We start from the raw sequence: 57,671 nt of genomic DNA, 5'->3' as shown, positions 1-57,671 counted from the left end.
CGCGAGCTTCGGCGCCTCGGCACCGAAATGCGGATGCCGGGAAAAAATGTCGGCAGCCCAGTTCACGAACACCCGCACCTTTGCCGACAGGTGCCGGTTCTGCGGATACATCGCGGAGATCGGTATTGGGTCGCTCTGCCAGCCGGACATGATTTCCACCAGCCGGCCACTGTCGACATAGGGCGCGGCTGTCGCCCGTGACATGCATGCAATGCCGTGGCCGTCCAACGCGCAGCCCAGATGGACATCGGTATCGTTCGTGGCAATTACGGAGGGCAGCAGCACTTCGCCGCGTTCGCCGCCACGAGCGAGCGACCACGGCGTCGCGCGTCCGGTGCGGTTAGACAGAAGACTCACCGCCTTGTGCTGCGCCAGCTCCGTAAGATCCTGGGGCGTGCCGAAGCGGCGCAAATAGATCGGCGACGCGTAGAGCGCCAGCCGTAGCCAGCCGATGCGGCGCGCCACCATGGCTTCTTCCAGCGCGCCCACGCGCAGCACCACGTCCACGCCTTCTTTTAGCAGGTCAATCGGCTTGCCGTTGCTGGTCAGTTCGAGCCTGATCTCCGGATACGCATTGCAGAAGTCATGCAGTTGCGGCATAAGGACCATTTTCGCGATCCCGCTCGTGGTGTCCACGTTCAGCGTGCCGCGCGGCGAGTTGTTATGGCTTGTCAGCAGGTACTCCGCTTCGTCGATGTCGGCCAGGATGCGTACGCAGCGTTCGTAGTAGGCGGCGCCCTCGGTGGTCACGCTGATGCGGCGCGTGGTCCGGTGCAGCAGCTTGACCGCAAGATGCGTCTCCAGCTTTTGGATCAGTCGGGTAAGCGTGGCCTTGGGAAGATTCAGAGATTCCGCGGCGCCTGCAAAGCTGCCGACATCCACCACTCGCGTGAATGCCTGCATCGAGACGAGACGATCCATGATGACAGCTCTCCAAAGGCGTAGGGCTTTGAGACCGTCTCACTTGGCGCTGGCTGAGTGACTGGGAGACCGTCTTGATGTCCGCATTCTGTACGCTCGACCGCGCGAATTGAAGAACCAAGATTTTCGCTTTCGTGTGTACCAAGAATGGGATGCACGGAAGTGCGTTGACCGAACCGGAGGACAGGCACGCTATAAGTCGGGACGATGTCCTTGCGCTGCCTCGACCTCGCGGATGCGTCGAACGACGCTGATGGGCGGTACTTGCTTGGCGCCTGCCAAGCCCTTGCTAAGGAGCGTCTATGGCAGCGAGCGGCTGTGAATTCGGCGGATTCAACCGGTCAACGCAACAGCTTGATGGAGTCGTTCAGCCGGTGTATCGAAGTTTAGTGTGTTGCGATGGCGGTCGGGTCGCGGCCGCGCGCCACCGTGGCTGGGCAAAAACCATGATCGCTTCTTGATCGGTTGATGATCAAGTTGGGGGTGGACAATTGTTATGCTGACCTGCGTGGTTACCTGCCCTCCATCGTATTGCCGGACCTTGTGCCCTCCCGCGCCGGCACGGCAGGAGGATGCCGGGGCGTAGGTGAGCCGTGCAGGGGCCAGGCGGCGCCCCCCTTTTTCGGCGTCTCGGTCTTACTGACCTGTGCAATATGGCGTGCGTACGGCGATGTTCGCCGGCACAAGCTGGCTCAAGCCGTCGCTCGTCACGATCTCGGATACCGTCACCGAGCCAAGCGCATTGCCCAGCAGCACTTCGTAGTCCTTGCCCGGCTCCAACGTGACGACCCATTGCGCATAGCGCGGAGGCGAGTTGATGCCTCCCTTTAACTCGATAAAGCGCAAGGCGACCGGCGTGCCAGCACGCACCCGTGCTTCGGTGTAGGAAATCGACGAGTATTGTTCGCCGCCTGGCATGCCGATACGGTCGAGCCGACTTTCGACGATCCACCGGATAGCCTGTGTGTTGTAGCTCAGAGCTGCAATTCGGCCATTCGTGGCGTCGGTCGAGTAGAAGCACTGGGTCGCGGATGCTTCCCGGATGAATACGTTTCCGGGCGCTTCCAGCCGGAAGCGAACGCGCGCGGCATCCGGGCCGGGATCGGCGTTTGTCGTCATTTCGATGATCGTGGCGCAGCCGGTCAGGAGCGTCGCCATCGTGACCAGGGCAGCCGTTGCCAAGATTCTGATCTGTCGCGGATGCAATATCGTCATTTGGCGTGGGCCTTTTTCAACGAAATATCCACGCTCCCGGTGTACGAATAGGGAATGCCGTACATGGTGCCGTTTTCCGAGCTGATGGTGCTGCGCTCAGCGTGCGGGCTTCCGGAATACACGACGACAAATCGCGCCTGCGCCGGCACCTCGTATGTCGCGATTTTCGACATGGACCGCGCGAGAATTCCCTTGCGGGTGCGCAATGGCGCTTCGCGCGGGCCGGGTAGCGGATTGCGCGCCGTATCGAGAAACAGCGCATTTGGCCTAAAAATCGACATTGACGGTATCGTCGGGCCACCCTTTACGAAGGCGCGCAGCTCAAGCACGGCGCCTTCCGATGCCGTCGGCAGCGTGTAGGCCGCAAAAACGCCATTGCCTTCGGGGAACGTAAACACCGGCGAACGCTCGGCATCGAACGACACCGATTTGGTGTCCTCGAACGTCAGGGTATCCACCGGCAATTGCTGCAGCGACTGGCAGCAGACCCTTGACGCAGCGGGGGCAACGGGAATCAATGGCGGGCGCGCGCAACCGGCAAGCAACAGCGTCGTGGCGAAAATCGGGACTCGTAAAGACAGCTGCATGGATCGTTGGGCGATTGGAATGGACGCCGGCTCGGCGTACGCTGCTTATAACGGCACGCCGGACGCCAATTGCACCCTACGGTCGCAGGGGGAGCCGCCCCGCTTTCCCGATCACTCCACGTCCATGCACAGCTGCCGACTGCGCGGTAAGCGTTCTTACAGTCAATCGGTCCCTTACCGGCCATAACCAGTCGTTGAATTCGTAAAATCGAACGACGGCAGTCGTACTCAAAGTTGACGTAGAGAGATGCAAGGCGCCATGTTCTAAGTGAACATCGGCGCCGTCTATCGAATGCTGAACACTTCGGCCGCGGCGTCCTATTTGTTCGGACGAGTAACCAGCCATGATGCACGCAGGTGAACGCCCGTCAGGCGCAATTGAGTCTATTGTGATGCAGCGTGCGCAATCGCACCCCTGATCGACTCGACCAAGAGTGCGACATCCCGTGGGCTACTTCCAGTTGGCAGCGAGCGTATTGTTCAATGCTTCTCGATAGTTGTCCGGCAACGTTGTTGTTCCCGCGGACGGAGGGCTGAAGGCAGCCATCGCGCTAACAAGGTTGTCGACCTGGCTGTCAAGCAGACGCAAGCCGCCATCGACCTCGATCGACTCCACGTGGTAGCCCTTGTCCGAATACCAATTTGAGATGCGTAGACTATCGCCGGTGCCAATCACACTGATATCGAGATCCGTGCCAGCGCGACGGAACCAGAGTTGGTCCGATTCGATGCCCGCTCCAAAGTGCAGGGTATCGAGATTCCCCGCGGCGTTATCGTAGTCATTGACAATGTCCGCCCCATCGCCACGCGAGAAACGATACACATCATTGCCCGCTCCGCCGTTCAGCGTATCGTTGCCGGTTCCCCCAATCAGCACGTCGTTGCCATTGCCACCGCTCAGCGAATCAATACCTGCGCCGCCGTCTAGAACGTCGTCGAGGCTGCCCCCGCTGATCGTGTCGTTGCCATCGAGCCCCCGGATGCCGTTGGCCAGCGTACTCCAGCCCGACAGCGAGTCGTTACCCGACGTCCCCACGAAGTGCTGTGCCACGGCAGCCTTGTCATAGGTCACCCCGTCAGCAAAGCGGAACTGCTCGATGGTGTAGCCCGAGTCGTAGAAGTAGTACGACACCGTCACCGAATCGGCTTGTCCATCACCGTAGCGCAGCACCAGGTCGTAACCGATCTTCTCGAACCCGACGATGTCGGTGGACTTGAGGTCTGTGAATTCGATCACGTCAACATTGCTGGCCGTGTTGTCATAATCGCTGACCGTGTCGGCACCGTCTCCGCGCGAGAACCGATAGGTGTCATTGCCCGCACCGTCGCTCAGTGTGTCGTTGCCGATGCCGCCCACCAGCACGTCGTTGCCTGCACCACCGTTGAGCGAATCGACGCCCTCTCCTCCCAGCAGCGTGTCGTTCCCTGTGCCGCCGCTCAGCGTGTCACTACCGGTGCCACCATCGAGCACATCGTCAAGCACACTACCGCTGATCGAGTCGTTGCCTGCCAGACCCTGAATGTGACTCGCATAGTTGCTCCAGGCGCTGAACGAATCCGCCCCGCTCGTACCAATCAGGCGTTGCGCGACATCCGCCCTGTCGAACGTCACCCCATCGGCAAAGCGGAACTGCTCGATGGTGTAGCCCGTGTCGTAGAAGTAGTACGACACCGTCACCGAATCGGCCTGTCCTTCGCCGTAGCGCAGCACCAGGTCGTGACCGTTCTTCTCGAACCCAAGGATGTCGGTGGACTTGAGGTCCGTGAATTCGATCACATCGGTATTGCCCGCCGTGTTGTCATAATCGCTGACCGTGTCGGCACCGTCTCCGCGCGAGAACCGATAGGTGTCATTGCCCGCACCGTCACTCAGTGTGTCGTTGCCAGTGCCGCCCACCAACACGTCGTTGCCTGCACCACCGCTGAGCGAATCGACGCCGTCTCCTCCCAGCAGCGTGTCGTTCCCGTTGCCGCCACTCAGCGTGTCGTTGCCAGTGCCACCGTCTAGCACATCGTTCAGCGCGCTTCCGCTGATCGAGTCGTTACCCGCCAGCCCCTGGATGTGGCTCGCATAGTTGCTCCAGGCGCTGAACGAATCCGCCCCGCTCGTACCAATCAGGCGTTGCGCGACATCCGCCCGGCCGAAGGTCACGCCATCGGCAAAGCGGAATTCCTCGATGATGTAGGCTGTGTCGTAGAAGAAGTACTGGATCGTGACGATGTCGCCAGCGCCCTCTCCGTAGCGGAGCACCAGGTCATTGCCACTCTTCTCGAACCCACGAATGTCAGTGGACTTCACGTCGGTGAACTCGATGGCATCGACATTGCCGAGCACGCTATCACCGTCCACGACCATGTCCGCCCCATCGCCACGCGAGAAACGATACACGTCATTGCCCGCTCCGCCGTTCAGCGCATCGTTGCCGATGCCGCCAATCAGCACGTCGTTACCACTCCCGCCGCTCAACGAGTCAATATCTGCGCCACCGTCGAGAACGTCGTCGAGGCTGCCCCCGCTGATCGTGTCGTTGCCATCAAGCCCCTGGATGCCGTTGGCCAGCGTACTCCAGCCCGACAGGGAGTCGTTACCCGACGTCCCCACGAAGTGCTGTGCCACGGCGGCCTTGTCGTAGGTCACCCCGTCAGCAAAGCGGAACTGCTCGATGGTGTAGCCCGAGTCGTAGAAGTAGTACGACACCGTCACCGAATCGGCTTGTCCATCACCGTAGCGCAGCACCAGGTCGTTACCGATCTTCTCGAACCCGACGATGTCGGTGGACTTGATATCCGTGAATTCGATCACGTCGACATTGCCAGCCGTGTTGTCATAATCGCTGATTGTGTCGGCACCGTCTCCGCGCGAGAACCGATAGGTGTCATTGCCCGCACCGTCACTCAGTGTGTCGTTGCCGATGCCGCCCACCAGCACGTCGTTGCCTGCACCACCGCTGAGCGAATCGATGCCTGAGCCACCCAGCAGCGTGTCGTTCCCGTTGCCGCCGCTCAGCGTGTCATTGCCAACGCCGCCGTCGAGCGTGTCGCCCAGCGTTCCGCCTGATATCGAGTCATTGCCCGCCAGGCCCTGGATGTAGCTTGCGTAATTGGCGCCGGCATACAGCGAATCGTTGCCCGACGTACCAAGCAGCCGCAACGACAACGCTACCCTGTCGAACGTCACGCCATCGGCAAAGCGGAACTGCTCGATGGTGTAACCCGAGTCGTAGAAGTAGTACGACACCGTCACCGAATCGGCTTGTCCATCACCGTAGCGCAGCACCATGTCGTTGCCCCGCTGCTCGAACCCAAGGATGTCGGTGGACTTGATGTCCGTGAATTCGATCACGTCGAAATTGCCGACCGTGTTGTCATAATCGATGACCGTGTCGGCACCGTCTCCGCGCGAGAACCGATAGGTATCGTTGCCCGCACCGTCGCTCAGCGTGTCGTTGCCAGTGCCGCTCACCAGCACGTCGTTGCCTGCGCCACCACTGAGCGAATCGACGCCGTCTCCTCCCAGCAGCGTGTCGTTCCCGTTGCCGCCACTCAGCGTGTCGTTGCCGGCGCCACCGTCGAGCACATCGTCAAGCGAACTGCCGCCGATCGAGTCGTTGCCCGCCAGACCCTGGATGTGGCTCGCATAGTTGCTCCAGGCACTAATCGAGTCGGCACCGCTCGTACCAATCAGGCGTTGCGCGACATCCGCCCGGCCGAAGGTCACGCCATCGGCAAAGCGGAATTCCTCGATGATGTAGGCCGTATCGTAGAAGAAGTACTGGATCGTGACGATGTCGCCAGCACCCTCTCCGTAGCGCAGCACCAGGTCATTGCCGCTCTTCTCGAACCCACGAATGTCAGTGGACTTCACGTCGGTGAACTCGATGGCATCAACATTGCCGAGCACGCTATCACCATCCACAACCATGTCCGCCCCATCGCCACGCGAGAAGCGATACACATCGTTGCCCGCTCCGCCGTTCAGCGTATCGTTGCCGGTGCCGCCAATCAGCACGTCGTTGCCACTCCCGCCGCTCAGCGAGTCGATACCTGCGCCACCGTCAAGGACATCATTGCCCACTTCGCCATGCAAGGCGTCATTGCCGGATTCCCCATACAGCACGTCGTCCCCAGCCCCGGCCGTTACATAGTCGTCTCCGCTCCCAGCGAAAACCACTTCCGCATCGGAGGTGAATGCGTAGGCGTCATTGCCTGCACTGAGGCGGATGCCATAAGCGGAAAACAGTTCGGCACGCGTCCACGTTGTGCCATCGGCAAAGGCGAAGCGATCCACCAGATAGGCGGGGTCATAGTAGAAGTTCTGCAGCGTGATGCGGTCGTCGTTCCCATAGGCGATGATCAGGTCATAGCCGACGCGGGTCACGCTTTGCAGGCCAGTGGCCGGAATACCCTCGAAGCGGATCGTGTCCACGCGTCCCGCCGTGGAATCGTATTGCGAGACGATATCGTTGCCGCTACCCACGTGGAACACGTAGGTATCGTCCCCCGCGCCACCGCGCAACGTATCGGCGCCAGCGCCACCATCAAGTACATCGTTGCCTGCCAGGCCATCCACGACATCGTCGCCACCGCCCCAGACAATGGTGTCCGCGCCGGCGGTAGGTCCGGTCATCCGTGCCCGGATTCCCGCGGCATCCCACACCGTGCCGTCGGCAAACACAATACGGTCGAGCGGCGACGTGCCATGCCCGATCACCCGGATCTGGTCTGCGGTGTCACGCAGTGACAGGATCAGGTTGCCGTCGAGGTAGTTCAACACGACATCGTCCGCGGTGATGCCCTCGCCGAGCTTCAGCGTGTCGACCTTGCCCGCTGTGCTGTCTTCGATACGGATGAAGTCCTTGCCGCCACCTCGCCCAAACAGGAACGTGTCGTTCCCCGTCCCCCCCCACATGCCGTCGTTACCGGCGCCACCGTCCAACACATCGTCGCCCACGCCTCCATCGAGCGTGTCGTCACCCGCGCCGCCAGCCAGAGTGTCGTTCCCAGCCTCTCCATACATGATGTCGGCCTGCGCGCCGCCCGCCATCGTATCGTTGCCAGTGCCGCCATAGAGCGTGTCAGCACCCGCGCCACCGTCCAGCACATCATTGCCTGCATAGCCATAGAGCGTATCGTCGCCAGCATCGCCGGACAATGCATCGGCGCCGGCATAGCCCTTGAGAATATCGTTGCCAGCCGTGGGCAACTGCACCAGCGACTTGACATCGGCAACGCTCCAGACAGTGCCGTCCGCAAACCGGATCTCCTCAAGCTGGGCGCCATACGTTGCGTCGGCATAGAAGTAGTCGACGACCGTCAGGGTATCGGTCGTATCGGCCACGGCCAGCACGAGGCTATCGCCCACGCGTCGCACCGTGATGTCCGCCACCGCAATGCCCGCACCGAGTTCCAGCACATCGCGCTTGCCCACCGTACTGTCGACGCCGCTGATGGTGTCCTTGCCGTATCCGCGGTCGAATCGGAAGATGTCGTTGCCAACGTTTCCGGTCAGCGTATCGTCGCCCTTTCCGCCATCGAGCATGTCGGCCCCCGCTCCTCCATCGAGCGAGTCGTTGCCGTCGCCGCCGCGCAACACGTCATTGCCTGCCTCGCCATACAGCGTGTCGTTGCCACTGTCGCCGACGACGGTGTCATCGCCATCGCCGCCATAAAGCGTGTCGCTGTGCGCGCCGCCGTTCAGCGCATCGTTGCCGACACCTCCGTATAGCGTGTCCGCCCCGTCGCCACCGTCGAGCGTGTCGTCGCCGCCATAGCCGTACAGCGTGTCGTCGCCGGCCTGCCCTGCCAGCACGTCATTGCCTGCGTAGCCGTAGACCATATCGTTGCCGCTGGAACTGCCCTGCACCATCGCCTTGATTGCCGCAACGGTCCAAACGGTGCCGTCGGCGAAGCGGATCTCCTCCACCTGTGCCCCCGACGTGCCGTCGCTCGAAAAGTAGTTGCCGACTACCAGCGTATCGCTGGTGCCCTCGATGGTCAGAACAAGGTGGGTTGCCTCGCGGCGCACCCGCATATCCCCGGCTCCAATGCCGGGGCCGATCAGTACGACATCACGCTTGCCCACCCCACTGTCGCTCTGGGAAATGGTATCCCAGCCGAATCCGCGTCCGAACAGATAGGTATCGTTGCCAGCGCCGCCATCAAGCGTGTCGTTGTTAGCGCCGCCATCCAGCACATCGTCGCCATCACCACCGCTGAGCGTATCGTTGCCGCTATCGCCCAACAGCGTATCGTTGCCGGCCTCCCCGTACAACGAGTCGTTCTGCGAGCCGCCGAGAATGATGTCGTTACCCGTCCCGCCAGTGATCGTATCGGCACCGCCACCACCGTCAATCTGGTCATTGCCGGCGTTGCCGTTGATCGTGTCCTCGCCAATGCCACCCGCGATCACGTCGTTGCCAGCATAGCCCTGCAACACGTCATTACCGTCGGTGGCCGCCAGCGCCATCGCCTTGATGGTAGCCACATCCCAGATGGTTCCATCTTCGAAGCGGATCTCCTCCACCTGATAACCCGAGGTGGCGTCCCCGTAGAAATAGCCGCTGACGGTCAGCGAATCCGCGGTGCCACGAATCGCCATCACGAGGTTGCTGCCCACGCGACGTACGTCGATATCATTTCGCCCGATGCCCACCCCAAACTGCACCACATCGCGCTTGCCCGCCTGCGTGTCGTAGCCCGAGATCGTGTCGCTGCCAGAGCCAAGGCCGAAAAGATAGGTATCGTTGCCCGCGCCGCCGATCAGCGTGTCGTGTCCGGTGCCGCCATCGAGGATATCGTTGCCGTCGCCGCCGTCCAGCGTGTCGTTGCCGCTGTCGCCCAGCAGCACATCGTCACCGGCTTCGCCATAGAGCGTATCGTTCTGCGACCCACCGCTCAGCTTGTCTCGACCAGCGCCGCCGTAGACGACGTCGAGCCCCGCCCCGCCATCCAGCGTATCGTCGCCTGCGTAGCCGTACAGCGTGTCCTCGCCATCACCGCCTTGCAGCGTGTCTGCGTTGGCGTAGCCCTGCAACGTGTCGTTCCCGGCAGTAGCGATCTGAACCATCGCTTTGATTGCCGCGATATCCCACCGCGTGCCGTCGGCGAAGACGATTTCCTCGACCTGATAGCCGGAGGTGGCATCGCCATAGAAGTAATCGTTGACGATCAATGAATCCGCAGTGCCTGCTATCGTCAGGATCAGCTTGTCGGACTCGCGGGTCACCCTGATATCCGATGCAGCGATACCCGGCCCCATCTGCACGATATCGCGCTTGCCCACGCCGCTATCCTGGCCGGAGATCGTGTCCTTGCCCGATCCGCGTCCGAACAGGTAGGTATCGTTGCCGGCCCCGCCGGTCAGCAGGTCATTGCCCGCGCCGCCATCGATGACATCGTTGCCGCCGTTGCCCAGGATGGTGTCGGTGCCTATCGTGCCGGTCAGCACGTCAGCGCCTTCGCTTCCCGTCAGGCGCACGCCAGGCGTGGAGGCAGACACCGCCGCGGCGATGTCGTTGTACTGCATGACCGTGCCGTCGGCAAAGACAATCCGGTCGATGGCGTAGCCATACAGGCTCTTGTTGTCGCCGCTAAAATGCGCACTGATACGTATGGAATCCGTCGTGCCATTGATAGTGATAACGAGATCGTCCGATTCGCGGCGCATCGTAATGTCAGCGGCGTTGAGCCCTGCGAGCTCAAGCGTGTCCACCTTGCCAATGTCGTTGTACACGGCGTTGCCGATGGTGTCCTTACCCGATCCCACGCCAAATACGTAAGTATCCGATCCCTGTCCGCCCATCAGGGTATCGTTGCCGGCGCCGCCATCCAGCCGGTCATTGCTTCCGTTACCATCGAGCGTGTCGTTGCCATCGCCTCCCATTAGCGTATCGGCGCCGTCATTACCGTTGAGCACGTCATTGCCGTCGCCACCGTCCAACGTATCGTTGCCGGATTCGCCATGGAGCGTATCGGCGCCAGCACCCCCTTCCAGCGTGTCATTGCCGGCACGGCCGTACAGCGTGTCGCTCCCGGCATCGCCGCGGATGATGTCATCGGTGGCATAACCAGTGAGCACGTCATTACCTGTGGTGCTGACCATAACCAACGATTTCACTGCGGCCACGTCGAAGATGACGCCATCGGCGAAACGGATCTGGTCGACGGCATAGCCCGAGTTATTGATGCCGTCGCTCTGGAAGTAGTAGTTCACGCGCAGCACATCCGGCTGATTACGGATATAGACGAGCAGGTCATCCCCGTCACGCCGCAGGATCACGTCGGACTGGTTGAGCGCTTGCAGCTCGATCGCGTCGACCTTGCTGGCGCTGTCGCCAGACGCGTAGTTATTGATGGTGTCGTAACCTGATCCGATACCGAACACATACACGTCGGACCCATAGCCACCACTCAGCGAATCATTGCCCGCCCCGCCATCGAGACGGTCGTTGCCATTTCCGCCATCCAGGGTGTCGTTGCCACCCTGACCTAGCAGCATATCGGCGCCGTCGTTACCGTATAGGCGATCATCGCCCAACCCGCCGAAAAGCGTGTCGTTGCCCGCTTCCCCGTACAGCACGTCGGCGCCTGTACCACCATCCAACACGTCGTTTCCGGCACGACCGTACAACGTGTCGTCACCATCTTCTCCGGCCATTGTGTCGTCGCCGGCATAACCTATCAGCGTGTTGTTGCCCGTACCGCCGGTGATCGCCAGCGCCTTGACCGCTCCGATATCCAGCGTGGTCCCGTCGGCAAAACGCAATTGATCCACCGCGTAGCCATAGGGATATATGCCATCCTGATAGAAGTAGTTAGTGATACGCAGTGAATCGGCGGTACCGCCCACATAGATCACGAGGTCGTCGCTCTCGCGGCGCACGATCACATCAGCCAGATTGAGCCGCTGCAGCGCCACGGCATCAACCTTGCCGACTAACTCTGCGCCCGAAGCGTAGTTGTTGATCGTGTCGCTGCCCGAGCCGATGCCAAAAACATAGACGTCCGATCCCACGCCGCCAGTCAGCGTATCGTCGCCGGCTCCGCCATCGAGCTGATCGTTGCCTGCGCCGCCTTCGAGCGCATCGTTGCCGTTGTCGCCATACAGTACGTCGCCGCCGTCGCCTCCATACAGGGTGTCATTGGCGTCGCCGCCTAGCAGCGTGTCTGCCCCGGCTTCGCCATACAAGGTATCGGACCCGGCACCGCCGTCCAGTCTGTCGTCGCCGCCTCGTCCATAGAGAACGTCAGCGCCATCGAGGCCATGCATGTTGTCCGCAATCGAGAATCCGACCAGCGTATCGTTGCCCGCCGTCGGCGTAATCGTCATGCCGCGTACGGTGTCCACACTCCAGACGACGCCATCCGAAAACGCGATGCGATCGACCGCGTAGCCCGAAGATCCCGTACCGTCCTGGTAGAAGTACGAGCGAATGCGCAGGCTGTCGTAGGTGCCGTTCACGTAGAGCACGAGGTCGTCATTCTCGCGACGCATGGTGACATCGCCAGCCGCGATGTCCTTCATCCTGACGATGTCTTGCTTGCCCGTGGCGGCGTCGCCTTCGGCCTGGTTGCCGATGCTGTCGCGCCCATATCCACGGCCAAAGATGTAGGTGTCGGACCCGAATCCGCCAGTGAGCTGGTCGTCGCCCTCGCCGCCATCGAGCACGTCGTTGCCGGCGCCACCTTCAAGCGTGTCGTTGCCCGCCTGGCCGAACAGGTCATCGTTACCGGCATCGCCGCTTAACGTGTCCGTGCCCGCATTTCCTTCGACGTAGTCGTCGCCATCTCCGCCATAAAGCATGTCATTGCCATCACCGCCGCTGATGGTGTCGCTTCCGGCCTGGCCCCAGAAGGTGTTTGCCGAAGCGTTGCCGATGTAAACATCGGAGAGCGTGGTGCCCGTCGTTGCCGAGCCGGTAAACAGGTGGAGGTCCGCAAACTGGCTGCGTACCGGCGCATCGGCTGGCAGCGCGGCCAGCCAGTCGCGCAGCAGGCCAGTACCGTCGATACCTGCTGCACGGACCGCCACACCGGAAAATCGATTCAGTTCCACCAGGTCGATCAACGCATTGACCTGGTCACTGCCGTGGCGAGTGGCCAGCCTGGAAAGCAATCCGGTGCCATCGAGATGCACGCCGGTAGCGTCCTCGGTCATACGTACGGCATCCAGATACCCCGCCAGGCGCGTCTGCGTAACCAGGCCGCCATAGACGCTTTCCTTGAGCGCCGCGTAGGCTTCCTTGATCAGCCTGAGCTGGTCCGCCGGCGGGCTGAGCGTGAATTTTCGCGAGAAGACCAGTCCGCCCGTAACGGGATCGACGGACTGTTCGGTAGCCTGCACGAAGCCTGCCGGCGTCGTCCGGCCCGTACCGATGTCATAGAACCTCGAGCCATTGAACACTTCGAGCACGGCCATCATCGTGCGGAACTCGGCCTCGGTCATGCCGGCATCGGCTGGGAGCTTGATCGTAACCATGCCCTTGAGATACCCATCCAGGCTGCTCCAGTACGACGAGCTTTTCGCCCATTTGCCGATGACATCGTCGAGCGCCGCCAATTGTGCGGCACGCGTGTCGAGCCCCGCGAATGCCGTCACCGAGGCAGCAAGCGCACCACTCAGGCTCGCCGCGCTGCGCAGGTCGCGCGCCATGCCCGAGCCACGCATCTGCGGCAACTGACGGGCCTGCTCGCTGGGTTCCACGGTATTGCCGTTCGGGTCCAGCACCTCCGTCGGATGCTCGGAAAAAAACGGATTTGACGCCAGATCGATAGCGCCCACCGTACGTGTCTGACCATCGCGTGTGAAGGTTGCCGAAAGCGCGACGCTATTGCCGTTGATGTTTTGTCCGGCCTGCGGCCCCACGGAGGTCCCACCGATATTGATCGAGGTGATGTTGAGATCGAGTAGCGATTTCAGTTCGCTGGCCTGCGTGATGCCATCTTGATTGGTGTCCTGCCAGATGCGCAGTTGTCCAAAGGCATCATCCGCGGCGCTGATTACGCCGTCGCCATTGGAGTCCAGGTCCGCCAGCGCATCGAAACCATTGGAGGCCAACTGTCCGTTGCGCTTCAGGGTATCCACGCCGAACAGTTCACGACCCGAGTCGATGACGCCATTGCCGTTCAAATCGCGCACCAGGAAGCCGTCGTCCGGTCGGGCCCACCCCGTACCGGTCTTGATGCCATCCTCGTTGAAATCGAACAGTACATTGCCCGTGGCACCCGACAGTTCCAGGCCATCCCCATCGAGGTCAAGCACCAGCGGATCGTAGACCATGACGAAATTGCGGGCTTGATTGAACAACGAATTGGTCAGCCCGTTGATCGTCGCATCGATCAGCTTCAGTTGCGCGTCGACGAAACGCTCCAGCACGCGGAGCGTGTTTTCCCACTGGCCCTGGAAAATGCCAGGCACCATCTTGATCCACTCCTCGGCCATGGCTCGGGTAGAGGGATCGGAGGACGCGGCATTCAACAGCATGAAGCCCAGCACGTCGAGGTTGATCCGCGTAGCCGCATAGCCTTCACCCCCGGTATCGCGGATCGCCTCCCAGTTCCGTTCCAGTGCGCCCTCTCCGCCGTTCTTTACCAGTAACTCGAAGACGGAGTTGAGCGTCCAGTTTTCAATACCGAGTTTGTTGGCTTCAAAGACCTGCTTGTGAAAGTCCCATACCTCTCGTGCATTAACATCACGCAGGACCTCCCCTCCAGGCGACTCCCGGGAGATCGCCTGCAGAGCCGTGAGATAGGCTTCGGCCATCCCAGTCTTAATAGACTGCACCTGCTCGTCACTCAGGTTTCGACAAGCTTCTCCGCTCGCCCCCATCAACGCCGAACCCTGCAGATAATCCAGTGCCGCCACGCCGGCAATTGTGTCCCCATTCGCAACGCCGCGCCCCCAGCCTGCATACATGTATCCACGATCCAGCATCTCGGTGTAGAACCCATTGACGTCGCCGCTCCTAAGAACTGTCTCAAGACGGGCCAGATCGGTACTGTTTAGCGTCTGCATTTGTTTTCTTTGTTTGAGATTGACTGCCGTTACCTGCATGGGCCCCGCTCCGAGAGCCACCCAATTTCAGAGTTACTTGCCAGACTTGTCGGAGACTGCGAATCCGAGCATGATTTTCGATACCGACGTCTTGATCTCGCGCCAGTCTTCCAGCAGTCCCTTGCGAAAGGTCACCTGGATCTTCGCGTGCATGGCTGGATCCAGTACAAAGGTCATGGCGCAACTGCTCGACGCATACACGCTGACCTTGCACGCGATATGGGTCAGCGTCTTCCCGTCTTTGCCGACCTCCAGGTATCGTCTCTCGCCGCTACCCCCTACATGCCGCTCATCGTCCTTAATATTCGAATATGCGCGCAGACCGTGTACAAGCCCGGGCTCTTCGCGATAGGGATCGGGGCCAGTCAATCGGACCTCTTTCGTCATACGTACCATGTATGTCTCGCTGTCGACCCTGAAGTCGCTGTTCGCCCAGACCAGCACGCGCATCCATCTTCTGGTGGAAAGTGTTTCCTTTGGCGTCGCGTCGGGATTTCGGACATCAAGCACGGCCATGTCGGGAAAGTGCACTTCGAATGCAAAGCCGCGAATGCCGGACTTGTAGTCCCGTGGCGGTGCTTCGCCTTTGCGCTTCTCCATGAAATTTGGGTCACCGTCGTATTCGAGAAAGCGGCCATACGTGCGCGGGATGCTGACTGGCACGCCCCCGAGGTGGCCGACGTAGCTGTCGGGCTGCGGCGCGGCACTGGCGGGAAGTGCTGCGCACGCAAGCAGCGCCACCACGCAGGCCATGCCGTACGCATGAGTTCGATGACGGAACCACCCGAAAAGGTTGGATGAGGTCGTTTGCATGTGTAGTTGCATGTTGGTCTGTGTCCTGAGCTTATCGTTCGCGCAAACTTTCCTGCGCATGCTGTAGCAGCGGGGTCATGATGTATTCGATGACTCGGCGCTTGCCGGTCTTGATTTCCACGGTGGTGGCCATGCCTGGGGTCAGGTTGACCCGGCGACCGTCGACGTCGAGTGCGGAACGCAGCAACCGGATGCGCGTGGAATAGATCAGGCCACGCTTCTCGTCCTGGATGGCATCATCGGAGATGGAAGACACCACGCCGTCGATGGTCCCGTAGCGCGTGTACTGGAAGGTCTCCACCTTGACCGTGGCGGGCTGGCCCGGCTGCACGAAGCCAATGTCCTTGTTCTCCAGGAATGCCTCGATCTCGACGGGGTTGTCGCGCGGCACCACCACCATCAGCGGCTGCGCCTCGGTCACCACGCCACCGACGGTATGTACCGCCAGTTGCTGTACCGTACCGTCCACGGGCGCGGTCAAGCGCGTCTGATTGAATCGCGCCGTGGCCTTGCGCAACTCCTGGACCAGCGTCTCTTCCTTCTGCAAGCCGTCGTTGAGCAGGTCCAGGTTCACGCGCCGGGTCTCCGCAGCCAGCGCATCGCGCTGGGCGCGAACCTCGCGTAGGATTGCGTCCTGTTCCTTTTGGCGGCTGCGCAGCGTGGCGAGGTCGGCCTCCTGTTCGATACGGGCCTGTTCTTTCTCCAGATAGCCATGCTTCGACACGAAGTTCCGGTCCATCAGGTCCTTGAAATCTCGTGCGCGTTGCTGCGCAAGCGGCAACGTCTGTTCGAGCTTGCGGACCATCTCAAGGGTGGACTGCCGCTCTGCGTCGCGTCGCGCCGCATCAGCATCGATCCGGGCCGCCTTGGCACGGTACTCGTTGTACTGGCCTAGCAGCCAGCCTTGCGCCTCCTGGTATGCACTCTCCGGCGTGGCATCTGGGCGTTGCAGTACCGGGTCGCGATGCCTTTCGACGGCCTCGAGCAAAGCCCTTGCACGTGCGGTCTGCAGGCGCGCCAGCAACAGTTCGCTGGCGATACGGGAGCGGTCCGCGCCGCTAGCGGTGGGGTCCAACTCGATCAGCGTTTCGCCAGCCTTCACCGACTGGCCGTCGGTGACGCGTATTGCTGTCACGGTCGCCACCTCCAGTGGCTGAATGACCTTGGTGCGATCATTGGGCACGACCTTGCCGAGCGCACTGGCTACGACGTCCACCTTGCCGACGACCGCCCACAGAAGGGCCACTGTCACCAGGGCGAGCAGAACCCAGATGGCGACGCGCGGTGCCGGTGATGGCGGCGCTTCGGTCAGCGCCAGTGCCGCCGGCAGAAATGCCGCCTCGTCGATGGAATAGCCAGGCCCGTCCAGCCGCTTCCGGTCGGCCCATGCGGCTCTCCAGACCCTGACGTGACGGCCCAGCAGATCGCCGAGTGCCTTGGAGTGCAGGCTTGCCATGTCAGCCCGCCTGCATCGCGTGAAGCCGCGCGTAGTGCCCACCCTGGCGCGAGAGCAGATCACCGTGACTACCCACCTCGACGATCTCGCCGCGATCGAGTACAACGATCCTGTTGGCATCACGGACGGCTGACAACCGGTGCGCGATAATCAGCACCGTTCGACCGCGGCAGATAGCCTTCATGTTTTCCTGGATGATTCGCTCGGACTCATAGTCGAGCGCACTCGTGGCTTCGTCGAAGATCAGGATGCGGGGATTGCCCATCAATGCGCGTGCAATGGCGACGCGTTGCCGTTGCCCCCCCGACAACGACGAACCATGCTCTCCAACCGGCGTGTCATAGCCTTCAGGCAGTTCGGAGATGAACTCATGCGCGCCAGCCAGCGTCGCCGCATGGATGACCAACTCCAGGGGCGCGCCCGGATCGGCCAGCGCAATGTTTTCTCGTATGCTGCGACTGAACAGCACGTTTTCCTGCAGCACCACGCCGATCTGACGACGCAACGACGAGGCATCCACAAGCGCCACGTCGACACCATCGACAGTGACTCGTCCGCGCTCTGGGGTGTAAAGACGTTGCACCAGCCGAGTCAGTGTGCTTTTCCCGGACCCCGACCGCCCCACGATGCCAACTACCTCCCCGGGCGCGATGTCTAGACTCAGCCCCCGCAGCACCTCGGGCATGTCCGGCCGATAGCGGAAGACGACGTTGTCAAAGGGAAACAGCCCCGTTCATCGGCGGCAGCGCAGGCCGGCTGCCGTGCGCCTCCGTACGGGTATTGAGGATGTCTCCCAGACGCTGCACCGATATGCCGGTTTGCTGGAAATCGGTCCAGAGTTGCGCCAGCCGCATAATCGGCGTGGCCACATGCCCGGACAGCATGTTGAAAGCGATCAACTGGCCCACGGTGAGATCGCCGGCAATCACGAATTTCGCGCCAAAGTACATGGTCGCGACCGTCGTGATCTTGCTGACCAGGGTCACGCCGTTGCCGGCCACCGACCCTACCGTGGCGGCCTTGAAGCCGGCTCCAACGTACTGCGCCAACTGCCCGTCCCATTTTCTGGTCCACTGCGGTTCCACGGCCATCGCCTTGACGGTCTGAATGCCGCTGACGCTCTCCACCAGGAACGCCTGCATTTCGGCGCTGCGATTGAATTTCTCGTGCAGGCGACCACGCAGGATTGGCGTGGAGACAAGCGAGATCAGGAAGTAACAGGGCAGCGAGATCAGGACGACGACTGTCAACCAGACGCTGTAGTAGAGCATCGCGGCCACGAACACTGCGGAGAACACGAGGTCCAGCACCACGGTGATCGCGTTTCCCGTCAGAAAGCCACGGATACTCTCCAGTTCGCGAATGCGGGCAACCGAATCGCCGACCCGGCGCGCCTGGAAGTAGGCAAGCGGCAACGCCAGCAGATGCCGGAACAGCTTTGCGCCAAGCTCCACGTCCACCCGGGATGTCGTATGCGCGAAGACGTAGGTGCGCAGTACGGTCAGTGCGATCTCGAAGAGCGTGACAGCAACCAGGCCAATGGCAATGACATCGAGCGTGGTGAATCCGCGATGCACGAGCACCTTGTCCATGACAACCTGGAAAAACATCGGGGTGACAAGCGCAAGCAATTGCAGCACGAACGACACCAGCAGCACCTCGCCAAGCAGCTTCCGATACTTGACGATCGAAGGAATGAACCAGCTGAAATCGAACTTGGCCAGGTCGCCGGCAATGGAGGCGCGGCTCTGGAAGAGAATCAGCTCGCCAGTCCAGCGCGCCAGGAAGGCGGCTTCGGTCAGCGTTTCGGGCCGGCCTGCTGCGGGCGCCTGGATAAGAACCTTTCCTGCATCATGGCGCGCAAGGACAAAAGCCGTGCCGTCATGGTCCAGTGCAATCGCCGGCAGCGATTGCCGTGACAGGCGCGAGGGATCGGGCTTCACCGCTTTTGCGCTCAGCCCCAGTTCACGGGCCGCCAGCAATAGCTCGGTGAGCGTCATCACATCCGCAGCGCGATGTATATGCGCAATCTGGGCGGGGTCCGCCGCGATACCATGAAACCGGGCCACAAGCGCGAGGCACATCAGGAGCGTATCCTTAGCCGCGTCCTCCGCATGCGCGTGCTTGTCCTCGCCGCCGACGAGCGTCAGCGGAAGATGCCGTTCAGCCATGTTCTTTTTGTTGTTGGACGCCGCACGCACTGCGCAGCGACAGTACCCGTCATGTTGGCCGGCATTCCTCCCCGGCGCCCTAATGTATTTCCGCCAATACAACCGCGCGACTTTCCACACGGCGTACAGGTGGGCGCAATGTAGCAGACCGTCCGCATCGGACGATTAACGCAGCCGGCCAAAGTTGTAGTGAAATTTTTTTATAACTGATATGTTTAATTTCGATATTTTCGGTAAAATTATCGAATTTTAATAAGCGTGTGCTCACTTATGTCTCGTTTGTGCCGCAGATAGGCTGAGAAATGGTCCGTTAGCGCCAGGGAAGAGGCCCCGCGCCCTCAGCATGGCGCCTTAATACGGCCATCGGTCGTGAGGTGGACGAACGACACAGACGGGGTCAGCAGTTGCTTCTGGAAACTGTGAGTCCTAGCCGGATGGTCGAGGACAGAAACCCTGTGCCGAACGAGAGAAGAATGCGTCTGCTGTCGCTCAGATTGCGGTCATTCGAGTTGTAGCGTCAAAAGACCGAGATGGGTCAGCGGACTAAACCGCTCGCGCGGTAACCCTTCGGCAAACGTGCGAAGTGACTGAAGCGCCTGCGCTGTTTCCTAAGTTGAGAACCGAGGTAACTCGCCTCGATTCTCGACAGGAGCACAGCCATGTCAGTCGCGACACCTACCGTCAGCCCGCTACGCCAGCGCATGATCGAGGACATGCGCATGCGCAAGCTTGCGGACAAGACCCAGAGCCAATACATCCACGCCGGGTGCCAGTTCACGGCCTTCCTGGGCCACGCGCCCGACACAGCCAGCACCGAGGACCTGCGGCGCTATCAACTCCATCTGGTCGACCACGGTATTTCCCCGGTATCGCTCAATGCGGCGATCACGGGACTGAAGTTCTTCTTCGAAGTGACCCTCGGCGATGCCCAACGCATGGCCAAGATGCGTCCGGTACGAGTACCCCGCACCCTGCCCGTGGTACTCAGTCCCGACGAAGTCGGCCGGCTGCTGGCGGCCGCTGGGAACCTGAAGCACCAGACCGCGCTCGCGGTCGCCTATGGCGCCGGCTTGCGCGCCAGCGAAGTGGTGGCATTGAAGGTGACCGATATCGACAGTGAACGCATGACCCTGCGCATCGAACAGGGCAAGGGTTGCAAGGACCGCTACGCGATGCTCTCGCCCGTGCTGCTCGAACGCCTGCGCGTCTGGTGGCGCGTCGCCCATGCCCAAGGCAAGATGCTCGACGGAGGCTGGCTGTTCCCTGGCCTCAATCCCATCGAGTCACTCAGCACCCGGCAACTCAATCGCGCCATCCATGCCGCTGCCCAGGAGGCACAGATTGAGAAGCACGTGTCCATGCATACGCTGCGACACAGCTTCGCCACACACCTGCTCGAACAGAAGGTCGATATCCGAGTCATTCAAGTACTGCTTGGGCATAAGAAGCTGGAGACGACAGCGCTCTATGCCCAGGTCGCCACCGATCTGCTGCGCAGGTCATCAGCCCACTCGAGAACCTGCGTTCCGACTAGGACGTCCTGCCGCCGAGCTCGTTGTGCTCGAGGTCGCAGACATCTTCCGCCTCCACGGACCGGCCTGGCGCCAGACTGCCCGCTTGAGCCTTGGGCAGTTGCAGGTCATGTCCGCCATCGAACAGTGCCGTACCGGAGCGCTGGGAGGGCATGTGCTGCGCTGTTCCGGCTGCGCCAACCTCGAGGTGTCCTATAACTCCTGCCGTAACCGGCATTGCCCCAAGTGTCAGGCCAGCGCTGCGCATCGCTGGCTCGAAGCGCGCAGTGAGGACCTGCTCCCCGTGGAGTACTACCACGTCGTCTTCACACTGCCCGCGCCCATCAGCGCCATCGCCTGGTACAACAAGACCGTGATCTATGGCCTCTTGTTCGATGTCGCCGCCGACACCCTGCGCACCATTGCCGCCGACCCGAAGCACCTCGGCGCGCAAATTGGGGCGACCCTGGTGCTGCACACCTGGGGATCGGCACTCACGCATCATCCGCACGTGCACGGCATCGTCCCCGGCGGCGGCCTGTCACTGGACGGCGAACGATGGGTGGCCTGCCGCCCTGGCTTCTTCCTGCCAGTGCGCGTGCTCTCCCGCCTGTTCCGACACCGCTTCCTCGAGGCCCTCCAAGCCGCGCATGGGCAGGGTCAGTTGCGGTTCTTTGGCGACTACGCTGCGCTCGCCGATCCGACCGCCTTTGCACAGTGGATCGCGCTACTACGCACTTCCGAATGGGTCGTGTATGCCAAGCGGCCGTTCGCCGGACCCGAGGCGGTGCTGGCTTATCTATCGCGCTATACCCATCGCGTGGCGATCTCCAACCAGCGCCTGCTGGCGATGGACGAGCGGGGCGTGACCTTCCGCTGGAAGGATTACCGTGCCCGAGGCCGCACCCGCTACAAAACCATGACCTTGGACGTCGGTGAGTTCATGCGACGCTTCCTGCTGCACGTGCTGCCCAGCGGTTTTCACCGCATCCGGCACTACGGTCTGCTTGCCAACCCGGTGCGTCGCGCAAACCTGGCCAGAGCGCGCGAGCTATTGAGCGTCGTACCCGATGTCGTCCCTTCACCCGACGACACCGATCGCGCTGCCCCGACGCCCTTGCGCTGCCGACACTGTGGCGCACCCATGCTGATCATCGAGGTGATCCCGCGCAGTGCCTGCATCCGCGGGCCGCCACCACTGCGAGCCTCAAGATGAGACCACCCATCGGACGCGTCCAATGCAACCGGCGGCTCTTCGGAGAGCGGAGCCGCAAGCGGACAGTCGCGCTCGCAATCTCGGGAAGCTCTATTACACACGCGCAGCGTCCTCGTAGTCCCGAGCTGTCGACACCTTCCGCGATCCCAGGGACCGCTTTACGCCACACGTATGTCCAACGTCCCCGGCCCGTGCTGATCCAGCAGACGCTTGAATCGCCATAGCACGGCGCACCACATCGCAATATCCCGCGGTTTCCTCCCTCGAGGATTGTTTGACGCCTGCCCACAGGCGCCAGCGCTTCTCACAGTCTGAAGTCGAGGGCAGACATCTAACAATCCTTAACAGAGGCTGCCACCTGAGGCGGCACCGGCCGGCGGTCATCGGCCATGAAGCGTCGTTGATCCACGCGATCACTCGGCCGCTCGAACGTCGGTTTCAGCCAAGCTAACGGACTTTCGCTGGCCAATTCGATTATCCAGGCACGACGGCGGTATGCCATGCGGGGATCCAAGATCGTCCTCGGCTCAAAGGCCGGGCGATCCTTGAAATCTCGGAGACGGAACTCGTGCCGGGAGATGTGGTAAATCAGCGCGGTACCCAACCATGCCTGGCATGGCCAACGTCAATCGACACGTCATTACGACCGCATCCGCTTTAGTTCATCGATGCGGATATGATAGATTCGTAGTAGACAAGCTTTATCGCCACACGCGTTGCGAGAATCGCGAAGCCATGCTCGTTGATCCGCTCGTAACCGTGTCTTGTTTGCCGATGTTTTTATCATTTGATTGTAGACTTCTGCCAATGTTTTATCGACACGGGAAAGTTCCACGTCCCCACAGATAAGCTGCGCTTGAACAGATATGAGCTTGCTGCAATCAAAACTTTGAATCAACGCAGTCTTCGTCTCGTATCGAGTTTCCAGTAGCCCTGGCTTACAGAGACCTTGCAGCGACTTGCAAGCGACGTGGCGCCCGACCCATGCCATGTCTCGCGCACCATATTGCTTAACAAAACGATTGATGCCCGCGTGGCTGACCCCCCTTTGCAATGCGTTTGCCGCGATTATTTCGTTGCAAAGCGAGTCCTCGGCGTAGGCTCGCCCATCGCGCCGGTAGCAACTGTGAAAACCGAGCATCCCAGTACCAACAACACTTCGGCGTTCCCCTGAAGCGAACAAGATGGAAGCGCAAGCGGACGAGCACCTGGCATTATCTGGAACTGTTGTATAGACGCGAACTTTATCCATTGCATCGACGACCCGGGAAGCAGCCTCAACATTTCCTCCTGGACTATTTAAAACAAGGGTAACGAGTCCTTCGTCATCACGGTCAGCCATTTTGGCGAACGCCAGAAACTTCTCTGCATCACGTTCCTGAATCCTGCCCTCCCCGATAAGCATTTTCAACTTAAGTTGGGGTTGGTAGTAAATCTTGAAGTCCATCCCTAGCGCAACACCGGGAAACATAAGCACAGTGAAACAGAGCCAAGAAAGCAACGGTTGGATGAAGCTTTGCGCCGCCGCGTCCTTGGCTGTTGGGTGCTGAGTGCTGCGCATACGCTTCTCCTCGGACTGTCAGAAGCCGGGGCATGAATCGCATCCGCGATGCGGTGCACGACGAGCGCCCCAAGCGCGAACAGGGCCTAGAAGCTGACACCCAGTGAAAGGATCGCGACCTGTTCATGTGAGCCAGGGTTGAACCAGTAGAAACTTCCGGTGACCTTGCGCACCGTGACCTGGAAAAAACCGCCTCGCTGGAGATCACGGTCCCCACCGTAAATCCGCGTACGTTGCACGACGAGGCCCAATCTCAGCCATTCGATCGGGCGGTAGCCAAGCTCGCTCCAGGCATAGAAATATCCCGATTCTGGTCCGTGCGGATTCAGATATTCGGCTTCAATGTAGTAGTCAAATTTCTTCACGGCCAAGCTGGCCTCGAGTCCGCCGATCACACCGTGTGTCGAGCCCCAGACGAATCCGAGGATAGGCGTCGCTTTGAACTGGACGGTTTCGCCTCCCGAAAATGACCAGCCGACGAATGCCGACTGCGAGTGCTTCGCCTCGTAGTTGGCTCTTGCCTCGAGGTGGAGCTGCGATTTTTCCGCAATGAAGATACCGCTGAGATAGTCGCCGCTCTCGCGTGGCATGTTCCAGTAGCCAGTTGCCGAAAAAGTCCACGGTACGGCGGCAGGCTGCGCGGCGGCATTCGGCGCCGGCGGTGGCGGCTCTTGTGCGCGGACACTGCCAACGGAAAGCATGCCAGCCAGCAGCATGAACGCGGCCCGCATCTCAGCCACCCAGCGCAATGACGGCTGCGGTCAGCGCGACCCCCAACACCGTCATGCCCGCGCCGGTGGCCCAGGCGCCGATGCCAGCGAAGCGGCCCAGCGCCCATCCGGCGACGAACAACATGGCGAGCGTCAGCATGCGCGAGATGAGTAGCGCCTGGCGGACGTCCCCCAGCAGCACGAACGGCAGCGCTACGGGAAAAGTGGTGAGCACGACAATGCAGAAGATTCGCAAAGAGGCAAGCAGGTCGGCCAGGTTCAGACGGGGACGGGCGGGCAGCGTTGGGGCCCCGACGAGCCGCACCCGCATGGCCTCAAGTTCTGTGTCGGTAACCAGCGACCTCATTTTCCGGGGCAGTGCATCATGTATGAATCCGAGTGCCGCCGTCCGGTCACCCGCATTCCTGACGGAAATGGCGAGGGAGAGGCGCTGACCGCGACTCGCCAGCGTGCGAATCAGGAACATGACAGCGTCGACCAGCCCCCACGCCAGATTGCACCCCAACGCGGCATGGAGCATGGTGCGAGGGTCGGCATCCGGCCCGCCGGCGCCGCTCGACACCGCGCCGACAAAGGTGAGCGCCATAAAGAGGCCAAAGCACATCTCGGCGACGCGATCCACCACGTCCAGCACGGGCTCCCGAGTTTCCGCATCTACTGACTGCAGGGCCGCGCCTGCATAGATCGCAGTCTTGGGGGCATCAGGCATGATGGACTCCTTCGATGATCGGACAGAACGATAGGGGCTAGCTAGCGATCTTGCCTTGGGTACCCCCGGGGCTCTTGTGCGGGCCCGTCACGAACCGACAGTGGCACCGCGATCAATACCGCCGCCAGGAATATTGCCGAGCCAGCCAGCAATTGCTCCATCCCTAAGCTCCTCTTTGGGCCGCGACCGATGGTATCCCCTCACCAGGTGTCGCTAGTCGCGTGCGGTCGTCCTAAGTGATCCTAGACCATCCGTTGCGGGAGCGCGTGTACAGGTGATGTCGCCCTCACGACCGCACAACTCCATGCATTGCAGCGCTGAACTGGACGTGTGAACCAGCTTCTGTGACTTTTTGACTGTCACGTCTCATAGTTAGTGGGATGTGCAACGTAGAAAAATCAAAGAGTTGCGGAGCCCTGTCTCAAACTACCTGGGTCAAAATCTCACAGTAAGTGGGTAAAAGGCGCAACCCGTCTCACAGTAAGTGGGTACATGTGTGGCGAGGGAACGGGGCTTTGTAAGTTGAGGCTAGCCGCCGAAGGATTGCGGCATCTCCAAGCCCACTGCGCCTGATGTCGGTTCGCCAATGGTTCAGCTTGCCCACGCCTGCCTCAGGTGGCTATGCAACCGGGCAATCACCGCGTGGGTATGTGCCCTATAATCCTCCCCAGACAAATTTCGAGGCGGGGTGTCGGTTGATTACCAAGATCAAGATCCGCGGATACCGTATCTACACGGACTTCACGCTGTCGCCTAACGCGAAACTCAACCTGATCGTGGGGGGCAACGAAGCCGGCAAGTCGACACTGATGGAAGCCATCGCGCTCGCCCTTACCGGGCGCATCGGTGGCCGCAGCGCAAGCGAAGAGCTAAACCCGCACTGGTTCAACGCCGGAGTGGTGGCCGAATTCGTCGCCAAGATCGAGCGCGGTGAACGGCCTCGGTTTCCCGAGATCCACATCGAGCTGTACTTCGCGGACAAGCCCGAGTTGCAACGGCTTTGCGGCGCCATCAATACCGAGGTGCCGACCCTGGCCTGCCCAGGCCTGTCGCTGCGGATCATGCCGAATCCCGACTATGCGGACGAGCTGACCCGATGGATGGCCAAGCCTTCATCCCTGCTGCCGGTCGAGTTCTACCTTGTTGACTGGCGCTCCTTCGCCGACGAGCGCATCACCAATCGCCCCCGGCAATTGGCGGCGGCCATTATCGACTCGCGGACCGTTCGCTCCTCAAGCGGCGTTGACTATCACCTGCGACAGATCCTTGGCGACCATCTCGACCCGCCGGAGCGTGCCGCCGTGTCCCTGGCCTACCGCGAGCTGAAGGCGACTATGTCGACCACGGCGCTGGACGCGATCAACAAGCGCATCGGTACGATCCACGCCTCCTTGCACGATCAGCCGATCTCGCTGGCCATGGATCAAAGCGCGCGGACCGCCTGGGACGGCGTGGTGACCCCCCATGTCAACGATGTACCGTTCTCGATGTCCGGACAGGGCCAACAGGCCGCGATCAAGATCTCGCTGGCCCTGAACCGCAATGCCGGCCACGCGGCGTTCGTCATGATCGAGGAGCCAGAGAATCACCTTTCCCATACCAGCCTGACCACGCTCCTCTCGCGGATCGAGGCGCTCACTGGCGACCATCAGCAGCTCTTCATCACCACGCACAGCACCTTCGTGCTGAACCGCCTTGGTCTCGATGCCATCCTGCTCCTGGCACACGGCAAGACGTCGAAGATTACGACGCTAGATCCCGAAACCGTCTCGTATTTTCAGCGTCTTCCCGGCTATGACACGCTGCGCATGGCCCTGGCCAAGAAGATCGTCCTCGTGGAAGGGCCCTCCGACGAGATCGTTTTTGAGCGATTCTTCAAAGACCTGTTCGGGAGGCGCCCGATGGAACTGGGTATCGACGTGATCAGCATGCGGGGATTGTCGCTGGCGCGCTGCCTTGAATTCTGCGCCGCGCTGGACAAACCAGTGGCCGCCATGCGCGACAACGATGGCACGGACCCGGCCGAGCTTTCCACAAGCGTGGAAGCGTGGCTTAGTCCCGGAAAGCGTGAGCTGTTCATTGGAAAAGTCGCCCACGGCCACACCCTGGAACCACAAATCGTCCACCACAATGGCGAGGCGACACTGCGTAGCTTGCTTGGCATCACGGCGACCGCAGATCTCCACAAATGGATGAGCCGGGAGAAGACCGAGACGGCGTTCCGCATCGCCGGCGCAACGTGCAAGCTTACGCCTCCGGAATACATGCGAGAAGCCGCGGCGTTCATCCATGGCTAACCAGCTCACGTTGGCCGTTGCCGGCTCGCGCAAGACCCAAGGTATCGTGGAGCATTGCGCAAGGCTTCTTCCGGAGCGCCGCGCCCTCGTCCTGACCTTTACCCAGGCAAATCAGGAAGAACTCCGACGCCGGCTCGGGCAGCGAGCGGGCGATCATCTGGGCATCGAAGTCATGGGATGGTTCACCTTCCTGTTACGACACTTTGCAAAGCCCTTTCTCCCCTTCAAGTTTCCCGGGGCGCGAGTTCTGGGGTTCAGTTTTGAGGGGCGACCGGACAGGTACGCGAAAGGCCTATCGCGATTTCTCGATCGCAACGGTGCTGCCTACGCCTGCGAGCTCGGACGGCTTGCCAACGAACTGCTAGGCGCCAGCAAAGGCGCCTTATTACATCGATTGGAGAGCTTGTACGATGAGATACTGATTGACGAGGTGCAAGACCTGAGCGCCCATGATTGGGAGATCGTCGACGCCCTATTGCATTCGTCAATTCAGATCCGGATGGTCGGCGATATCCGGCAATCCGTTCTGGCCACGAACCCCCGCGGCACCAAAAATAAGCGGTACGCCTATGCCGAAGCGGTGAAGTGGTTCCGGGAGAGAGAACAAATCGGGAAGTTAACCATCACCGAGAGTGTGGAGACTTGGCGGTGCCACCCGAAGATCGCGGAATTTTCAGACACGATCTTCGATCCGAGCTGGGTATTTCCGTCCACAATTTCCCGCAACGATGTCACGACGAACCACGACGGCGTTTTTCTACTTATGAAGAAGCACGTAGGCGATTACGTGGAACGATTTGCCCCTCAATGCCTGCGAAGCATGGCGGCCTCTGGCAAAGAGTTCAATCTTGAATACCTGAACTTCAAGGTTGCGAAGGGATCCACATTCGCACGTGTGCTTATCGTTCCTACGGCGGGAATCTCCGACTTCCTGCGTAAAGGATCAAATCTCGAGCCCGTGCCCGCAGCAAGCTTCTATGTGGCAGTGACCCGTGCTGAACAAAGTGTGGCCATCGTTATTGACAACGCGGGCACCTCCACTTTGCCGTACTGGATGCCATAACTCCCCGCTCAGCGACTCGCAATTACCCGGGCGCCCTATCGACACATTCGGCAACTGCCCCGCTAGCGAGGGGAGTGTAAGGGCCATGGCACCGCGGTATCGTGAGACGTTTCCGGGCGAACAACTTGAGACGCTGCGGCGAATCCAGAGTGAAAAGCTGCAGCTTAAAGGAAAAACAGTGGACCGCACCGAACGACTTCTTGAGCGTGGCTATTTTCCCTCTCAATTACCCCCATCATTCACAACGGAGGATTTGGCAAGAAATCATGCCGCTCTATATGCGCAATGGTTCGCTCTTCAGGCGACTCCCAAAACGGGCCCAAAGACTCCCAAAGCACCAGGCGCGAGGGCGGAGCTCTTCAGCGTCGCGCGGGCCGGTCACCAGCGGCGCGTCACGAGCCTCACGAATCCCGTTGCACAGACATATCTGTCGAAGCATATTGCAGAGAACTGGGGTGAGTTGCTGAAGCACTACCGGCAAACCAGGCTATCGGCAAGCCGCCCTAGGTTTCTGCACAATGGATCTCGAGCCGCGAACATACCTTCGATGCAGTTCCTCTACAATCGCAAGGTGCTGGAATCTGCGGGGTATCGATATATGCTTCGCACCGACATATCGAGATTTTTTCCGACGATCTACACACATTCCGTTCCGTGGGCACTTCACGGTAAGGCCGCGGCAAAGAAGAATCGAAAGCCGACGCCAAAATTCTTCGGCAATCTGTTGGATCTGGCACTTCGTCAGGCGCAGGACGAACAGACATTCGGCCTACCGATTGGACCGGACACGTCACACATCATTGCTGAAGCCATCGCCACAGCAGTTGATTTGGAATTGAAGAAGCGTTTGAAAGGACTTCCTGCGGGTTTCCGGTATGTCGATGACTATTTCATGTTCTTTGCCACAGCTCGCGAAGCGGAATCGGCACTCGCGGCGCTCATTCGCTCGCTGAAAGAATTTGAGCTGCAAGTCAATTTTGAGAAAACCAAGACATCACCAGTTCTTGAGATAACGGATGATTTCTGGAGCCACAGGCTTCGCAGCTTTTCGATCGCAAAAACCGGCCCCAAGCAGGTCGCAGACTTCAGTCATTTCTTCGAGTTGGCAAAAGAACTTGCACGTTTGAATGCTGATGAGAGCGTCATGATCTACGCTCTTAAGAAAGCATCTTCTGTCATTGTCCGAAAGAACAACTGGGATCGGTTCGAGGCCCATGTTTGCCAAGTAGCGATGGGATATCCAAATACCCTTCAAACCGTTGCGAGGATCTTCTCGACCTATAACGGCGTGGGATATCCGCTAGGCAAGACGAGGCTTAGTCGCTTCATCAACGCTTTGATCGAAGATCATGCTCCCTTGGGTCACCACAGCGAAGTGACCTGGTGCCTGTGGATGGCAAAGGATCTCGGCCTTCAGCTTTCTGAGGCAAATATCGATCTCGTTGCAGAAATGCACAGTTCCGTATGCGCGCTGATTCTGATGGACCTCCATAGCGCCGGGAGGCTGATTAAGGTACCGAAAAATACATTCTGGAAAGCACAGGAAAAATCTAGTGCCCTCCGCGATGACTTGTGGCTGCTCGCCTACGAGGCAGGAATCAGAGGCTGGGGTGGATTCGCCAACACCCATATCGCTACGGATCCAGTCTTCAATTGCCTCCTAGCGCTGAACGTACACTTCTACGATCAAGCCGCAACTCTAAAGCCCTTGTTCACGGCAAAGCAAGATGCGCTGACACGGAAGAATCTTGCGGGGATTGAAGCGCTATTCGATCTTGACGATGTGGAGCACTGGCTTGACTACGAGGAAGGCGATGGTGGCTACGAAGGTGTCATTTTCTCCTTCGATGGCGACACCGACGGTTTCGATGAGGATGAGGACGATTCCGAGGACGATACAGACGATGCAGAAAACTCCCCGTACTTCTAGCTCTCGGCCGATCTGGGCAAGAAACGATCCGAACAATTGATGATGGCACTAGCAGACAAGACTCCGTGGGATCCAAGCCCTCAACATGTCGCCCGCATCAGAAGCAAGATGCCGGCTCCCCAAGCATGCCCCTACTGCGATAGCCCGGTTCGCATCGTCAATAACAGTGAGATCTACGGCGCATCGTACGGGGAATGGCCGTGGTCCTACGCATGCACACATTGCGATGCCTATGTGGGCATGCATCCGTTCACCGCCACGCCGCTGGGAACTCTAGCCAACAAAGCACTCCGGAGCGCGCGGAACAAAGCGAAGGCACCGTTTGATCTGCTTTGGAAGCCCAGCACGAAGAAGCGCTCCGCGGTATATCAAGCGCTCGCCGCTCATCTGGCCGTTGATATTGAACTATGCAATTTCGGCCTCTTCGACGAGGCGACTTGTGATAAGGCGTGGCGATGGGCACTTGAACAGGCCGCCACGCCAGAGTCAGCGTACGATCGTGGGAGTGCTGCGGCGAGGCACGGCATCCCGATCTCCGATTGCCCCTTTCAAAACCCTGAGCTCACCTCTGCCTGGCGCAAAGGTTGGAGGGCGTTGCCGCTTTGGTCGCCCGACATACCGGACTAAATCCCTTCGCACGCCGACAAGAGCGAACTACAACCTAGGGCCTCAACGTGTTGGCTACCGCGCTGTACGACGAGTGCCCGCCTTCGTTTCAAGCTTCTACCCCGCACATCGTTGATGCATCAATCAGGAATTCGGACTTACGGTTACGACCGACTTGAGACTCCGAATGACGACCCCGATCGCGAAGGCCCTCCCCTCCTAAGAGTCACACTCCGCACGCCATTGCCTGAACCCTTTTACCCACTAACTTTGAGAATCTAACCCACTAACTGTGAGACAAAACTCAGTAACTTTGAGACGTGATGTCCCGTCTCACAGTTAGCGGGAGATCCGACATTGAAAAATCAAGGACTTACCGAGCCTTGTCTCAAAATCTCAGAGTAAGTGGGTAGAAGGCGCGATCCGTCTCACAGTAAGTGGGTACACGGCGGGGCGAGGGAACGGAGCGTTGGAAGTTGACGCTAGCAGCCGCAGGGATTGCGGCATCTCCAAGCAGGAAGCGCTCAGGTCAAGCTACGGCGCCGGCGTAGGGAAATCCAAAGTCCCTTCCCGGCCATTAGGAGTCGCTCGCTATAAGTGCCCGTTGCGTCACTTAAACCGACACCTGCGCCAGACGCTGCTATCGTCTCCAACGCCCAACACCCCACTACACAGTACATTGCTGCTGAACGGCTTCTGCTAGGCTCGCTTCAATGAAGCCGGTCGCATTATTGGTGCAACCGAACGAAGCATTACAGTTGCAGTGCCCCACGACCGCCGAAATCATGGCCACAGAAGCAGAGCTCCAATTACTTAAGAAAATGGTCCTGGAGGATATGGCGCAATACCTGGCAGAGCACAATGTGCCGCGCGAGGGAAACACAATCGGTGCTCTATGGGATCTAGAGAGAGTCGCACGAGAGCTGGACAGCATGCGCATTTTGCTTGTCGATCCGTATGAGACCGAATACAACTGCGACGATGCTCTCGTAGCTGCTGACCTCCGTCTTCCGCAAGGCAAGCGGAGAGCCTATGTTGTTGCCGAAGACGTTTGTTATCGACTTTTGTTCGACGATGACGCCGGTGACTTTGTCCTTGTTGAGCAATCCGCAAACGGGACATGGTTTTCATGGGGTATTCGCGGCGATGCTTCGACCTCCTTCCTTGCCCGATAACACATTCGCCTATCTGAATACAACGCGTTGGATTGCGCTAGAGGCACGACATACGCTATTAGAATATGTGGAGTTGACATGCTGAGATTCGCGGCGATCATCCTGCTCTCGACGTTGGGTTCAACTACAGCGAATGCCGCTCCAGAAGCGGGCAATCAACCGCTGATCCTAAGTACTCAACGCGGGATCAGCGATGGCCAACGCAATGCGACCGTGTTGCATACGGGGCCGCTCGCGGGGGCTGGTGTCATGGCAACGCAGCCGATTTCGCCCTACTATGATCACCAGATCAACGGACCTGCACCATACCCCGTTATCGTCGCGCCATACATCCACGTACCTGGCTTTACGCCGCACCCCAATCCTCCCCGTCCAGTGCCGCGCTCTCGATAGATCGCGAATCGGAGGCACTGTGGTGGTAGAAGGACAGCCACCTCGGCCAAAGCAATAGCCTAGTTGCATCTGGCCGCAGTCGCCTGCCGGCTAGAAGGCGACATTGGATGCTTGGTGCACGAAAGGCTGTGTTGGGACCGCTCGCGGCAGATGGATCAGCTGTCGCGCCCTACGGACACCCTCCTTCGCAATAGTGGCTCCCATCGCAAACCGGTGCTACCGTGTGCCGTTTGATCGCAGCCTAGTCGAGTTCCGTCCCGACACAGCATGCGAGGATTGACAATCCCGCCTTATCGCGTAGCACACCCAAGCAAACCTGCTTTGGAGCGCGAGCAAGTATTCGAGGTGAATCATGTTTCGCGGCAATTGACGTAATGAGAACGTGATGAGCGACACGGTTCCAGATTTATCCAAGGTCATAGGCTGGGAAAATTACTGCGCCTCTACCACCGATCTTTCGGATGCAGAACTGATGTATGGCGAGGCAAGAGAATTCATCGAGGTTTATAGCTGGTGCTAGTCTATCGATGAGTCGCACGTCGGAATGCTCTTCCCCGGAATCATTGGGGTCTTCCTGTTCAAAATCGGACACTCTCGTGAGGATGTGGACGATTGGGTGTGGGTCGTAGTCGGGGACATACCTCCAGCCTATATCACCTGCGAACATGCGCCCAATCCGGCAACAGCGCTGGATGGCTATTTGGGAGCTATGGAGGACTGGGTGGCCTCTGCAGAATCAGGGGCGTCCGTTGAGCATTTGATTCCAGTGAACGCCTCAGCTTCAAAGGAGACCGCCGACATGCTCCGCTCACGGATCGCGTTTCTGGATCAAAGAATTCTTTCGCAGTATCAGGCCGATCTGTAGCACTAGATCCGACTTCATAACGGGGACGTCGGCTACTGAGCGCATCAGCCATCGATGGCTAGAGAGGCCGATGGCCGCTTCGAGTAGACCAGAGACTTCCGGCCATGACCACGGCTACGCGGTCGGCCGAGTCCGGCCAGTCTCGGCCCTTGCAACTTGATCCGCTAGCGCCGGCTATGCGCTCATGAACTGTCGCTTGTCGACCCCATCAGCCGCTGCCGCTCTTGGCATGGCGGTTCGAAGCGCGCATTGCCGGCGCGCTGGTGCGCATGAAGAACTCTCTAGGAAAGTGCCGCGCAGCAAGTAGCAGGGACGAGCTATCGCAGGTTCGCCCTAGTCCTCCATAGGGTGGTACTTTCCCCATCCGAGAAAGTCATTGCGCTTTTGAGCCGCCTCTTCGTAGCTGTCAGCTTCGAATGAAGTCAGCAACTCTGGCACCCCATCAAAACTCGCTTCCTCAGAAGCAAATTTTCCGTGCTCGATAAGCGCAAACTCCACTCCTCCTTGAGGGCTTCTGGAGGTCCATAACTCATATAGTTTCCGCATCGAATCTCTCCTAGGGAACAAAAGCTAGGCCCTCGATAATTTCAATATCGACCCGCTCATTCCCGCCTGCCTCGCGAACAGAATCATTCTGAAAGGATTTCCCAGGAGGACCTTTGCCGCCGTTCATGCCGGCATTTGTCACATACCGGTGAGCTCGCTCCAAAGCCTGGTTTCGCGTCTTCCATTGAGTCCTATTCATTCGACCCTCAAGGGCCTCCAACATGGCATGACCATCCAACACCGTTGGGGACTGAGGCTGAGGCCCCCATCTTTCGACGTCGCCTTTTCCCACATCCCTATAGCCTGGACCCTGCGCTTGAATACGCCCCCGGTGCACCTGGTTCTTGCTCGGACCCGTGCAACTCTCTATCAGTCGCGTCGTCCAAATTGCGAGCCACTCCCAAGGCTTCTTGCCTCCAACGTCGGGAGCGAGTACATCCCATGGATTCGGCGTGTAAGTACCAGGAATCGAAACAGATGCGCCCAGCGCCACAGCAGATGCCGGTGTAGCCTGTGCATGTGCCGAGCCGAACAGCCAGTTGAATAACCTTGAGATCCACCCCATCCATGCGCCGAACGGATTGGCCCCCGCATTCTCTCGTGTTGTGTTTGCCAACGCCAGTAGTTGCTCATCCGGATCAGGGCCAGTAAGCGACTGTCCATTGTACAAAACATCAATAAGTCGGTGCGCGGCATCGTAAGTGTAGTTCGTCACGTCTCCATTGGGACTCGTCACCTGAACCTTCTGCCCGATCGCGTCGTACACATATGCCGTAACGTTGTCGCCATACAGATACTGGAGCACACGACCCCGCTGATCGTAGACATACTTGACTGTCGTGCCTTCCAGATCGACCGCTTCGAGAAGGCGTCCAGCGGGATCGTACTGCACTGCCCGCGAACTTCTACCCGTTCCGTCGGCGGCGGACGTCAGGTTCCCTTGCGCGTCGTAGCCGAAGGTCCACTGCTGGTTCACCGCGCCATCGACTTGCTCAGTCAAAGCCGTCATCAGCCCGTTAGCGTCGTAGCCATAGCTGTTGCTGGACGCGGCGCCCGATGGCGCTGCGCTGAGCCCTTGGCTGCCATTGGAGTCGGCTGTGGGAAACCACCCATGGGCAGTCATTTGGCCCATTCCGTCGTAGGTGAAATAGTCTACGCGACTCGGCGCAGCCACCCTTAGCGGCAGAGTCCACGTCGGATGCCACTCGGTGGTCGTAGTCTTCGCGTCGGCCGTGCCGTAGCCTTCGATCCGCTGGGTTTCACGGCCGAGGGCGTCGTAACTATAGCGGGTCTCCTTGTCCGCAAAATCCCTCCGACTCGCGACATTCCCCGTCGCATCGTAGGAAGTCGATTTCGCAATGCCACCGCATTCCGGGCAAGCGGCCGAAGCTGTAGTCGGTCGCAGAACGGTACCTTGCAGTTCCGAGCTCAGCGTAAAGCCGGCGCCGCTGGGAGAAATGACCGATGTCTGGCCGTTCCCCATGACATTGAACTGGAACCTATCTACGCCGCCGGCATGTTCGGTGCTGATGGCGCGACCTAGCGAGTCATACGCGTAGGTCGCGTAGCGACCACCCTTCTCATCCGTGATGCCAGTCAGCGCAAAAGCGAAACGGCTGTCCTCATAGTGGTACTGCCGGATCTTTTGATCGGACCACGTCGCCGTGACCAGCATATTGTTGTTGTTGTATTGGTAGTCCGTGGCTTTGCCGTCCGGACCGACCACCCGCGCGATTCGCACACGCGAGTCATAGATCAACTGCATTTCACGGCCAAACTGCCCCCGAATCTTGATCAGGAGCCCGCTTCTTGGCGCGATGCTGGTCGGGGTAGTGGCATCACTGTAAACAAGCCCCGTCTGCCAGCCATTTAGCGCCGTGACGGATCGCAGCAGCCCAGTGTTGTCGTAGGCCTCAACGGTGCCATCTTCTGCGGACTCATACTGCCACCCCGTAATAGCGCCCGTGCTGTTGAACGAAGGAATCAACCGATCTCGCCCTTCGGCGGATATGGGATTCGTGAAACAGGGGCAAGCTCAGGCCTTCGGTGCTCAAATGACAAAAAAGATCAAAATATCCGCACCTCTCTTGGGGGGCTAGCGCTTTAACTTCCCCTGCTCGGCAGCGATATCTGCTCGCTTTGCACTTTCTTCCCACCCTTCCGCAATCCGCTCCAGCATCGCTGCCGTTCGTTGCGATATTGCCTGACTGGCCCAGTCGCGGTAGCGCGAAGCAAGATCTCGCTCCTGTCTACCGCCTTCATTGGGAGCCTTCGTGTAGACACCGCGCATGTTAAACCGCTCGACTTCGATACCTCGCTCGACAATCTCGGACGCGATCAGCTCAAGCACTGATGCAACTTCAGCAGGAGGCCAGACACCCGAAGCCGCGTCTGGTGAGGAGTGGGCGAGAAGCTGGCCTACGAAATCGTCCGCAATGTCTCCGCGCCCGCATTCTGCGGCCAACCTTCTGACGTCTGCGACCCACGCGTGCAACGCGCGCTCGTCGATAACGCCGTCTCTGTCTCCCGGAATTGTATGGAACGATTTGAGCAGCCTGTAGGATAGCTTAGCTTTAGCCCGCTCCTCCGCCGTCGGCTCCTTATCTCGCTCCTCGTCCTTACTGACGAAGACGTCCTTGATAATTTGAACGTATTCCGCTGGCTCCTTCGCCAGTAGGGCATGGACGGACAGCCCCTTTACACTGTCTTCGATAAGTGGCAGATAGATGTACTCGCGCTGTGCCACTTCCAGCGTGGTAACGTCGGTGCGCCCCGAGAGGGCCGTAAAAACTTCACTGACAGCATAAGAGAGCATTGCAGAGGCCCCGCCTCCCTTGGCGATCTCGGAGGCGCATTCATCTAGCAGCGACAGAAGCGTCTGGGAATCTAGAAGATCCTGCCGCTTGTGGAGCGTGTTCAGTACGGTCAAGCTGCGACCTACCTGGCGGAGTTGTTTGATAGCTTCTTGAAGATCTTCCTGAGAAGCGTTCCACGGAAGCGTGCCTACCTCACGCCAATAGGCATCTGCCTCCTCCGTTCCAAGGCTACGAACGAACGCCCAGGTCTCGCTATCGTTTGGCCAGTTGGCTAGAAGCCAGACACGATCCGACGCCGACTTGCAGTGGGGCGCTATGAACAGCGAAAAATAACTAACCCAGGCAGGCCCGTCCCGATACCTCAAACCACCAGATATCTGGCACGCCAAGTTGTAACAATCTCCTCCCGCAGTCATCAGATCAAAAATGAGTTCTGCGGCGGCGTCATATGGCAAGTCCAATGAATTGAACGCTTGCCCCATTTGACCTGGCAACTTAACGGCCTTCGCCAATCGAAGGAGCCCAGGGACACCGAGACTCGCGTAGACGCGGCGCAACTCCGCTGCCCTTAAGACCTCAACGTCCTCCAGTGGATCTTCGGCGCTCCCCCTTACGGGCGGCAACCAATCGTCAAAGAGATGGCGAGCTTGAGCAACCACGTCAGAAGGACGGTGCTCATTCAACAAGTTCTTTAGACTCTCCAGCTCACTACCCTTAAGCGTCCAGTCAGCCTCTGGAAATGCTTCGTGCCGTGCAGCTAACGCCCTAAGTTCGTGCCACAGAGGACCACCTTCAGGATCTGACTGTCCCCTAAGACTCGCATCGAACACGGTCATTAGTCGATTTCGGTTCTTGGGCTGCAGACTTCCGAGATGCTCGACGAGCTCGACCACGCGCCGCTCGTCCGGGTTCGCCAGCGCCAGCGCTCGGTCCACAAGGCGATTCTCGGTTTCCCAGACCAATCCGAACGTGATTTGCTCCGGTTCAAGTGGTGTGGTGTCCCGTAGTTTCGGCTTGGCTGTCGGCATACTCGTGTCATGGGATCGAGGCATAAGTTGAAGCAATAGCCCCCATGCGACATCAGGCAACAGTGGAATCAAACCATCCAGCGCGATGAAACGTCGGTTCAAATCAGCATCGGTGTTGGGCAACCAAGGTAGAAATATGGTTCTTAAACTGGCGAGCGGACGATTTCCATTCTTAGATGCTTTCCCTGGATCGATTGCCGCCAGCTTGCCCAGAATGATTGCGACGCGCGGCAAGTACGCTGGATTCCATGCCAAAATCTCGAGAGCCCAAAGCACATAAACGTGCGGACTCGTCGCGCTGAGAAAGTACTGATTGTCATCAGGTTCCTGGAAAAGACCGAGAGCGTCTTCAGCTTGGCCCCCGAGGCTCTTCTCGAGGGCTTCCAGGAAAGGGACAGGGGCGGCCTCCGCGACCACCGAAAGTTGCGGCAGAATCTTGAGAATCCAGTGATGCGTACGACCAAACTCAGGAAGGGATCGGACGACGTCATCGACGAACCGTTGTGGCGTCGTTCCACTGAGATTCAGCCCACCTACCTCAGGCATCACGGCGAACAGCATCAGTGTGTAAGCTAGGCCGTCTCGGAGCCAATTACTGTAGTCCGCTGGAGCTTGATAGCTAAAAGAGAACTTCTCTTCGGCCTTCGGTTGAGCCGCTTGGTGTCCAAGAACGCGAACCACTGCCGCCTTAAGCCTAAGTAGATCATTCTCGTCAACCAGCGGACCATAATAGGGAAACGCGTCGACCGGCGCGCGCGCCTGCCATACCTGATCTATTTTATCGAAAGGTGCATCGGACATGTTCAACGTGCGCCGGACTGGACTCTCGACAGCAACGTAGTCTGTCCCTCCTGCCAGGCTCGCAACGACCTCTTTATCCAAGTCCGAATCAGCGGTCCATCCGCCGGCGAGCAGCGCAGGTTTGAGCGACTCCGCCATATGTTGCCATTCAGCAAGAGGAGCAATCCCGCCGGCCGGCATTAGCCGGCGCAGAATTGTAAGGCTACGGCCACATTTAAATGCTAGTTCATAGCCTTCCTGGCGATCAATGCTCATTGACTCCATCGCCTCCGCCATTGCGCTTGCCGTCGGCCGCTGCAATACGGGAAAACCTTGGCGCTTGTGTTGGCCTGTTGCGGCGGTGAGCGTGGGGCCGCGCTGTCCGAGAGATCCTGCCAATCCTTCGGCGTTCTTCCAGATGAGGAACGTCATGTCTTTCATGCCGAGGAGGAACTGCGCCGCTTCAAAGGTTTCAACAATCATCGTCCGCGCCTCGAGCGTCTTCCGCACTTCGTCCGGTGCCGAACGAATGACAGCTACAGCAAAGGCAATGACTTCTTCCGCTGAGTCGGCGGCAAGAGTGAAATTTTGGGGACTTCCACTTAGCACCTCCAGGAGTTGTTTCGCTTCGTTCTCTCGCCCACACAAGAGTACCTTCTCCGAAAGTGGCGTTTTGAAGCTTGAGCTATAACGCTCCCAGAACTCGTCAGTGCTGAGTGCCCCATTGAGCGGCGCTTTACCGAGGACGTTCCTTGCATAGCGAGCGGCGACGGCTGGCTTCTCTTCGAGCCAACTCACTAGCGCGGTTCCGTCGATGAAACAGACCTCTCTCCACTTGTTCTCAGCGTTCCGCTGTGCGAGCCAGTCCACCAGGGTGTCTCGGGGGGTATCCCACGAATGCAGGTTGAGCATGACAAAGGCATTCGCCGCCATCACCTCTTCAGATGTGGTCGACGTACGCTTGTCATAGTCGGCTTGAGCCTTGGCCTTGCCTGTGGGGGTGGTCCCGAATTCCCATTTTGACGGCCCAGCAGGAACCCTCGAAACTCCGTCAGTCGTCTCCAGATCCCCGTCGAACCCACGAATAGTCCCCGTGCTCTGGCCGGGAAATCTGAATTGCCTAACATCCGCGACAGTCGCTCGAATCAAGTCGCCGACAAGATCTACGAAAAGTTCCCGCGCTTCGGTTCGACGGCTCCAGGTTTTTAGATCTTCATCGGTAATCCACTTCATCTCTGTCTCCCACTTACCGCCCGTCGTTTCAAAAACATAAACGTTTTCAGGCTAGTTCGATGCTCTGGACACTTTCGAAAGCATCGCCTATGTCTATGCCGTCTTCGTCGATTCTACCCAACATGTGATCTTTACACGTTTGAGGATCGCGCCATCCGGTTGCCTGGCTCGTAGCGATAATGGGGTATCAGGCGAGCGGCCCGGAAACCCGCATGGATGCTAGGGGCGTCTAACCGGTAAAGTGCAGGGAAATCAAAGGGGCGCCGGGCTGGTTGCCTCCAAGCACGTTCGAACACGCCATCGGACATGGGTACGCTGAGCGCCCTGTATGACGGGCGCACCGACACGCTGGTGGACCATCAAATCCTCGCCTACCAGGCGCTCTATCTCAGCCCGATGGCAGAGTATCAGCGACGCTACGTGACGCGCTGGCCCAAGGAGCGATTGGCGGGACAGCACAATCGCAGCGACATGCTGCACGAGCTGAAGCGGTGACGCGAACATCGTGTTCTGATTCCGCACGGCGCTCGGCGAATTTGAGTTGCGAGGCCAGTTGCGCGCGATCGGCGCGCACCGCGTCGCGCTGATGGGCGGTCTCCTGCAGGATCTGCTTCGATAGCGCCTCGTAGCGCGTCTGGACGGTAGCGATCGCCACGATGTGGGCGCGCTTGTCCGCCCCGGCACGATCCTGCACGGTCGCCAATGCCGTTTCGAGTTCGCCACGACGTGCCGCCTGCGCGTCGGCCCGCCCACTGGCGGCCGCCAGGGCAGCGCTTTATCGAATCGCAGTAAACTACTTTTCTGTTCGAACCTGAAACCGAACCCTATAGGGTGGAGCTTTGTAGTCAGCAACGACCGCATACTGCAACATCTTCAAACCGCCGGTGGCATGCAAGTCGACGGTAGTGCTCCCCGCAACGGGTATCTCACGGATTTGAGTTCCCGATCGGTAGCGCTCATCGTCCGCGCGGGCACCCCGTTCTGAAAGGGCATGGCAAATCGTCCTACAATAGTCGCGAGTTTAGGAGGGAATCGTAAGCGATATAGCTTACATGAAGAGCCATCATGGGCATGCCCGACAGTACTTCCGGACGACTTCGTCTACTGCCGGTGCTACATCGTCCCAACCTAGGGTCAGCACGGAGGGAGACAACGTGAAGTCCTGCCTTTTGCTGCTCGCCGCACAGTTCGACGGGCGCATACTATTAAGCTTGGATGAGGTCTGCGACGCGATTGGCATCCAGAAGCAAACGGCGTACAACCGCCTCTCCTCCGGGAGCTTTCCGATTCCTATGCGCAAGGAGGGGCGGAATCTTGTCGGCGACATCCGCGACGTGGCGGACTATCTCGACGAGCAACGGGCGGTGGCACGGGCCGACTATCAGCGACAGAAGCTGGCGCTTGCCACGACCTGAGCGCGGCACGTTAGGCAAGAAGGAAGCGCCGTGGCGAGCGTGCCTTCCCCTACTGACCAGGCGAGGTACACTAAGGCCGGCACGCATGAGCCCAGCATATGACTCCGTGCGCGCTTTGCGGAGGGGGCACATGCTTGATCACGCCGAATGGAAAGCCCGCGCGGTGGCCACCGGCGCCACGCTATGCCCGGCCTGCGAATCGACCGACATCACCTGTGGCGCCTGCGCGCGTTGGCGCCCTGACGATCCATCAAGAATACGTCTGCGAAGCGTGCCAACACGCGTTTTCTGGTTGTTTGCCCTGATCGACTACTACGACGACTCTCGACGTGAGCCCGACCGTCCGGGCCTGAAGCCGGGCGAGTTTGACGTGTGAAATTCCAGGATTTGTGCACAGGGCCGCGGCGACGCCATGCGTGCATGATGCGCTGCGGACCGTCTCTTGTGACCATGGAACCGCGGGCCAAGGCGCGTACCGACTACCAAGACTGCCGCAGACACTGGCCACGACCTGAGCGCGGCCGGAAAAAGAAAAAGCGCCCGAGGGCGCTTTTTCTTGCATCAGGCGAGGGAAAGGCTCGCTGACGACATTTAGATCTATTAGACGCCGTCCGTATTCGGGCAGCCAGCCGGGCCGTAGATCTTCTTAAAATTGGCGTTGGTGCCCTTGCTCGTGACGCAACTCCAGGTACCGTCTGCAACACGCGTCCAGACCACCGTAGCGCCGTTCACAGACGAGCTCACGCTGCCGTCAAGCGTAGCAGTAATGGAACCGGCGCCGGCATTAAACGTAACGCCTGCGGCAGGAAACACGGCGGTCGTAGTCAGGTTCGACCTCACATATCCGACGTCAGTCGGGAGGATCGTGTTTTGCCCTTGATTCAGGCGATCTTCAATGCCCGTCTTATAGGCACCCAGTTCGCTAACTGCGCGCGACACCTGCGACTTGGCCACGTAATCCTGATACTGCGGAATCGCAATAGCGGCAAGGATACCGATGATCGCGACCACGATCATCAGTTCGATCAGCGTGAAACCCTTTTGTACCCGTTGCATTCCCATCCGTGCTTTTTTCATGAAATTGACCCCTTATAAATTAGATACAGCGTGTTGCTGCACAGACACTAGAGCAACTGGCGTGCCACCCCAAAATCACACCGTTTTTGACGAAATCCGTCACCCGTAACAAAAAGTATCGGTCCTTGGTGACGATTTTTGTCACCCCTTGTACCGTCCTCCCGCACATCCCTGACAGATTTCGTCAGCCGAGCGCCACATTTGCCCCCCGGCAACCTCGGCGCATATCAAAAGTGTAAAATGCATCACTCCAGCCCACGTTCCTCACTTGCCGCAGCCTGAAGCCTGTCTGCATACCACTGCAGCATCGTCCGCCGCGCTTCCGGCTGGTCCCTGCTGCCGGTGCCGTGGGTGCCCGCTCCATTTGCCCCGAGGGCGCCAGCGATCAAGTCTGCCGGATAGCCGGCCTCGCTCAGCACGGCCGACCCGAGCGCGCGCAAGCCGTGCGCGGTCATGCGGCCCCGGTAGCCCAGGGACCAAAGCGCTTGCAGCAAGCGGCTTTCGCCGACCGGCCGGCCAGGCTGGTCCACGTCGGGAAACAGGTAAATTCCCTTGCCGGTGAAGTATCGCAACTCGTCGAGCACCGCCACGGCCTGCCGGCTCAGCGGAATTTCATGGGCCGGATGGCCTCCCGTGCGGGACGCCGGCAGGCGCCAAAGCGGGGCTTCGCCGGACAGCTCGTGGAACTGCTCCCATTTGGCACTGCGGGCGTCGGCAGTCCGCGCAAGCGTCAGCATGGCCAGCTTGAGCGCGAGCTGGCCCACCGGCTCCTGGTACCCGTCGATCGCACGGACCAGTTCGGGCAGCTCTGCGGGGGCGATGCAGCCGAAGGAGGGATCGAGCTTCATGGGCAGCGGCACGCGGTGCCGCTCGAGGTAGCCCATCAGCACGCCGAACTCGAGGACGCCGGCCAGGCGCTGCCGCACGCGGCGCGCGCTCTCCGCCTTCCCTGCGCTGACCAGAGGGGCCAGCACATTCGCCATGTCCTGCGGCGCAAGGAAGCGCAGCGGCATCGCGCCCACCACCGGGTACACATGGTCGCGCATCAGCTGGCGGTTCTGCCGGGCATGCTTGTCCGACCACGTCGGCGCATAGGCGTCCATCCACGCCTCGGCGACCTCCTGGAACGCCCGATCCCCGTCTGGCTCCGGGCTCTCGGACGCCGTGGCACCGGCTTGGCCGGGGTCGCCCTCCGCTGGCGTCGACTGCGCCTTGCGGTGCGCGGTCGGATCGATGCCGCGCAGCACCAGGTCGCGCAGGACGTCGCGCTGTTCCCGCGCGGCGTCCAGGCCAATGACGATCTCCTGGGAGCCCTTCTTGCGGTAGGCGCCGATCTGCGTGAGCTTCTCCTTGCCCGCGAAGCGGTAGCGCACGCGCCAGGCCATCGTGCCATCAGGGCTGATGAGCAGGAACAACCCCAGCTCGTCGAACAGTTTGCGCGGCTTGTCGCCGGGCGTCTCGTTTTGCAGTTGTGCTTCGGTGAGTTTCGGCATCCCCGCCTCTCCGGTCGCGCCACAGGGCCGCGCGTATCCCGATAAATCAACGGCAGGCAGTATATCGAATCGCTTGCCAGAACAGGCGACGCCCCTCTTCGTCACACGTCTGGCGCGCAGCTTGCATCAGGCGGTGCCCAAATGCCATATCGCAAGGTTGCCCCGGCATGCACGCAGGCCTACCATCAAACAGACGCGTGTCGGCCCCCGTCGTACCGCCCGGAGGCCGACCGCCTCGCACCCGGTGACCCCAGTTGCCGTTTGCCGGCGCGCAGCCGCAACCTCAAAAAAAATGAAAATCGTCCTGTTCCGCAACGGTCACCGCACCCTGATCCTCTTTGCCGAGAGGACCCTCGACCAGTGTCCGCCTGCGCTACGCGCGTGGCTGTGCCCCCCGCGCGCCCAGCACGTCACCGAGCTCACCCTGGATACACCGATGCCGGGGATCCACCCGTTTGTCGCGCTGGGAGAACTACTGGAAAAAGGCTTCTGTGCGTGTGACACGACCGGTAGCCTACACTTGCGCGACGCCCCCGCCTTGCCCGGCAGTGCTACGGATTTGCTACGGATGGAAACTGGATCGCCCGGAAACCCGCGTGGTTAAGCCAAAGTGAGGCTTACTTCGCACCAGTACATCATTGGCCGGATTTTAGCGCCGCATACTAAACGGCGCCGAATGCTCTATGCCCTGATGTACGCGGATGTCGGGAATCGAGCGAACACCGGTCATCCGTTTCAACGTAACTGACAGGCGGAAATGGGTCGGAAACGGAAGTTAGGGTTCGAGGCGCGCCTGGCCACCGACGAGCTTCCGCATCCGGCCAGCTTCAGCCATACAGGGGGAGAACGTTGTTTTGAGATGGTCGTCGTTAACGAAAAACCGCCGCGAGTCTTGAACTCGCGGCGGTTGTCTGACAACCGTCAGAATCAATAATCCCACTGCACCGGCACGAAACGGTAGCTCTCCCCGTTCTTGGCAATATGACCAATGGACGGGAACGCGATGTGCGCGGCGGCCAGCATGGAGCCGGTTTCGGCGGCTTCGTCGAGCAGCGCGATGCGGGCTTGCGTCGCCACTTCAGGCTCGTGCTCGAAGCCGTTTTGCCACGTGGGATGCTCGAAGCCGACTTCGAAAATCGCGTCGCCGACAAAGGTCAGCTTTTCGCCTTTCGATGCGACGTCCACCACGCAGTGCCCCGGTGTGTGGCCGCCGGTCACGCGCGCGGTCACGCCTGCGGCAACTTCCACGGTCTGGCCGAACTGCACGATGTTCTCGCTGTAGAGCTCCACGAACCTTGCCGCCGCCTTGCGCAGCGCGGGCGGCACCGTTTCTGGCATCACCGTCTTGCTGAAGTCCGGATTCTTCCAGAACTCCACTTCCGCGGCCGCCACGTGGATGCGCACGTCCGGGCGCAGCTTGGCCTTGACGCCAGCCACGTTCAGCCCGCCGACGTGATCCATGTGCATATGGGTAATCACGATATCGGTGATCGCTGCGAGGTCGATGCCAGCCGTTTCCAGGCGCAACACCGAGCGACCGGCGCGCGAGAAGTATTCGAAACCGTCGCCCACGCCCGAATCGACCAGGATCAGGCGGTCACCGCTGCGCACGAGCGCGATATTCAGCGCCCAGTCGAACATGTCACGTTGCAGGAAGCGATCATCGAACCATTCGTTGCGGTCCGCTTCGCTCACGTTGGTGGACATCGTGGTAGTCGGCAGCGGCAGAACGCCATCGCTGATCAGCAAGACATCGACGTCACCCACGCGCACGGCGTAGCGGGAAGACACGAGCTCGCCGAAGCCTTCCTTGCCAACGTTGGCGATGACCGGCTGCACATTATGGATTGTTTCGCTCATTTTCATTCGTCCTGGTATTTGCGGGGGGTAAGCCGCACGGGGTGGCGCGGTGCACAAGCACGCCCGCGAATCTCGCGCACTTCGTTGTGCTCGCGTTTTCGACTGACCGTGTGACCGAGTGTAGGCATGGGGCGCGCACGCCGGTAGTATCGTGAAGGCACTCAGCATGTTGTCCTGGCGGCAACAATCGCCAGCCCTCGTGAGAGAATCCACCGTATCAATTTTTTGAAGTCGACCATGGCGGATATCGAACGAGAAGCCTTCGGGGTATTGACGCTTGCGCCTCCCACTGCCGCCGACGGCCGCCCTCCGGACTCTACGGGCTTCTCAATCTCCGTGCGGCATGTCACGGTGACGTTGCCGGATGGCAGGACGCTGCTGCACGACCTGAGTGAAACATTCCAGCGCGAGCGTACCGGGTTGCTGGGTCGAAATGGCACGGGCAAGAGTGTGCTGGCGCGAGCGTTGGTTGGCTTGTTCAAACCGGAGAATGGACAGGTCACGCGTCGTGGCTCGGTCGCCTACGTGCCCCAGGAAATCGTCCCCGCAAAAGGGGCGACGGTTGCAGACGTCGCCGGATTGACACCGATACTCGATGCGCTGACGCGAATGGAAGGCGGGGCGCCGCACACCGCTGACTTCGACTTGCTGGATGGAAGGTGGAATATCCGATCGAGCCTGGAGCAGGCGCTGACGGACAGCGGATTGGCACACCTGCGCCCGCAAGGGCTGGCGGGAGCGCTGAGCGGTGGCGAACTTACCCGCGTGGCGTTGATAGGCGCCTTCCTTTCCGACGCCGAAGGTCTGGTACTCGACGAACCCACCAACCATCTGGACCGCACCGCGCGCGACTGGCTGCGTGACAAGCTGACGCGGTGGACAGGCGGTCTGATCCTCGTCAGTCACGACCGCGAATTACTGGACCTGATGGACCGCATCGTAGAACTGACGCCGGGCGGGATGCGCAGTTACGGCGGTAACTACACGCTCTATCAGGCTCAGCGCAGCGCCGAAGCATCGGCGGCGCAGGCTTCCCTCGACCGCGCACGGACAGATCGCAATGCCGCCGAACGTGCGGCACAGCGACAACTTGACGCACAGCAGCGCCGCACCGCCCATCAGGCAAAAGGCGCGAAGGAGGCGAATATGCCAGGCATCGCCCTGGGCCGCCGCAAGGATGGCGCAGAGGCGTCTGCGGGCCGGCAGCGCCTTCGCCGGCAGGATATGCAGGTCAAGGCCGACGAGGCGGTTCAACAGGCTGCGCGGCGCATCGAGCCCGACAAAACCGTCGCACTCATACTGCCAGCCACTGCCATTGCGGCGGGAAAGCGCGTGATCCATCTGCAGGACGCCGTCCCCCCGTTTCCGCAGGACAGCGCGCCCCTTACGTTGACGCTGACGGGACCGGTGCGCGTCGCCGTGACCGGTCCGAATGGCTGCGGCAAAACCACGCTGCTAAAGATGTTGGCCGGCACCATTGCCCCAGTCTCTGGTGTTTGCCAGACTGGCGTGCGCAGCGCATGGCTCGATCAGCAGGCGACCCGCGTATTGCCCCCACAGGTGTCCGTTCTCGAACGCTTGCATGAGCTGGAATCGCCGCTGCCTGATGGGCTGTTGCGCAGCCATCTTTCGTTGCTGGGCCTGAATGCCGACGTGGTGAACCTGCCATCCGGTGCGTTGAGTGGCGGTGAGCGCCTGAAAGGTGCGTTGGCGTGCGTACTGTGGAGCACCGAGCCGGCGCAGCTGCTATTGCTGGACGAACCGACGAATCACGTCGATCTGGAATCCATTCAGGCGCTGGAGCAGGCATTGGAGGACTTTCCCGGTGCCCTGGTCGTCGCCTCTCATGACACGCGTTTCCTTCAGTCGCTTCGCTTCACGCACCGGCTGGAGTCAGATGGAAGACATTGGCAATTGATAGCGGAGTGAATCGCAGACGGGGGCCGGCAGCGGACTCTGTTCATTCTGGTCACAAGGCGGCGGCCGACTCAGGCGCTTCTGCCAGCGGGAGAGTCATGGAGAACACCGAGCCCCGGCCCGGCGCGCTGTCAAGTCCAATGCCACCGGCATGCCGCTCGACCACGGTGCGAACGAACAACAGGCCCAGCCCCGTGCCGCGCGTGGGCCGGGCGCCTTCCGCCCGCAACGTACTGAATGGCTGGAACAGCCGGGGCTGGTCGGCCAGCGCGATACCGGGTCCGCGGTCGGCGATGGAAACGGTGCCGCTGTTGCCGGTCCTGCGCACGGTCACGGTAACAGTGCCGCCGTCCGGACTGAACTTGATCGCGTTGTCGACAAGATTAGCAACAGCCCGCATCAGCAACGAGGGCTCGGCGCGCACGACCAGTTCCTCCTCCGCGATATCGAGCGAAATGCCGATGCGCCGCGCATGCGCTACCGGCCAGAGCTCGTCGGTGGCGTCCATGACGAGGCTCGAAAGATCGGTCTCGACCAGACGCAGCGCCTGCGATTCGGCACGTGCCAGCGTGATGAAATCATCCGCGAGCTCGAGCGTACGGGACGCGAAATGCTGGATCCGCTCGAGCAGCGCGTCGTACGGCATGGCTCGGGCTGGCTCGGACTGCAGTTCGACGAGCGCAAGGATCGACGCCTGCGGCGAGCGCATGTCGTGGGAAATGAAGCGCAGCGTCTCTTCGCGCCGGCGTTCGGCCGCACGCGCCTCAGTAATATCGACGAAGCTCAGCGCGATACCGGCCACACCGCCGTCACTGCTCCGTAGCGACGCGGCGCGCACGAGCATCGGGCAGTCGGTGTGCGTAGTCAGTTCCACGGCATCGAAGACCGGCGGCGCACCAGCCGCCGGCATCGTCTCGACGCACGCCCGCCGCACGGTGTTCCAGTAGTCCATGCCGCGCTGTGGCACAGCGAACGCTTCGGTCATTACCACACGAATCTCGGGTGCTGGCGCACCCGCCTGGGCCAGCGCTCCCAAGCTGCGTGGCATCAGCGCCAGGCTCCTCGCGTTGGCCAGCAGCACGTTGCCATCGATATTGCAGATCAATGTGGCGTCGGGCAGGCCGGACATCGCATCCGCGAGGAACTGCCGCATATCTCGCAGCCTGGTGGTCATCCAATACATGGCCTGCATGCGCGCGTCCAACGAGGGTCCGAGCCCGGCCACCGGCGACGGCTGCCCACGCAGCATCGGTTCCTGCTCGCGCTCAAGCCTGGCCACTTCGCCGGCCAGGAACGCAAGCGTCGCTTCCTGTCGGCGCCAGCTCCACAGCGGATAACAGGCCAGGCACGCGAGCATCGCGGGCACCGGATCGAACCAGGCATGCGCGCCCCGGACCAGCATGATGCTTGCGCCGAGCAGGCCGGCCACTATCGCCAGGCTGACCAGCAGCGCCAAGCGCGGCGACAGGCGCAGCGCGGCGACCCACACCACGCCCAGTGCGGCAAATGCCAGGGCCCAGGATGCGGTGCGGTCCAGCGCGACAATGGCTTGGCCGTCGAGCAGCGTCTGCGCCGCGTTTGCCATGATCTCCACCCCGCTCATGCCGGCGCCGTCCCGTGACAATGGCACAGCGAACATGCCGCCGAGGCCGGCGGCCGTGACGCCGATCAGCACGAGCCGGTTGCGGAACATCGCCGGATCGACGCGACCTGCCATCACGTCGCGCGCGGACACCGTAGCGAACGTGCCCGCCGGGCCGGCGAACGCGATGCGCACGCGGCCGTCGCGGCGCCACGCCGCGGCTGGCGCCGCCGGATACCGTTCCTGGCGCAACTGGCTAATGACATCGGGGCCGTCCCGCAGCGCCAGCATCCGCACGACCAGATGATCGAGTTCGCGCCCGGGCGGCCCTTCGCGAAGAAAGACGTCGCGAACCGGGCCGTCGCCGTCCACGCCAATGTTGATGTGGCCCACATCGGCGCGCAGCGCCGGGATCGGATAACGCAGACCGTCCGGCGCCTCGGCGGCCACAGCGGGCAATACCACCTTCCCGGCCCGGGCGATGCTGCGGGCGAGCGCGGCGTCGTCGCCGGGATGGCGCTCGTCGGGCTCCGTCAGCACCACATCGAGTGCGATGACGGCCGGGTTGCCCGCGGCCACGCCATCGATGAGCCGGCTCAGCTGAGTCCGCCGCCATGGCCATCTCCCGCTGGCCTCGAGCGTGCCGTCGTCGATGGCGACGATGACGATGTCCTGGCGCGGCGCATGCTGCTGGGCCGCGATGGCGACGTCATAGACCGCCAGGCTGGCGCGGCCGGTCCAGCCGAGGACGCTGGCACCCACCATAAACGCGGCGAGCATGGCCAGCAGCAGCCCCCATTCCGCCAACGTGCGCAAGCGATAGCCGCCGACGAGCCCCCGGCGCGCGGCAGGCGTGGCGGCGTCACCCACCATGGCGCACCGGGGCATCGGTCGCCCGCACAGGGTTCCCCGCGGCATCGCGCAGGTAAGCCGGCAGGGCGATGCGTTGCGGCGCAGAGTAAGGCGACGTCGCGCCATCCGGCTCGATGCGCGCTACGCGCACCCAGTAGTCGCCTGCTGGCGGACGCGGCACCGCGGCCTCGCCCTCGGTGCTGCGCAGGTCGGCCAGCACATGGGCAAAGCGCGGATCATCCGCCAGCTGGAGCCGGTACGCGGCCGGCTTTGCCACCGTGGTATCGACGCCCCAGCCCAGTCGGAGCACGGCGCCGTCGTCGCCAGTGACCGCCGCGGCGGGCGCAGCCGGCGAGATCGAGAACGGCAGCACGGCGCTCCACGGGCCCGGTTCGCCATCGGCATCGAGGGAGCGGATGCGCCACCACCAGTCGCCCGGCGCCAGCGGCACCTGCCAGCTGACCTCGGCGGTCGTCTCGCGCGCCTCCACGGGAGCGCATCCGGCGTCGCGGGCCAGTTCGATCTCGTAGCGCGAGGCGTTCGCGACAGCCGCCCATTGCAGCGTGATCGCGCTGCCGTGATGGCGGGTCCGTGCGCCCGGTTCCAGTGTGAAAGGCGCGGCCGGCTCCAGCTTGACGTCGAGCGGCGCGACAGCGGGATAGCCGGCGAAGCCGTCAGCGCCGATGGCCCGAACTGAGAGGTACAGCCTGCCGTGCGGCAGGCCGGCCGGCGTGGCATGCGGCTCGCGCATCGTGGCGGACCAGATCGGCTCGGTGCGTGCGCTATCGCGCGACACGCTGACGCGCCATGCAGTGGCGCCCGGCGCGGGCTGCCAGGCCACGTTCAGGCTCGGCGCATAGATCCGTGCGGGCAGCGGCTGGAGTATCGGGGCCGCCTGCAGCGCGCGCGGGGGGGCCAGCCTGCCGCCCGGGCCTACGGCAATGCCGAAACCGTCAGGCACTTCCTGGCTGCCGCGCCGCGCCGCGACGGTCACGCGGCCTTCTAATACCGTGCTGCGCGACTCGGCGCCGCTGGCCTCGACCTCGAAGCGCGTGCCGCGCACGCCGGTAATCATCGTCCGCGTGCGCATCTCAAAGCGACCGACGCCGTTGTGGTTGGGCGCCACGCTGGCATCGGCGCCGCCGCGCTCGATACGCAGCACCGCATCCTGCAGCAGCGCCCGCGCAAAGACGCGTAGACGGCTCACCTCGACGACCGAGTCCGGCGGCAGCGCCACCCGGGAGCCGTCGTCGAGCTCCAGCGTGGCGCGCCCATCGGCGCCGGTCACGACGCGGGCCGCCTCGTCCAGCTGCGTGCCTGGGCGCAGCGGCGTATCGCCAAGCCGTACCGTCCCGCTCGCGGCAATCACCCGGACCTTGGCGGGTCGCGTCGGAATCCAGCTGAGCGGTATCCGTATGCGTAGCCCCGGCGGCAGCCGTCGGGGGTCCGCGACCTGGTTGATCCGTTGCAGCTCAGTCCATTTGCGGGCATCGCCGAGATAGCGGTCAGCCAGGCCGATCAGCGTATCGCCCGAGTCCACTACATGGATGAAGCGGTCGCCGTCGGCGCCCGCCGGGCCGGCAAGCACACCTGCCTGCCAGCCGAGCAGCAGCCCGGCCAGGACCGCAGCGCGGCGCCTGCCATGCCGGCTGGAATCACGGCGGTCAGCCGGCATGGCTGCTCCCGCCGCACCGCTCGAAGCGATAGCCGTACGAATACACCGAGGCCAACCGCACGCCGTTCTCGGGTCGAAGCCCGAGCTTGACGCGCAAGCGCGACAGATGGCTGTCGAGCGTGCGCGACCCCACGCCCATGGCGCGGCCCCACACGGCCAGCTCGACGAATTCGCGCGAGAGTAGCCGGTCCATGTTCCGGAACAGGAACCACGCGACGTCGAATTCCTTGGGCGACACCTCCACCGGCCGCCCATCGACGGTGACCGTGCGCGCCACGGGATCGAGGCAATAGGCGCCCTCGCGGACCGATTCCTGCGACAGCACCGTGGGATAGGTCCGCCGCAGCAGCGCCGCCACGCGCGCGGTCAGCTCGCCGCTGCGGACCGGCTTGACCATGTAATCGTCCGCACCGGCGGCCAGCCCGGCCACAATGTCTTCCTCGAGCGAGCGCGTGGTCAGGAAAATTATCGGCGGCACGGCGCCGGAGCGCCGCCGGATATGGACGATCACGTCGTAGCCGCTGATGTCCGGCAGTTGCCAGTCCATTACCAGGAGGTCGAACTGCCGGTCACGCATGGCGCGAAGCAATGACTGGCCATCGGGGTAGCTTTCACAATCGTGGCCCGCGCCGGTCAGGATCTTCTTGATCAGGGCCGCCTGGCCCGGATCGTCTTCCACGGATGCAATATTCATGATTCAGTGACGTCCTCGTCCGCACGGGATGCAGTTCGAAGCGCATCCTATCCAATCCCATCGGGGGCAATTGTCAATGATTGTTGCGACGCTGACGGGGTCGGGTGCGCATGTTCGACTGGTTCAGCAGAACTGTCAAATATTGTTGTTTGGTGGCAAAAACGGACGGTTCACTGCGCCCCTTTCGGTAGAATCGCTCGCCATTCGAGACTGGCCCGGACACCGCCGCGACTGCATGCCGCAGGCGGCCAGCCAGCCGTACGGGGATGCGGAAATGCCTTCAGACATGGATTCACCGAGCTTCGCCGCGATCGTGCTGTTCGCCGGCCTGACCGGCATCGCCATGGCGCTCCGCGCTGGCGCGGATGGCAGCGACCGCACCGCATGGGCCGGTGCCAATGTGCTTGCGTCGCTCAGCGGCATGCTGCTGGCGTTAAACGCAAGCTGGGACGTCACCGCGCTGGCCGTTGCCGGGCACATGGTCGGCATCGTCGGCCAGCTGGGGCTGCTGCAATCGTTACGGCGGCCGCAGCCCGTCGATGGCCCGCAGGCCCATTGGTCGCAAAACGTGCCGGCCGTCGCGATGGTATCCATCGGGCTCGCAGCGATGCTTGCCGCGCATCTCGACGCCGCGCTGATCGCCCTGCTCGGACATGGCGCCACGGTCGCCGTGGTCTGCGTGACGACAGACACGCTGTTGCGCGACCGCCGTCGGGCAACGGGTATGGGCCGGCCGCTCGCGCTCATGGCGTGCCTGATCCAGCTGACGGCACAGGCCGGCTTCCTGGTCATGCTCGGATGGCGCTGGGAAGACGGCCCATTGCTGCTGTCCATGGTGCCGGCGGCAATCCAGTGGCTGGTCTGCATGCCGGTCCTGCTGCTGCTGATGGCGACGTTCGCCAGTATTGCGGCCTTCGCGCTGATGGCAATCGAGGACCGCGCTGCGCTCGACATGGCTCGCGCGCGGCTTGATCCGCTCACCGGTGTGCTGCATCGCGGCGCCCTGGACAAACATGCGCTTCGGATGGTGGCGGCCCACGCGCACCTTGCCAAGCCGCTGGCCTGCCTGGTCATCGACATCGACCATTTCAAGCGTGTGAACGACAACGCGGGGCATCGCGCGGGGGATATGGTGCTCCAGGCGGTCGCGCGCATCCTGCGGGACACCGTGCGTACCATTGACGTGGTGGGGCGCTACGGTGGCGAGGAGTTCTGTGTGTTGTGCCCGCGCACCACAATGGAGGAAGCGGCGGCGATTGCCAAGCGTGTGGTGGAGCGCGTCTGCACCCTGCCGCTGCCCGCGCCGCTGCCGGGGCACGTCAGCGTCAGCATCGGCGTGGCGACGGTCAACACGACCGGCGACGCACGCCGCGTGTGGGACACCCTGTTCGAGGCCGCCGATCGTGCGCTCTACGTCTCTAAACGGGCCGGCCGCAACGGCGTGGTCCGCGCAGACACTTTGCTGATGCAGCCGCATACGACGCTGGCCTCCGCCGCCGGCGAGCGGTAACCGCCCCGCCCCGCCGACTGACTCCGGAAAAAGAAGCCCATTTCGAAAGAAACGGGCCTCGTCAGTTCCGCGTAAGCCTTACGACGTGAGAATAGCGGCCTGCACACACTTCGCGTATCGCAAGGTCGCGAAGTTCCGACAGCGCGTTTGCTCACGCATATGAGTGTCTCTCACGACTCTCCACGAGAAAAGAAAGTATTTTTTATGGCAGCAAAAATATCTTTGATGGCGGGATCCGTCGCCGCACAGACCGTGGCCCAGTTATGATGAACGAAGAAACATTACGACGTAATCCGGAACCGGCGTCGGCAGCGCAGCGCATGAAGAGGCACTTTAAATCCGAGCAGCTCCGCACGTTTCTTGTCGTCGCACAGCTTCGGAGCTTCACCAAGGCGGCGAAGGTCCTGCATCTCACCCAGGCCGCAGTCAGCACGCAGCTTCGTCAGCTAGAGGCAGAAGCTTCCGTGAGATTGCTTGCGCGCACCCCGGGCTCACTCACGCTCACGCCGTCTGGAGAGACGTTAAGGACATATGCTGAGCGGATCCTGGATTTGCATGAACAAGCGCGGGAAGAACTGGCATGCGAGTCTAGCGAGAATATCTTGCGGGTTGGGACACCAGATGCCTATGCCAGGCTGATATTCCCGGCTGCACTGCGTGCACTGGCTGACCAGTACCCAAAGATTCGTGTCGACGTCGTCTGTGTACCAACGCTTGAACTAGGCCGTCGACTCGAAAGTGGAACGCTGGACCTGGCCGTAGGCACTTGCTGCTCCCAATTTCCCGGCCCTCCGATCTTCTTCGAAGAACTTGTATGGGTCGCGCTTGAATCTGCGACGGGCCTGGCCGCATTGCGCCCAATACCGCTTGCGCTCTTCGAGATTGGATCTGTGCCTCGATCGCTTGTTGCCGAGGCACTGGGCACGGCCGGGATACCCTATCGCTGTGTTTATGCGAGCCCAGATACAGCAGGAATCCTGGCTTCTGTCCAAACCGGAAAAGCAGTTGCGGCACTCCCGATTCACTCGATAAGCGGCGATCTTAAAATACTTGGCAGGCATGAGAACCTGCCGGACCTTCCCTCGCTTGCGCTTACCGTGGCAACCGGTAGGACTCCGAATCGGCCGGAGAAGGACGCGTTGATGGCACTGCTCACTCAACGCGCGTCGAGCAGATTGAGGACAACTATGGATTGACGGACGGACTCAAGAATTCGTGCGGAGAGCCGTTGACGTAAAAGTGACACTTCCGGCGGAATCGAATTGCCCTTGAATCATCGCTCCATCCCCTACGCCCTGGATCAACCATTCGGGCACGACATCTCGCCAGCACAGGGTGAGTCTTCCGTTCTTGAATGGTTGCTACATGACGACCAGGTCATGCGGGAGTGCTTCCGGCACGCTACCGCGATACTCAAGAGCGTTACGCAGGGCTCCATCTCCGCAATTCTCCTGCTGGATGCCGAGCACCAGCACTATCGCGCTGAGGTTGGGCTGTCTGTCCTTCCTATCCCTCGCAGGCAATCATTGTGCAATTACGCTGTGCAAGCCAATGATCTGTTCATCGTGGATGACACACGGTCGGATGCACGGTTTTCTGACTGCACACTGGTCAAATCGGCGCCATACGCCCGGTCCTACGCGGCGATCCCACTGCGCGGGCCCGATGGGGGCATCGTCGGCGCACTATGTGCGATGGACACCCTACCGGGTCGTTTCACGCATGCGCACGCGGACGTGTTCCGGCACCTGAGTGCGATGATCGAGAACGACCTCAGACTGCGCACCGCAAGCGCCACCGACCCGCTCACGCAACTATTCAATCGTCGCTACATGCTCGAGAGCATCCGGAGAACGTGGGATGATGCTGCGGACGGCGTCGAGATGGGCGCAGCGATGGTCGACATCGACTGGTTCAAGCAGTACAACGACACCTATGGTCATCAGGCCGGGGATGCCTGCCTGCGTGAGGTGGCGAACGTGCTTCGCGCTGTCGCCGAGGAGCACAAGATGATTGCAGGACGTCTGGGAGGCGAAGAGTTCGGGCTGTCTCAGTGCGGGCTCCAGCGTCTCGCTTTCGAAGCCGCGCTGGAAGATCTGCGCGCCGGCGTGATGAACCTGGCGATTGAACATCGCCAGTCACCCACAGGTGTGGTCACCGTCAGTATCGGGGCCGCTGTCACACAACGGATTGGAAGCAACGATCTGGCGCGCCAGACAACGTTTGAATCCGCGGATCGCGCACTGTACCGGGCAAAAGCCAAAGGACGTAACCGTGTCGTGATGTTCTAGACGGCACCGGGTCTATGGTGACCCACCGGGGTTGCCCGGGACGGATGTCGTAGCGGGCAGCCACGGCATTCCGCGCGCGGCGCAGGCCCACGCCGCGCATTGCAGACCACGAATGGGGCGATCTTCTCGCGACAGAGTCTCCATACCGGCCCGTCCCATCAAAGGCATGCAACACAGATCCGTGGCCGCTGCCTTGATATTCAAGGTAGCGCCACAGCTGCAGCACGAATCAGCGGCGGCCATTTTCGATTGGCCAGGAGTGCATGGACGACCGTTCCCGCGAGTCGGTGAATAGCGAGATAGCTTCCTTTTTGGCATATCGGAGCTGGTCGTGCAAGGGTGATCAGCCGGTTGCGCCAACTCAGACGCAGGTTGATGCTGCCATGTTTCCCTTGATAACTGCCAACATCGTGCGCTTCTTCTGAATGAAGCTTCGGCAGATCAAAAGTGACTTGGTAAACACCGCCTATTTTGCGAATTGCGGACCCTTGCGTTGCCTAGAATCGTCACCGCCGGAATACCCCGGCTTCACCTATTTTCTTCAGGAGATATTGATGAGCCAACTCAGACTCGGTGGACTTGATTCAATCCGCAGCGCGCAAGAATGGTCGTCACTCAGGCACACGCAGGCCACCGAAACGGCGAGCGCAAATGCTGGTGCCATGGCGCGCTTCAAAGCGCGCGGCGTTCCCCTGAAGTTGGTGGACATGGTCGATGCGTTCAAGGAGGATAAGCTCAAGGCCACCGATCTCGATCACGATAACGTGGTGTCCCTCAGCGAGCTTGGCAAGCAGTTGGCCGGCAAGAGTGAGGAGGAGCTGTCGAAAATCCATGAGGCCATGGACGTCGATAAAGACGGTCAGGTGTCTGCCACGGAATTCAAGGACAGCATGCCCCTCGATGAATACTTCAACACGGCGGACGCGGCCGGCAACAAGGGCGAGCTGATGGCACGTTTCAGCGGGCTGCGTACCGGCATATTTCAAGCAGCAAGCGCTCCGTGGTTTTCACCGAGCAACGTCGTGCCTCCCAATCAGCCCAACTCGTCCGATCTCCTCGCACTTTTGCCGTAGCAACGGAATCCAGCGGTGCCAACGCCAATCAAGACTTGCACACTTGTGGCGGCCGAAACTTGCACGGAGGTGGGACAACGTCGCACGGCGGCGGGTCAGGTGTGGCCGCCGGCTGGTGGTAAAGCCACGATAGCGACCAACACGTATTGACCTTGGATACGCCCAAGAATCCCATCCGCGCCCCGCGCGGATGGCTGACCGCTCAGCTATCGCGTGCGCGAGCACACAGAACACTCGCGGGTTCTACAGGATGAGACGCGCGCCCAGTTGAAAGCGAACGGTCGTCGCAGTGCAACAACAACGCGCAGTCGTGATACTCGCCGCGGCGCCCCGCTTTCAGGTCGGCAGCTTTCAGGAGAGTCGCAGACGTCGGCGGCGGCCGATTCACCGCCGCAAGTGCTTGATTGCCGCAGGCGGACGGACAACCTCGTGGCGAGGGGCGGTAGCCGACCCATAGCGGCCTGCCGGGTTTCTCCGAATCGGACAATCAGACTGCCTCGTTGAAGAGTCGTTTGTGAGGTGTGGGGAACCATCTTCCTTGTCGCCGCGCTCAAGAA

33 protein-coding genes and 3 pseudogenes (1 of these 36 running past the window's edge) are annotated in these 57,671 nt (G+C 60.9%); 17 read left to right on the top strand and 19 right to left on the bottom strand.

Annotated elements, in window-relative coordinates; translation table 11 throughout:
* From KHO18_RS15945 to KHO18_RS15915, 7 genes and pseudogenes are all read right to left on the bottom strand, one after another.
* Window positions 1–921, bottom strand: the 5' portion of a protein-coding gene (locus tag KHO18_RS15945; protein ID WP_144196837.1) for a LysR family transcriptional regulator. It extends 6 nt beyond the left edge of the window; 921 of the gene's 927 nt are visible here — the first part of the coding sequence; it begins with the start codon at window positions 919–921; its stop codon lies beyond the left edge, outside the window.
* Between the two features lie 636 nt (window positions 922–1,557).
* Entirely contained in the window at window positions 1,558–2,136 is a 579-nt protein-coding gene (locus KHO18_RS15940; RefSeq protein WP_211943529.1) for a hypothetical protein, read from the bottom strand.
* Window positions 2,133–2,723 carry a MalM family protein gene (locus tag KHO18_RS15935; RefSeq protein WP_211943528.1) on the bottom strand — a complete coding sequence of 197 codons (591 nt, stop codon included), beginning with the start codon at window positions 2,721–2,723 and terminating at the stop codon, window positions 2,133–2,135. The genes KHO18_RS15940 and KHO18_RS15935 overlap by 4 nt, the downstream gene beginning before the upstream one ends.
* A gap of 451 nt (window positions 2,724–3,174) precedes the next feature.
* A complete protein-coding gene (locus tag KHO18_RS28650; RefSeq protein WP_211943527.1) occupies window positions 3,175–14,775 on the bottom strand; it encodes a calcium-binding protein in 11,601 nt (3,866 codons plus the stop codon).
* A 33-nt stretch (window positions 14,776–14,808) separates the two neighbouring features.
* A complete protein-coding gene (locus KHO18_RS15925) occupies window positions 14,809–15,600 on the bottom strand; it encodes a hypothetical protein (RefSeq protein WP_211943526.1) in 792 nt (263 codons plus the stop codon).
* Between the two features lie 19 nt (window positions 15,601–15,619).
* A complete protein-coding gene (locus KHO18_RS15920; RefSeq protein WP_211943525.1) occupies window positions 15,620–17,044 on the bottom strand; it encodes an HlyD family type I secretion periplasmic adaptor subunit in 1,425 nt (474 codons plus the stop codon).
* Window position 17,045: 1 nt separating this feature from the next.
* Window positions 17,046–19,128, bottom strand: a pseudogene (locus KHO18_RS15915) (type I secretion system permease/ATPase).
* A 746-nt stretch (window positions 19,129–19,874) separates the two neighbouring features.
* Between KHO18_RS15915 and KHO18_RS15910 the strand changes: the two are divergent.
* Together KHO18_RS15910 and KHO18_RS15905 are read left to right on the top strand one after the other, a co-directional pair.
* Window positions 19,875–20,749 (top strand): annotated as a pseudogene (locus KHO18_RS15910) (tyrosine-type recombinase/integrase).
* Between the two features lie 23 nt (window positions 20,750–20,772).
* Window positions 20,773–21,942 carry an IS91 family transposase gene (locus KHO18_RS15905; protein ID WP_211943524.1) on the top strand — a complete coding sequence of 390 codons (1,170 nt, stop codon included), beginning with the start codon at window positions 20,773–20,775 and terminating at the stop codon, window positions 21,940–21,942.
* Between the two features lie 640 nt (window positions 21,943–22,582).
* Here KHO18_RS15905 and KHO18_RS15900 read toward each other — a convergent pair.
* The 3 genes from KHO18_RS15900 to KHO18_RS15890 form a co-directional block, all read right to left on the bottom strand.
* Window positions 22,583–23,503: a lysozyme inhibitor LprI family protein gene (locus KHO18_RS15900; RefSeq protein ID WP_211943523.1), complete on the bottom strand. Its 921-nt coding sequence runs from the start codon at window positions 23,501–23,503 to the stop codon at window positions 22,583–22,585.
* Between the two features lie 86 nt (window positions 23,504–23,589).
* Complete coding sequence (locus KHO18_RS15895) at window positions 23,590–24,234, bottom strand: hypothetical protein (protein WP_211943522.1); 645 nt, start codon at window positions 24,232–24,234, stop codon at window positions 23,590–23,592.
* A 1-nt stretch (window position 24,235) separates the two neighbouring features.
* Window positions 24,236–24,943 (bottom strand): VIT1/CCC1 transporter family protein, encoded by a 708-nt coding sequence (locus tag KHO18_RS15890; protein WP_211943521.1) that lies wholly within the window; start codon window positions 24,941–24,943, stop codon window positions 24,236–24,238.
* Between the two features lie 695 nt (window positions 24,944–25,638).
* On the opposite strand from KHO18_RS15890, the gene KHO18_RS15885 reads away from it, so the two are divergent.
* From KHO18_RS15885 to KHO18_RS15860, 7 genes are all read left to right on the top strand, one after another.
* Window positions 25,639–27,240, top strand: a complete 1,602-nt coding sequence (locus tag KHO18_RS15885) for an ATP-dependent nuclease (protein WP_211943520.1) — start codon at window positions 25,639–25,641, stop codon at window positions 27,238–27,240.
* Window positions 27,233–28,303, top strand: a complete 1,071-nt coding sequence (locus KHO18_RS15880) for a UvrD-helicase domain-containing protein (RefSeq protein WP_211943519.1) — start codon at window positions 27,233–27,235, stop codon at window positions 28,301–28,303. Before KHO18_RS15885 ends, KHO18_RS15880 begins: the two co-directional genes overlap by 8 nt.
* An 85-nt stretch (window positions 28,304–28,388) precedes the next feature.
* Window positions 28,389–30,233, top strand: a complete 1,845-nt coding sequence (locus KHO18_RS15875) for an RNA-directed DNA polymerase (RefSeq protein ID WP_211943518.1) — start codon at window positions 28,389–28,391, stop codon at window positions 30,231–30,233.
* A 39-nt stretch (window positions 30,234–30,272) separates the two neighbouring features.
* Complete coding sequence (locus KHO18_RS15870; RefSeq protein WP_211943517.1) at window positions 30,273–30,860, top strand: ribosome modulation factor; 588 nt, start codon at window positions 30,273–30,275, stop codon at window positions 30,858–30,860.
* 692 nt (window positions 30,861–31,552) lie between these two features.
* Entirely contained in the window at window positions 31,553–32,014 is a 462-nt protein-coding gene (locus KHO18_RS15865) for a hypothetical protein (protein ID WP_211943516.1), read from the top strand.
* Window positions 32,015–32,792: 778 nt separating this feature from the next.
* A complete protein-coding gene (locus KHO18_RS28645) occupies window positions 32,793–32,927 on the top strand; it encodes a hypothetical protein (protein WP_280527762.1) in 135 nt (44 codons plus the stop codon).
* 24 nt (window positions 32,928–32,951) lie between these two features.
* Window positions 32,952–33,272: a hypothetical protein gene (locus KHO18_RS15860; protein ID WP_211943515.1), complete on the top strand. Its 321-nt coding sequence runs from the start codon at window positions 32,952–32,954 to the stop codon at window positions 33,270–33,272.
* A gap of 333 nt (window positions 33,273–33,605) precedes the next feature.
* Here KHO18_RS15860 and KHO18_RS15855 read toward each other — a convergent pair whose 3' ends face one another.
* The 3 genes from KHO18_RS15855 to KHO18_RS15845 form a co-directional block, all read right to left on the bottom strand.
* The gene (locus tag KHO18_RS15855; RefSeq protein WP_211943514.1) at window positions 33,606–33,818 is read right to left on the bottom strand and encodes a hypothetical protein; all 213 of its coding nucleotides are present in this window, start codon (window positions 33,816–33,818) and stop codon (window positions 33,606–33,608) included.
* A 10-nt stretch (window positions 33,819–33,828) separates the two neighbouring features.
* On the bottom strand, window positions 33,829–35,805 hold the full coding sequence (locus tag KHO18_RS28480) for an RHS repeat domain-containing protein (protein WP_244844839.1): 1,977 nt from the start codon (window positions 35,803–35,805) through the stop codon (window positions 33,829–33,831).
* Between the two features lie 108 nt (window positions 35,806–35,913).
* Window positions 35,914–39,675 carry a hypothetical protein gene (locus tag KHO18_RS15845; protein WP_211943513.1) on the bottom strand — a complete coding sequence of 1,254 codons (3,762 nt, stop codon included), beginning with the start codon at window positions 39,673–39,675 and terminating at the stop codon, window positions 35,914–35,916.
* Between the two features lie 297 nt (window positions 39,676–39,972).
* On the opposite strand from KHO18_RS15845, the pseudogene KHO18_RS15840 reads away from it, so the two are divergent.
* The 3 genes and pseudogenes from KHO18_RS15840 to KHO18_RS15830 all read left to right on the top strand — a co-directional run.
* Window positions 39,973–40,167 (top strand): annotated as a pseudogene (locus tag KHO18_RS15840) (hypothetical protein); the annotation flags it as partial.
* A gap of 662 nt (window positions 40,168–40,829) precedes the next feature.
* Window positions 40,830–41,090, top strand: coding sequence for a helix-turn-helix transcriptional regulator (locus KHO18_RS15835; RefSeq protein ID WP_244844837.1), 261 nt, complete (start codon window positions 40,830–40,832; stop codon window positions 41,088–41,090).
* 130 nt (window positions 41,091–41,220) lie between these two features.
* Window positions 41,221–41,466: a hypothetical protein gene (locus tag KHO18_RS15830; RefSeq protein ID WP_211943511.1), complete on the top strand. Its 246-nt coding sequence runs from the start codon at window positions 41,221–41,223 to the stop codon at window positions 41,464–41,466.
* 224 nt (window positions 41,467–41,690) lie between these two features.
* Here KHO18_RS15830 and KHO18_RS15825 read toward each other — a convergent pair whose 3' ends face one another.
* From KHO18_RS15825 to KHO18_RS15815, 3 genes are all read right to left on the bottom strand, one after another.
* The gene (locus tag KHO18_RS15825) at window positions 41,691–42,167 is read right to left on the bottom strand and encodes a pilin (RefSeq protein WP_280527761.1); all 477 of its coding nucleotides are present in this window, start codon (window positions 42,165–42,167) and stop codon (window positions 41,691–41,693) included.
* Between the two features lie 245 nt (window positions 42,168–42,412).
* Complete coding sequence (locus KHO18_RS15820; RefSeq protein WP_211943510.1) at window positions 42,413–43,660, bottom strand: tyrosine-type recombinase/integrase; 1,248 nt, start codon at window positions 43,658–43,660, stop codon at window positions 42,413–42,415.
* A 927-nt stretch (window positions 43,661–44,587) separates the two neighbouring features.
* The gene (locus KHO18_RS15815; protein ID WP_144196831.1) at window positions 44,588–45,520 is read right to left on the bottom strand and encodes an MBL fold metallo-hydrolase; all 933 of its coding nucleotides are present in this window, start codon (window positions 45,518–45,520) and stop codon (window positions 44,588–44,590) included.
* A 237-nt stretch (window positions 45,521–45,757) separates the two neighbouring features.
* Here KHO18_RS15815 and KHO18_RS15810 point away from each other — a divergent pair, with 237 nt between their 5' ends.
* On the top strand, window positions 45,758–47,449 hold the full coding sequence (locus KHO18_RS15810; RefSeq protein ID WP_211943509.1) for an ABC-F family ATP-binding cassette domain-containing protein: 1,692 nt from the start codon (window positions 45,758–45,760) through the stop codon (window positions 47,447–47,449).
* A gap of 40 nt (window positions 47,450–47,489) precedes the next feature.
* Here the strand turns inward: KHO18_RS15810 and KHO18_RS15805 are convergent, their stop codons facing one another.
* Genes KHO18_RS15805 through KHO18_RS15795 form a run of 3 tightly spaced genes read right to left on the bottom strand, consistent with a single transcriptional unit; the run spans window position 47,490 to window position 52,240 of the window.
* Window positions 47,490–49,892, bottom strand: a complete 2,403-nt coding sequence (locus KHO18_RS15805) for a CHASE2 domain-containing protein (protein ID WP_144196829.1) — start codon at window positions 49,890–49,892, stop codon at window positions 47,490–47,492.
* Window positions 49,882–51,546 (bottom strand): FecR family protein, encoded by a 1,665-nt coding sequence (locus KHO18_RS15800; RefSeq protein ID WP_211943508.1) that lies wholly within the window; start codon window positions 51,544–51,546, stop codon window positions 49,882–49,884. Before KHO18_RS15800 ends, KHO18_RS15805 begins: the two co-directional genes overlap by 11 nt.
* The gene (locus KHO18_RS15795; protein ID WP_144196825.1) at window positions 51,536–52,240 is read right to left on the bottom strand and encodes a response regulator transcription factor; all 705 of its coding nucleotides are present in this window, start codon (window positions 52,238–52,240) and stop codon (window positions 51,536–51,538) included. The genes KHO18_RS15800 and KHO18_RS15795 overlap by 11 nt, the downstream gene beginning before the upstream one ends.
* Before the next feature lie 76 nt (window positions 52,241–52,316).
* Here KHO18_RS15795 and KHO18_RS15790 point away from each other — a divergent pair, with 76 nt between their 5' ends.
* From KHO18_RS15790 to KHO18_RS15775, 4 genes are all read left to right on the top strand, one after another.
* Window positions 52,317–53,750 (top strand): GGDEF domain-containing protein, encoded by a 1,434-nt coding sequence (locus KHO18_RS15790; RefSeq protein ID WP_211943507.1) that lies wholly within the window; start codon window positions 52,317–52,319, stop codon window positions 53,748–53,750.
* Window positions 53,751–54,013: 263 nt separating this feature from the next.
* Entirely contained in the window at window positions 54,014–54,946 is a 933-nt protein-coding gene (locus KHO18_RS15785) for a LysR family transcriptional regulator (protein ID WP_211943506.1), read from the top strand.
* Between the two features lie 72 nt (window positions 54,947–55,018).
* Entirely contained in the window at window positions 55,019–56,041 is a 1,023-nt protein-coding gene (locus KHO18_RS15780) for a GGDEF domain-containing protein (protein ID WP_244844835.1), read from the top strand.
* Window positions 56,042–56,595: 554 nt separating this feature from the next.
* Complete coding sequence (locus tag KHO18_RS15775) at window positions 56,596–57,114, top strand: EF-hand domain-containing protein (RefSeq protein ID WP_211943505.1); 519 nt, start codon at window positions 56,596–56,598, stop codon at window positions 57,112–57,114.
* The last annotated feature ends 557 nt before the right edge of the window (window positions 57,115–57,671 follow it).

The sequence above is a fragment of the Cupriavidus campinensis genome (assembly GCF_905397395.1).
Taxonomy (GTDB): Bacteria; Pseudomonadota; Gammaproteobacteria; order Burkholderiales; family Burkholderiaceae; genus Cupriavidus; species Cupriavidus campinensis.
This window is presented reverse-complemented; position numbering and strand designations above follow the sequence as displayed.

Coding starts and splice junctions, on each gene's coding strand:
- KHO18_RS15940 (WP_211943529.1), bottom strand. CDS start 2,136: ATGACGATATTGCATCCGCGACAGATCAGAATCTTGGCAACGGCTGCC.
- KHO18_RS15935 (WP_211943528.1), bottom strand. CDS start 2,723: ATGCAGCTGTCTTTACGAGTCCCGATTTTCGCCACGACGCTGTTGCTT.
- KHO18_RS28650 (WP_211943527.1), bottom strand. CDS start 14,775: ATGCAGGTAACGGCAGTCAATCTCAAACAAAGAAAACAAATGCAGACG.
- KHO18_RS15925 (WP_211943526.1), bottom strand. CDS start 15,600: ATGCAACTACACATGCAAACGACCTCATCCAACCTTTTCGGGTGGTTC.
- KHO18_RS15920 (WP_211943525.1), bottom strand. CDS start 17,044: ATGGCAAGCCTGCACTCCAAGGCACTCGGCGATCTGCTGGGCCGTCAC.
- KHO18_RS15900 (WP_211943523.1), bottom strand. CDS start 23,503: ATGCGCAGCACTCAGCACCCAACAGCCAAGGACGCGGCGGCGCAAAGC.
- KHO18_RS15895 (WP_211943522.1), bottom strand. CDS start 24,234: ATGCGGGCCGCGTTCATGCTGCTGGCTGGCATGCTTTCCGTTGGCAGT.
- KHO18_RS15890 (WP_211943521.1), bottom strand. CDS start 24,943: ATGCCTGATGCCCCCAAGACTGCGATCTATGCAGGCGCGGCCCTGCAG.
- KHO18_RS15880 (WP_211943519.1), top strand. CDS start 27,233: ATGGCTAACCAGCTCACGTTGGCCGTTGCCGGCTCGCGCAAGACCCAA.
- KHO18_RS15875 (WP_211943518.1), top strand. CDS start 28,389: ATGGCACCGCGGTATCGTGAGACGTTTCCGGGCGAACAACTTGAGACG.
- KHO18_RS15870 (WP_211943517.1), top strand. CDS start 30,273: ATGATGGCACTAGCAGACAAGACTCCGTGGGATCCAAGCCCTCAACAT.
- KHO18_RS15865 (WP_211943516.1), top strand. CDS start 31,553: ATGAAGCCGGTCGCATTATTGGTGCAACCGAACGAAGCATTACAGTTG.
- KHO18_RS28645 (WP_280527762.1), top strand. CDS start 32,793: ATGAGCGACACGGTTCCAGATTTATCCAAGGTCATAGGCTGGGAAAAT.
- KHO18_RS15860 (WP_211943515.1), top strand. CDS start 32,952: ATGCTCTTCCCCGGAATCATTGGGGTCTTCCTGTTCAAAATCGGACAC.
- KHO18_RS15855 (WP_211943514.1), bottom strand. CDS start 33,818: ATGCGGAAACTATATGAGTTATGGACCTCCAGAAGCCCTCAAGGAGGA.
- KHO18_RS15845 (WP_211943513.1), bottom strand. CDS start 39,675: ATGAAGTGGATTACCGATGAAGATCTAAAAACCTGGAGCCGTCGAACC.
- KHO18_RS15830 (WP_211943511.1), top strand. CDS start 41,221: ATGCTTGATCACGCCGAATGGAAAGCCCGCGCGGTGGCCACCGGCGCC.
- KHO18_RS15825 (WP_280527761.1), bottom strand. CDS start 42,167: ATGAAAAAAGCACGGATGGGAATGCAACGGGTACAAAAGGGTTTCACG.
- KHO18_RS15820 (WP_211943510.1), bottom strand. CDS start 43,660: ATGCCGAAACTCACCGAAGCACAACTGCAAAACGAGACGCCCGGCGAC.
- KHO18_RS15815 (WP_144196831.1), bottom strand. CDS start 45,520: ATGAGCGAAACAATCCATAATGTGCAGCCGGTCATCGCCAACGTTGGC.
- KHO18_RS15810 (WP_211943509.1), top strand. CDS start 45,758: ATGGCGGATATCGAACGAGAAGCCTTCGGGGTATTGACGCTTGCGCCT.
- KHO18_RS15805 (WP_144196829.1), bottom strand. CDS start 49,892: ATGGTGGGTGACGCCGCCACGCCTGCCGCGCGCCGGGGGCTCGTCGGC.
- KHO18_RS15800 (WP_211943508.1), bottom strand. CDS start 51,546: ATGCCGGCTGACCGCCGTGATTCCAGCCGGCATGGCAGGCGCCGCGCT.
- KHO18_RS15795 (WP_144196825.1), bottom strand. CDS start 52,240: ATGAATATTGCATCCGTGGAAGACGATCCGGGCCAGGCGGCCCTGATC.
- KHO18_RS15790 (WP_211943507.1), top strand. CDS start 52,317: ATGATTGTTGCGACGCTGACGGGGTCGGGTGCGCATGTTCGACTGGTT.
- KHO18_RS15785 (WP_211943506.1), top strand. CDS start 54,014: ATGATGAACGAAGAAACATTACGACGTAATCCGGAACCGGCGTCGGCA.
- KHO18_RS15775 (WP_211943505.1), top strand. CDS start 56,596: ATGAGCCAACTCAGACTCGGTGGACTTGATTCAATCCGCAGCGCGCAA.